A 57671-nucleotide genomic window follows, 5' to 3' on the forward strand; every position below is an offset into this window, starting at 1 on the left:
TTGCTCTCGCCGCCCAAAAGCAAACTTTGAGGGGAATTATTGACAACGCTCCCATCTGGGTGTGGATGGTAAATGCTAGCGGGCGGATGTTATTAGTCAACAAAACTTTCTGCGAAGATGTGGGTATTCCCGAATCACAATTTTTGGCTGCATCTCACTATTCCGAACTTTTGGGAGTAGAAGCATCTGCTAACTGCATGGCATCTGACGTGCAAGCCTGGAGCCAAGATATTCCCTGTTATGCTGAGGAAGTTCTGCTGCTTGTTGACGGTGAATATCACGAGTTGGAGACAATTAAAACTCAGGTGAAAGATGATTGCGGCAGGGCGATCGGCTTAATAGGTTTGGGTTTGGACGTTACGAAACAAAAAGAAGCTCAAAGACAGTTGCAAGAGTCGGAAGCGAGATTCCGCAAATTAGCGGAGCAGGAAGTGCTGCTGAATCAACTAGCTAGCAATATCCGCGAATCTCTGGATTTAGATACTATTTTGGCTACAACTGTGCAGCAGATTCGCGAGTTGCTGAGGCTCGATCGCTGTTTGTTTGCTTGGTATTTGCCGGACGCCTCGCCCTCAGTTTGGGCCGTGCAATACGAGGCAAAAAATACCGATTTGCCTTCGCTGTTGGGCTTATATCCTACTGATGTGACTGGCAATCACGCCGAGCGGATTGCCAATTTGGAAATCATTCGGATCGATGATTTTGAGACTGTTACCGATCCAGCAGAGCGGGATTTTTTCAGGTATGTAGGATTCAATTCTCTGCTGGACATTCCGATTCAAACATCTTCAGGTAAAATCGGGCTAATTTGCTGTAGCGCTTCTAGCGGCGTGCGGTGTTGGAGCGATGAAGAAGTGGAACTGTTAGTCGCAGTGGGCAATCAATTGGCGATCGCCATTAATCAAGCCGAACTTTACGACAAATCTCGCCTCGCCACCGCCGAAGCTTCATCAGCCGCCATGCAGCAAAAATTGCTCAACCAGCTAGGCAGTCAAATCCGCGCTTCTCTAGATTTAGATACTATCTTAGCAACAACTGTGCGGCAAATTCGCGACTTGCTGCAACTCGATCGCTGCTTGTTTATTTGGTATGTACCCGATGCCGAGATACCCGCTTGGGATGTCGTCCACGAAGCTAAAAACGATGACTTGTTCTCGCTTGTGGGTTATTATCCTGCTGACGTAACGGGGACGCTGGCGCAAAAAATAGCCGAATTGGAAATCTATCAAATAGATGATGTTGTAAGTTTGAGCGATCCAATAGAAAGAGAGTTCTTTTTGCAGGTGGGTTACAAGTCTATGTTGGATTTGCCGGTGAAGAGTGCAGGGGGTTTAATTGGAGTTGTGGGCTGCGCTGCTTGCGGCGAGGTGCGCAGGTGGACAAAAGACGAAGTGGAGTTGCTATCGGCAATTTGCGATCAATTGTCGATCGCCATCAGCCAATCAGAACTCTACACGCAAAGCGTCGATTCAGCCCGGATAGCGCAAGAACAAGCTGCCCAACTAGAAGCAACTCTGTGCGAACTCCAGCAAGCTCAAACCCAGCTCGTGCAAGCAGAAAAAATGTCGAGTCTCGGTCAGATGGTAGCAGGAATTGCCCACGAAATCAATAACCCAGTCAGCTTTATTTTCGGCAATCTTACCTACACAGAAGAATACACCGGAAACCTGATGAAACTGCTGCAAATGTATCGAGATGAATACCCGGAACCGACCGCAGCTATTCAGCAGGAAGTAGAGGCGTTAGAGCTAGATTTCTTGTTAGACGACTTGCCGAAAATGCTGTCTTCTATGCAGGTGGGAGCAACTCGCATCCGGGATATCGTCCGGAGTTTGCGGAATTTCTCTCGCCTCGATGAATCTGAGATGAAAAATGTTAACATTCACGAAGGCATCGACAGCACGTTAATGATTTTAGAACACCGTCTGAAAGTTCAGAGCGATCGCCCAGCAATTCAAGTCATCAAAGAATACGGACAATTGCCGCTGGTGGAGTGCTACGCCGGACAGTTAAATCAGGTGTTTATGAATATTATCGCTAACGCGATCGACGTTTTACAAGAACCGCTCCAAAATCCGGGAATTATCCGCATTCGTACAGAGGTTCAAGGTAATGTTGCTGCGATTAGAATTGCGGATAACGGTGCAGGTATCACCGATCGAGTCAAGCAGCGGATATTCGACCCGTTCTATACTACAAAACCGATCGGTTCTGGGACGGGGATGGGTTTAGCAATTTCCCATTCAATTATTGTCGAAAAACATAAAGGTAAAATCCAGTGTTTCTCGGAGGTGGGTAAAGGCACTGAATTTGCGATCGAGATTCCGATTCAAAGAACAGAACATTAAATAGGTTTGATCGTTCGGACTTTAATCCTTCTAAAAGTCACAGGACTTGCATTCCGAACGATCAAACCAATAAGGGTTATTTTACCAGAAAGAATTGGTTTAAAGCCGGAACCTTTTTCGGGAGAAATTAAAATCCGACTATTCATTACTCCAATCCTCGGACTTCCAGGTAGAGGTCGCTCTCAACTGTCAACTGTCAACTGTCAACTGTCAACTGTCAACTGTCAACTGTCAACTTAATGAACAAATTTGTCTGAATTTGATATGATATCTAAAATCTAAAATCTAAAATCTAAAATCTAAAATGGCATTACCTCCAGGCAATTTGGGTTTACCGCTAATTGGCGATACCCTCAACTTTTTGCAAGATTCCCAATTCGCCAAAAAACGCCACCAACAGTACGGGCCAATTTTCAAAACCAGCATCTTCGGACAGCCTACCGTGTTTGTGTGCGGCCAAGAGGCGAATTTGTTTGTTTTAAGCCATGAAAACCAGTATTTTGTTGTGAGTTGGCCTCCGAGCACGAAAGCGCTTTTAGGGCCGCTTTCCTTGGCGCTGCAAACGGGTTCCGACCACCAAAACCGGCGCAAGCTGCTGTACCAAGCGTTTCAACCGCGAGCTCTGGCCGGCTACATCGGCGGGATGGAAGATATCACTGAGCGCTATTTGCAAAGGTGGACGCAAATGAGCGAGTTCGCGTGGTATCCAGAACTGAGAAATTATACTTTTGATGTGGCTGCTAAACTGTTAGTTGGGGTTGATAATGGTTCGGAGACGGCGCTGGGACATTATTTTGAAAGCTTCTCGGATGGTTTATTTTCTATTCCTTTGGATTGGCCCTTTACTCGGTTTGGCAAAGCGAAAAATGACCGAAAGTTGCTGTTAGCCGAACTAGAAAATATTATTCGAGACAGACAGCAAGGAACTCCCGGCGGGAGTGATGCTTTGGGTTTGCTGATTTGTGCTCGCGATGATGAAGGCAATTCTCTGAGTTTGGAGGAGTTGAAAGATCAAGTGCTGCTGCTGTTGTTTGCGGGACACGAAACTCTGACTTCGGCGATCGCCTCTTTTTGTCTTCTCCTGGCTCAAAACCCCGATGTGATGGCAAAAGTTCGCGCCGAACAGCAGCAGTTTCCCGCATCTCAACCTAACACATTGGAACAGCTCAAACAAATGACTTATTTAGAGCAGGTGCTGCGAGAAGTGCTGCGGTTGGTTCCGCCGGTGGGAGGAGGTTTTCGGCGGGTAATTAAGGCTTGCGAGTTCGGCGGCTACGAAATTCCCGTGGGTTGGAGCCTGCTGTATGAAATTAATCAGACGCATCAGGATAGCTCAGTTTATCCCGAACCCGATCGCTTTGACCCCGATCGATTTAGCTCCGAGCGATCGACAAATGCGAAACCTTTCAGTTACGTGCCCTTCGGTGGCGGTTTGCGGGAATGTTTGGGGAAAGAATTCGCGCGGTTAGAGATGAAACTGTTTGCCGCGAAGATGGTTAGGGAGTGCGAATGGGATCTGTTACCGGATCAAGATTTGAATTTAATCCAAGTACCGACTCCACACCCGCGCGACGGTTTGCGAGTGAAGTTTCGGCGAAAAATTGGCGGTTTGTAGTAAGGACTTTAGTCCTCCTCCAATGAGAGAGGACTCGCATTCCTCACTACGAACTTTATGATGGTTGTGCGATCGCAAACAATATCACAACTCCATCGGGCCCAAATACTTAGTCAAATAAGGAGAAAACACCTCATAAATCAGCGTCAGCGGCTTACCGTGATGCCAAAACAAATAGTGTCGCCCCCAAAAAGGCCCCGACTGTTCAAAAGCAGCCTCCAAAGCCACCGACTCACCGCAATAAATACCTTGCACGTCGCGATACAATTCTGTCCGCAGCCGCGCCAAACTCGCCCAAATGGGCAAAGATTTATTTTGTAAATATTCATCTACGTGACTCGCTTCCCACCAAGAAGTCGCGTAGGCGAGGCGCTGTCCCGAAGCAGTCCGCAGCCACACTTGGCGGCGCAGGCGCGGCCCGGGCACGGCGACAATTTGCTCCGGCGCGCCGTCTGCGCCGTCACCCACTAAGGACATATCGATCACATCTACTTCTGTGGGCTCCCCTGTCAGCAGTTGCAGGTGACGGGTGGGGGAACCGTCGCCCAAGAGCAGTATTTGCCATGCCGGTGCTAGCTTGGTGTGTGGCAAACCCTTCTGTACTGCGTCTTCTGCTCCTTCCCACAGGGGGTTGAGAGCGTGCCAGGTTTGGCTGTTTTTGGGTGTAAATGTTGCAGTCAAGGGTCTTTACAAAACTTAATTTTTTGTTTATTATAACGCTTCTGCAATTATCAAGTCACAAGTCAAAAGTCAAAACTCTATTGGCGATCGCCCAAAAATAGCCTTTTTCAGCCAGATGAGGTACGGCTGCGATCGAGTTTCATAAGGTACTCGCCAATTACCTTTTTCCCAATTCCCAATTACCAATTCCCAATTACCAATTACCTTTTTCCCAATTCCCAATTACCTTTTTCCCAATTACCAATTACCTTTTTCCCAATCTGTACCTCACTCACTTGAGAATTTCTATATATGTTACGAATAACTGAAATCAAACTCCCCCTCGATCATCCCGAAGATGCGATCGCCAGCGCCATTGTCAAAAAGCTGCAAATTCCCCGCGAAGAATTGCTCAGCTATACCATCTTCAAGCGCAGCTACGATGCTCGTAAAAAAGCAGAAATCGTCCTTGTCTATATTGTGGATGTGGAGACAACACAGGAAAAGCAACTTCTGCAACGCCTCAAAAAAGACCCTCATGTAATGGTAACGCCAGACATGAGTTATCGCAATGTAGCCCGAGCCCCCAGCAATTTGACGGTTCGGCCCATTGTGATCGGTACGGGGCCTTGCGGTATGTTTGCAGGGCTGATGCTGGCACAAATGGGGTTTCGCCCCATCCTTTTGGAACGCGGCAAAGCAGTGCGCGATCGCACAGTTGACACCTTTGGATTTTGGAAGAAAAAAGCAGAATTCAACCCAGAATCTAACGCTCAGTTTGGCGAAGGCGGTGCGGGTACTTTTTCCGATGGCAAACTCTACAGCCAAGTAAAAGATCCTCAGCATTACGGGCGCAAGGTACTCACGGAACTTGTGAATGCGGGAGCTTCACCGGAAATTTTATATATTAATAAACCGCATATTGGCACGTTTAAACTGGTGGGAATTGTCCAAAGTATGCGGGCAAAAATTGAATCCTTAGGCGGAGAGATTCGTTTTCAAACTCGCGTGGAAGATATCCACATCGAAAATGGAAAAGTGCAGGGAATTACCACCGCCAGTGGAGAATATATTGCTAGTAATTATATAGTTCTGGCGGTGGGACACAGCGCCCGCGATACTTTTGAAATGTTATTCTCGCGCGGGGTTTACATCGAGGCTAAACCTTTTTCGATTGGTTTTCGGGTGGAACATCCGCAGATTGCGATCGATCGCTGTCGTTTTGGCGATCGGGCGGGCCACAAGCTTTTAGGTGCCGCCGATTACAAACTGGTTCACCATTGCCAAAATAATCGTTCTGTGTACAGTTTCTGTATGTGTCCCGGCGGTTTGGTAGTGGCGGCTGCGTCGGAACCGGGGCGGCTTGTGACTAATGGGATGAGTCAATATTCTCGCAACGAACGCAATGCTAACAGCGGGATTGTGGTGGGTATCACGCCGGAGGATTATCCCGGTCATCCGTTGGCGGGAATTGAGTTTCAGCGCCGCCTAGAAGAACGGGCATTTGAGTTAGGAGGAGGCACTTACAACGCGCCTGGGCAGCTTGTGGGCGATTTTTTGGCAAATCGCCCTTCGACGGCGCTAGGCGCTGTGCAGCCTTCTTATACGCCGGGAGTTGTGATGACAGATTTGAGCGAAAGTTTGCCGGATTTTGCGATCGCAGCCATCCGCGAAGCACTTCCGGCTTTTGACAAACAGATTAAAGGATTTGCGATGGATGATGCGGTTTTGACTGGGGTGGAAACGCGCACTTCTTCACCAATTCGGATCAAGCGCAAGGAGGATTATCAGAGTTTGAATACTGAAGGTCTTTATCCTGCTGGGGAAGGTGCAGGATATGCGGGTGGAATTCTATCGGCTGGGATTGATGGGATTAAGGTGGCGGAGGCGGTTGCTTTGAGTATCTTGCAATCTTTAAAGCACTAAATTTAGATGTAAGTTTAAACTTAAAAAACATCGATAAAATTGGTTCGTAGTGAGGACTTTAGTCCGCATCCATGAGAAGGACTCGCATTCCGAACGATCGAACATTAATAAAATTGGTTCGATCGTTCGGAATGCAAGTCCGCATCCATGAGAAGGACTTGCATTCCGAACGATCGAACCTTTTTACACCGCAGCTAAGCGGAAACGAATTTCCGTATCTGTGTATTCCGGCGTCCAGCCTTCGGTGGTGGTAAAATAGCGCACCGCTTTAATTTTCCGGGCTGCTGTCAAATAAAACCAGTGTTCTGTATTCGCCGGCACGTTGATAAATTCTTCCGGCTGCACAGTGAGTTCGACTTGGCTGCCGTCGGGCCGCACGAAGCCGAAAATGCCCTCGCCTGCTACTATGTAGCGCACTTCATCGTCGGCGTGGATGTGACAGTTGTTGAATTTGGACAGCATGGTGTCGAGGTTGGGTGTGTCTGGGTGCAGTACGATTAAGTCGCGCGACTCATAGCCGGCGGTTTCTTTGAGTTGTTGGAAGTAGCCGTCGAGGGCTTGCAGGACTTGCTCTTTTTCGCTATCGTCTAGAGCATCTTTGGCTAGCAATTTTTGAATTTCTGGATTTTCACCCACAGGCTGGCGGTTGAGTTGAATGTTTAAGGGAGCGAGTTCTCTGGTAATGTCGCTGTGTTGGGTGTAGGTTGTACCGTTTTCGTGTCGCAGGATAGCCATTTTTGCACGTTCCAATTGTTGAGTGAGGCGATACAGAGGCACTTTGCAAGATGTTTGTCGATCGCGCCTGCTGCTGAAAGACAATTTTAGCGTTAATTTGAACAGGCCGGAGAGCCTGTTCCACAATTTGAACAGGCTTTTGGGCCTGTTCCACAAGAGTTCAATTTTGTCGCGATAAGATTGATAAGTCGGCCGCCAGCTTTTCCCCCGCAGCGATCGGACATACTGATTCTCTTCATGTAACTTTTGCGACTTTAACTATGCCTACTTATACGGGAATTTCTAGCGAAGCTTTTCAGCATCCCCTCGATCGCCAAGCCGAGGCTGCATTGCGGAGCGTACCTGGATTTGACTTAATTGCCAGCAAATTTGTAGAGTTTGTCTACGAACGACCGCAATTCGTTTACCTAATGGGAAATAGCATTCAAGTCGGGCCGCGCCAATATGCCAGCATTTATCATATTTTTCGGGAGTGCGTGCAGGATTTAGATATTTTTCCAGAACCGGGTTTGTTTGTTTCTCAGAATCCTTCAGTTAACAGCTATGCCCTAGGAAAAAACCAGCCATACATAGTTTTAAACACAGGTCTTTTAGATTTGTTGGACGAGTCAGAAATCAAGACTGTGCTGGCTCACGAGTTGGGACACATTAAATGCGGCCATCCAACTTTAAATCAAATGGCGATGTGGGCGATGAGCATCGCATCGACAATTGGCGAGATGACTTTTGGACTGGGAAATATTGTCGGCAGCGGTTTAATTTTTGCTTTTTACGAGTGGCGGCGCAAGGCTGAATTGTCGGCTGATAGGGCGGCTTTGTTGGTGACGGATGATTTGAACAGTGTGATGAAAACGATGATGAAACTTGCGGGAGTTAGCAGTAAATATGCTGACCAATGCAGTTTGCAAGAATTTATCCGCCAGTCTGACAACTATCAAGAACTCGATCGGGACAATCTCAATCAAGTGTATAAATTTTTACTTTACAACGGCGGCCAAGGCGTGATGCTGAGTCACCCTTTCCCGGTGGAACGCCTGCGGTATTTGCGAGATTGGGCGAGTTCGGAGGAATACCGCCAAATTAAGCTGGGGAATTACAAGCGGGCTGTAGCTGAGGGTGCGGTTGATGTGAAGTCCCAAGCATCTAACAGCGAGACGGAGGCTTTGCGCCGTCAGATTGAAGAATTGCAGCGGGAGATCGATCGACAAAAATCCAAGCAAAAATAAGTTTAGGATGTGCCGCAAGCACCTTGCGGCTGTAATTAGCGCGTTAAACCACTGTTTGAGTAAGTCTTTGAAAATTTACCGGATTTGGGCGAGGGAGGAAAGTAGAAGGAAGTTAGCCTAGCGAGAGACTTACTCCCAGCAGGCTTCCAATCTAAAAACTGTCCTCTCCTTTCTGAAATCTGTTTCTCAGAAGGTGTAGTTTAAATCAAGATAAGTTTATAACTCAACCGGGCTAGGAAAAAAATGATTATTGATAAACCAATGAATACTAACAAACCAACTTCTAATTTTTTCGGCAATGTCGGAAAAGTTGCGATCGCCCTAAGCGTGCTCGCCGCCGGCATGGCATTTACAAATCCTCCGAGAGATAAATACCTAACTTATGCTTCCGGCGTACTCCAAACCGAGTTGGAAAGCACTGTGTGCAAGGATTCTAGCGTTCCCAAAGCTTTGAGCGGCGTTGCACAGACTCTGATCGGGAGTTGCAAAAATTTGCTGACTTCGCAGCGGGGATCGATCGAACACTTGCTCGACAATACAACGGAACGTCAGAACTTAGGCCTTGTCAGCGTTTACACAACTCAACTGGGTAAAAAAAGCTATCAAACGGTTGGAGCTTTTGGGAATTTCGTTACCCTGCCACCTAGTTCTGAAAATGCTCAAAATTAGGATTAAATTAAGTTCAAGTTTAGAAACCGGGTTTTGGAGAAAGCCCGGTTTTTACTTAGGTAATTTTATGTAAGTAAATCTAGAAAATTTCTGATACTGTCAGTAGATATTTTTAATCAATCGCGCTATTAAACGCAACTTATTAACTTTTATTAATTAAAAAAAATTCTGGTGCTAATTAATATTAAGATTAGCACTATAAAGTTTTATCTTTGACAAATAAGCAGATGGCAATGCAATTAAGTAAGGGTGAGAGATTTAATATCTCTCAAGAAGCGCCGGATTTAAAAAAAATGGCGATCGGCCTCGGTTGGCAGGTGACAGAGGCCGGACAAAGCTACGAGATTGATGTCTCTGCCTTTATGCTAGGTGCTGACGGCAAACTACCTAACGATAAATATTTTATTTTTTACAATAATCTGCAATCCTCTGATGGTTCCGTACTGCAATCGATTCCTGCAAACAACCCAGGTAAAGAAAATAAGACTATTTACGGCGTTATCTTAGAAAAAGTTAATCCTGAAATTCTGGAAATAACTTTTGTTGTGACTATTCATGAAGCTGAGAAAATTAATGCAAATTTTAGCAATATCAGAAATAGTTTTATCAAAATTGTCAATTTGGATACGGGAGTCGAACTTGTTCGGTATGAATTAACAGAGAATTTTACGCAAGAAACTGCTATAGAATTTGGTCGTTTGTATAGAAAGAATGGAGAGTGGAGATTTCAGGCGGTAGGAGCAGGATATCAAGCTGGATTAAAGAGTTTTGTTGACAAGTATTGTCGCTGAAATAGTAATAATTTAGAAACCGGGTTTTGTAGAAAGCCCGGTTTTTACTTACGTAATTTTATGTAAGTTAAGCTCTAAAAATTCCGATACTGTCAGTACATATTTTTAATCTAGCGCGCTATTAAACGCCAGTTGTTAAGTTTTATTAAGTATAAAATTTTGTGGTGCAACTTAATATTAAGATTAGCACTATAAAAATTTATGTTTAACAAATAAGCAGATGGCAATGCAGTTAAGTAAGGGTCAGAGCTTTAATATCTCTCAAGAAGCGCCGGTTATAAAAAAAATGGCGATCGCCCTCGGTTGGCAGGTGACAGAGGCAGGACAAAGCTACGAGATTGATGTTTCTGCGTTTATGCTAGGTGCTGACGGCAAAGTACCTAACGATAAATATTTTATTTTTTACAATAATCTGCAATCCTGTGACGGTTCGGTACTGCAATCGATTCCTGCAAAAAACAACCCAGGTCAAAAAAATAAGACTATTTACGGCGTTATCTTAGAAAAAGTTAATCCGGAAATTGTGGAAATAACTTTTGCTGTAACTATTCACGAAGCCGATCAAATTAATGCAAGTTTTAGCAATATCAGAAATGCTTTTATCAAAGTTTCCAATTTGGATACGGGAATCGAACTTGTTCGGTATCAATTAACAGAGAATTTTTCGCGAGAGACTGCTTTAGAATTGGGTCGTTTGTATAGAAAAAATGGAGAGTGGAAATTTCAGGCGGTAGGACAAGGATATCAAGCCGGATTGCAGAGTTTTGTGGACAAGTATTGTAGCGGAAATAGCAGTAATATTGCTCCAATTACTAACGAGTTGGTAACGGGAACAGCAGCAGATGATTTGCAGTTGCCGGCTTGGGATTTGGAGGTGGAGTCAGAAGCGGAAACTTCCGGGGAGACGGGGAGTCGGCTGCGATCGCCAATTAACAATCAAGTTAATTCCCGAAGCCGCAAGATACCCGCAGCTTTATTAGCAGGTTTAGGGGTTTTGGTGTTGGGGACAGGTGCAGGTGCGATCGCCTTTATGCGATCGGGAAATGAAACGCTCCAGCAAGCGAAAATACTAACAGTTGAAACGCAGAATGCAGCAAAAGCAACCGATGTCAATCTGCTCAGAAGTTTCGATAAACGACTGAAAGAAACGATCGCAAATTTAGAGAAAATTCCTAACTTCCCCGGCTTTGGGTATCAACAAGCTAGAGTTGATTTGCTGACACTGCGATCGAGTTTGGTTCCTGTAGAGCAAAATTTACAGGCGGCAGAAAGTCTAGAAAAAGCTCAAAAATTGGCGGTGGAAGCTGCTGTGCTCGTGCAAAAACCGCCTCATCCGATGGAAGTTTGGCATCAGTCGCAAAATAAATGGCAACAGGCGATCGCACTTTTAGAAGCGATCGACTCACGTACACCTGTTTATAATTTAGCTCAAAATAAGTTATCTAGTTACCGGGCCAATCGCGCTATTATCGGTCAAAGAGTGGCGATCGCTCAAAAAGCCACGAACTTCAGCAACCAAGGTTCTTTGAAAATTCAAAAGGGAGATGTTCCCGGGGCGATCGCAAATTTCAATCAGGCTTTAGGGCTGAATCCCAACATACCTCAAGCTTATCTCGGATTGGGAATTGCTAGTTCAAAACAGGGAAACAAGCAGCAGGCAATTTACCATTACGATCGAGCACTGCAATTCAATCCTAACTTGGCAGAAGCTTATTTCGGTCGAGGTCAAGCATACTATGAATTGGGAGATAAGCTTCATGCGATCGGGAATTACGAACAAGCTATTAGCGTTAATCCTGATTATGGTTTGGCTTATTTGGAACGAGGTGCTATTCGCTGTATGCTGGGAACTAAATCGCAAGCAGTAGCAGACTTTAACCAAGCTGGAGAACTTTTCTCAAAGCAGGGAGACGGAAATAATTACCAATTAGCAAAAAACTTTATTAATGAGTGTCAAGAACCAACTGCACAGGCTGTAATCTGCGATTATCGAAGGAAGATAGACTCGTTGGGGCGACGCTGCGGTAGTTCTGTGAATGTTCCGATTATAGTTAGAAGAAAATCCGCGATCGCTGGCTCCAACTCTGACTCTACTGATATTAAAAGCAATAGCAGCGATCGAAAAATATCGCCGGAAAATTCTGATAGCAGCAGCACCAGAACTCGCAGCAGGAGAAGAAGTAAAAGGTAAACGTCTGTTGCATTAGTTAATAGATGACAAAATCTGCTGGTAAGCATCGATGGTTTGTCGGGCGATCGCATCCCAATTATAGTGCTTTTCTGCATACTCTTTGCCGTTCAATCCCCGCCGTTTGCGCTCTTCTGGATTGAGAAGTGCTGATTTGATGAGGGAGGCGATCGCACCTACTTCCAGAGGCCCCACCCAGCCCGCTTCTGCTTGCTGTATGTCTTCGGAAATATGCACGCGATCGGAAATAGCGACAGGTACGCCGGCGGCCATCGCTTCTGCTACAGCAATACCAAAGTTTTCGTAATAGGAAGGCAGCACAAATAAGTCGGCATTTGTCAAGAGTTCATTTTTAAAATTGCCGCTCACAAACCCAGTTATTGTTGTATATTTTCCTAAAGGGGAATTTTGTATTTGTTCTTTAATTTGAGTTTCATAATCGGCATCTTGCGGATTGGAACCAGCTAAAACAAACTGAAACTCTATTCCCGATACCAAAACACTTTCTAAGGCAGGAATTAGCAAATCAAGCCCTTTTTTGGGTTCTATTCGCGACATAAATAAGATGATTGGTACTTGAGATTCTCGCAATCTCTTAGGAAACAAACCAGCCCTCACCCCCAATGGAATCACCAAATCTTGTGGCAAAAAATCAGGTGGCACAGGCATCTTGCCCCTGTCCCCCAAACCAAATCTTTCTGAGATTTTAGCTTCTTGCTTGCTAGTGAAATGAATCGCTGCAGCACCTGCTAAATTAGGACGCTCTAAAAGCCTACCATAAATCTGTTTTAACTGCTTTTTCTTCTGCAAATCAGCCGGATCGAGCATACCGCAGGGACGGATAATGTACGGCAAATTGTGATATCTGGCAAGGGTAGCAGCGAGGGTAGTTACTGGTGAGAAAAGAGCGTGAATGTGGGCTAGGTCAAATTGGCGCGCATTTTGATTTAACCACTGCAATAAACTCAGAGAAAATTTATATCTGCGGAAGGGAGAACAGCGGAAGTAAATAATCTGATAACCGTTTTGTTTTAGGGGTTGATTTAAGGGTACATCTAAGGGAGGTTGACCGATATCTCCGTTAGAATCTGTGGTGATAATTGTGACATCAATGCCTTGGGAAGCGAGGGCGGCAGAAAGTCCGAGTACCATTTGACTCGGCCCGCCGTAGACGAGGGAAATTGAAGGGATAATTTGGAGAATTCGCATGGGGGCTAGTTCTTTAAATCAACATACCAACATCTCCCATTACAAATTTAATTATCTGGAAAAGGCTGCCCGTCTAGCTGTTCAGCTTCCTCTCTCTTTGTTGCTGTAATTTGGGTATTGTGAGATATTTTCTTGGAAAATTCATACATCTCACTGGCTTTGGCTTCTGCGGCTTTGACAATTTCAAGGATTTCCAGGAGTAGGCTTTCATCTGGTAATTGTTTCATGGCAATGCTTCTAATCTCTCAATTACTTTTTCGATCATTATTTTAGATTCGGGAGCCATATGTAGCAAGGCTGCTAAATAATCTGCTGCTTTTTGAACATCTTCCTCGGGCACACCAGCCAGCAATATATTGCTCACAATGTGCTCTGCTTGTAAGCGAGTACCTGCTACGCAGAATTGAAAATTACTGATCGAAGAAAAGTATTGCATCAGTATTTCATTTTGTGGAAAAAGAGACATTGCTCTTCTCAGTGCAAAAAGTCCCTGTGTTGCTTGGCGATCGGTATCGTCTAGTACCTGGTAGAGTTCGTCAACCAAAGGTCGTATGTCGGAAGGAATAGACATTTACCACAGTTTTTATTTGACACTTGGATTATACTGCTAAAAGTTACAACAATTCTTTGTAAAATTCCAACAACTGCTCAGCTAAAGCTTGATTTGTATAATTGCTCATGGCTCTATGATAACCCCGATCGCCCAAATCGGCAGCCAAATCCCGCCGCTCCATCAATTCTCGCAAACACTCGCGCAAAACCCCTGCATTTCCCTCCGGGAAGACTAACCCCGCATCGCCGATGACGTGGGGAATTTCCCCGCAGTCGGAACCGATAACCGGAATTTTACACGCCATCGCTTCGATTAAAACATGGCCGAATTGTTCTTTCCAACCCACAGCAGTCAAAGTTTTGAATTTATAGCTGGTTTGCGATGGCAATACCAAACAGTTCATTAAGTTAATGTAGGGGGGGATTTCTTCGTGGGAAACGCTTTCTACCCAGATTATTCGATCGCTGATTCCCCATTCTCTACATTTTTGTTCGAGGATAGCCTGCAATTTTCCTTGTCCTACCAACAGCCACTTCCAAGAGCGTTCTTTCAACCCTGCCAATGATTCAGCTAAAGTTAGCAGTCCTTTTTCTTCGACAAACCGCCCTACAAATCCTACCACAAAATCCGTCGGTTCTATGCCGAACTTGCGACATAAATCAGCGTCTTTACCAGTGCGGCGAAACAAAGTTTCATCTACTCCGAGTTGCGGCATTACTTTCACTGCACCTTGATAGCCCCGCTCGCGCAAAATTTTAGATCCGTCTAGGTTGCCTGCGATAATTCCGTCGGTGTGATTGAGATTGTAATTTTCTAAAACAGAAACTGGCCAGTTCAATTGATAAGGCAGATTCCACCAGGTAAATAATATATTTTTTGCTTGCAGTTTGAGCAGTTTATTTAGTAGAATCAACTGCGCGCAAGCGAGGGATTTTGAACCTTGTTCGACTTGGATAATTTGTGGTTTAACTTCATGCAAAAGTTCAATTAAATCAGTTCCAAATGTTAGCAATCCTTGATTGTTTTGACTAAAATTTGAGATGGGAACTACTTTAAATGAGCCTTTTTGACTGAATTGCGTTTCTATAATTTGATTTTGTACGCCTCCGGGTTTCCAGCGTCGCGGCACTACAACTGTTACTTCAATATCGGGTTTTAGGTGTGCTAATATTTTTAATTTTTCCCGATTGATGTCAACTATATATGTGTGGCTGGCAACGAGAATTCTCATTTGTGGGAAGGAAGAAGGAAGAAGGAAGAAGGAAGAAGGAAGAGGGAAGAATATGACTTAAAAATTTATGTTCGTTATTACTGAAGGAAGAGGGAAGAAGGAAGAAGGAAGAAGGAAGAGGGAAGAATAGGTGTTAAAAATTTATGTTCGTTATTACTTGAGAAGGGTATTGCTACGCGCAGCCTCTGGGATTGCTTCTCTTCAATGGGTTGGATTCGCAATGACATGACTAAGCTTTTTTATCTTGATGGGTGTAAATTTGTCCGTCGTTCCACAGAGATTTGATGAGTGTATTGAGGGCACTGATAAAACCTAGGATATAAAAACTAAGTCGAACAATAATTTTAAGGGGCGATCGGCTTTTATGACAAGGTGGATGCCCCAAAACGTGGCAGTCAAAGAGTTTGGCAAAAAATCGCAGGCATTGAAAGACGGTTAAATTTTTCAATCCCATGAGGAAGTGGTTGTGATAAAATGTGATTTGATATTCGATCGATCGCGTGGTGACATCGTGACATCCGCCGCTCTCTTCTCCCAAGTGAACTAGACAGGCATTGGGATCGTACCAAATTTTCATGCCAGTCGATCGCAATCTCAAACAAAAATCCGACTCCTCCCGCACCGCACTCCCTGCAAACCGCTCGTCAAACCTCAGCCCGCATTCGGCAAAAACTGAGGAGCGAAACGACATATTGCAACCTCTAGCCGAAAGCACCTGCTGCGGTTTTACTGTATGCACCAAATCGATAAAATACCACGCAATGCCTGCATCCATCGCTTCTCTTGGCAAATATTCGATCGCCAAATCGCCTCCCGAATTATCCAGTTTCATTCTGTCAAAAACCCTGCCCGCCACACATCCCACATCCGGTTTTTCTAAATAATTGCCAGCATGAGCCGCCAAAAAACCATCTGGCAATTGTACATCATCGTCAATAAATAAAATAATCTCTCCAACTGCGCGCCGCACTGCATAATTTCGAGCTGCCGGCAAACTCGCCCAATCTACCCGAAACCACCGAATTTTTCCCGCAGTTGCCAATTCCTCTAAATAAACTTGAGTTTCCGATTCGTGGGTGCGAGTTTGATCGATTACCAGCACTTCAAAATTCGGGTAATTTTGCCGGATCGCGTCAGCTAATGTCTCTCGCAGTGGTTGCTCGCGGTTGTAGGTGGGTATCACAACAGAAATCATCATTCGCAGTTGCCGCTTTCATTATTTCTCTAAACGCCAAAGCCAGACATCGCCCGGTTTATAAATTGGTGTGATTTTATATTTTTGCACTTTTTCTAGTTCAAATTGCAATAGCTCGGTGCTTCGGTAGAGAAATACATCGCTAAAACCGTCAGGAATTTTGACTTTTTCGGGTTTCACTGCTAGCAAAAGCTCTACTTGCGGCTTCAGCAGATAGCTGACAGACAGTATTTTTCCTGTGATGTTGTTGCCTCCGTGACAGATTATTAAAGGTTTTTGGGCTTGATTGACAATCGCGGCTACTTGGGGATTGTATTTTGTGCTAGAAGGATACTTGTTCCACCAAAGTTGCGACTGCGAGCTGACGGCACAAGAAACTATTTCACTCGATATTAGCGCTATTAAACCGAGCTGCCACAGCTTTTGTTGTCGGGGATTGGTGGCGGCTGAAATTTTAGCGGTGAACAGGTAGGCAACAGCTAGCTGGATTCCTAAAATATAGGGAACCATATAGCGATCGGCAACGCCTCTCACTGCTATCAATACTATCGCTGTAATTGCGATCGCTGTCAATACAAACAGCCAAACTCGTTTGGGAGTTGAGCGGCAGAGCGAGTATATTGAATGTGCGATCGCTAGCAGCAATACTGTCGCTACCATCAATCTGATTAAATCTGCTGCCGTATTGCCCGAACCCAATTTGATAATTCCGCCCGCCCAATGCGTGTCGATAAAAATTCGGCAGGTGACGAGAATTAAAGGTTTAAGTGAAGAGAACCACGACAGGGAAAGGTGGGGCAAGCCTACTGTCGCCTCGAATTTTTGCGAGTTATCAACTAATACTAAAATCCACGGAGCAAAAAAAAAGGTTGCCGCCGCTGAAGCCTGTAAATAAGCAATTAATGTTTGGCGAAAACGCCCATTTTCAGTTATAATTACATAGATACCGTGGGCGAATATTACTATAAAAAATAATAAACTAGAATACAGTCCTAAGGTCAGGGCGATCGCATAAATGAACCAAACAGCTTTGCTCAATTTAGAGGTGGCGGGAGAATTTTGTAGGGCGATCGCCCGCAGCAGAATTGCATTTGACAGCAAGACGAGGACTGCAAACATCATGTACGGCCTTGCCTCTTGCGCGTACAACACGTGAAAGGGCGACACAGCGGTGATTGTCACGGCCACCCACCCCGCAGGCCGAGAGCGAAATAATTCCCAGCACAGCCAATAAATGCTGGGAAAAACTAACAAACTAATCCAAGCTGAAAGACTTCTGACAGTCGCCACTTGCGGGCCGAACAACTGAACCCAAAATCTGGCTAAAATAAAATAAAGCGGCGGTAGTTGAGGTTCTTCTGTAGCTAAACCTTTAACAGTATCCCACCAACTTTTTTCGGGATTTATCTGCTGGTATTTCCGCTGCAAATATTCGACGCTAATTGTTTGGCCTTGAAAATCTTGCTGCACCATTTCCGTCCAGGTGTAGCCAGAAATTCGCAGGGAGGTGATAGATTCGTCGAAAGAGTAGACTTTGCGATCGAGGTTTGTAAATCTAAAAAATATCCCCGTTATTAATATGACGATAATTAAAAATTTTAACGAAATTCGATGCACGCGCCCATTTTTAATTGATTTGGTTTTCATAAAATCAGAAATGGGGAACTCAAGAAAGAAGGATTCAGTTCTTTAGTCTAGAGGTAATAAGGATGAGGGAATAAGCATGAGAAAGTGGTTTCAATATTCCCTATGTTTCTCTATAGGGAATCGGTGTCAACAACCAGGCTAAAATCCTTCATAAATGTCGCTTTTAGCAGAGTCTCGATCCCCCCGGCGCCCCCCTTAAAAAGGGGAGTAGGGGGTGGGACAAGAGTCCGATCGACACTCCCCCGACTATCCGGGGGAGTAGGGGGTATGCGAGGGGGCTCTGGCAAGAGGCGATCGACTAGAGATACAAAGCATTTCAGACTTAAGTTGACACTTTCGGAAGGCTTCTTCCCTATCACTTCTTCCAACTGTCAACTGTCAACTGTCAACTGTCAACTGTCAACTCTTCCTTCTTCCTTCTTCCATCAAATAGCTATGTGTTGCTGAACGGCTAAGACTAAATTTTCAGTCCAGAAATTAGCCAATTCGGCGCTGGCAGCTTCCACCATAACTCGGATCAGCGGTTCAGTGCCAGAAGCGCGAACCAAAATCCGTCCCTGTTCTCCCATTGCAGTGTTAGCGCGATCGATCGCCTTTTGCATGGCCTCGCACTCCTGCCATTTTAGGCGTTTTTCCCGATCGTCCACCCGCACGTTTCGCAGCAACTGCGGGTAAGTTTGGAAACTGTCGCTGACCAATTGTGCTAAAGATTCCCCGGACTCGCGCACCAGCGAAGCCAGATGCAAAGCTGTCAGCAAACCATCGCCACTGATACCGTAATGCGGACAAAGAATGTGTCCCGACTGTTCGCCGCCCAACATCGCACCGGTACGCTCCATTTCCGCGTGAACGTGCTGATCTCCCACGTTCGTTCTAGTTAGTTTGCCCCCCAATTCTTCCCAAGCTCGCTCGAAGCCGAGGTTAGCCATTACAGTAGAAATAATTAAATTGGACGGTAACTGTTGGGAGTCGCGCAACTGCCGGCCCCACAGATAAAGAATGTAATCGCCGTCAATCGATCGACCTTTGTTGTCAACACCCAAAACTCGATCGGCATCGCCGTCAAAAGCAAATCCCAAATCGGCATTGTGTTCCAAAACCGCCGCTTGCAAAATGTCGAGATGAGTAGAACCGCAGTTAACATTAATGCGAGATCCATCAGGAGAGTTGTGCAAACAGATCACCTCCGCCCCCATTTGCTCGAATACCGCCGGCGCCAAACCAGCAGCCGCCCCCCAGGCCAAATCCAAAACCACCCGCATTCCGCGCAAATTCATCTGTTGCAGCGAATCTGAGAGAGAAGTAGCATAATCTTTAATCAACTCTGGGCGGTGGTAGTGATGCCCCAAAGCCAAGCTAGCAACCGGAACCTTAGCCCCTCGGATTCCCGCTTCGATTTGTTCCTGCAACTGCTGCGACAGCTTTGAGCCGTTGGGGCCGAAAAACTTAATGCCGTTATCTTCTGGGGGATTGTGACTCGCCGAAATCATCACTCCGCCGACAGACTGCGAAACGCTTGCCAGATAAGCAACGCAGGGAGTGGGACACAAGCCCAAATTCCACACTTCCAAACCGGCGGCTGTCAAACCTGCTGACAGTGCCATTGCCAGCATATCGCTGGAATTCCTGCTGTCTTGCCCCAAAATCACAGGGCCCTGGTTGGGGGCATTTTGGCGCAGAACTTGCCCAGCCCAGAAGCCAACTTGCAGGGCTAGGGGTGCATTTAGCAATTCTCCAACTTTCCCGCGAATGCCGTCTGTGCCGAAGAGTTTTGTATTTGGCAGCGGGGCGCTATCTCCCACCAGAATCGTATCGCGTTTGACTGGCACTGCCGAGTTAGCAGCCGGAAATTCGCTACCGCGATGGCGCGAAGGTGTCTGAACCATATTCACTCCTTTAGGAATATTCACACTCACACTTTGCAACTCATGTTACAACTGAAAGTCTTTGTTTTCAGCGTAAACTCCATTTATTTCATCAATTGTTCGGGCAAGTTGCTCTGACAACCGATGCAGCAAGCTTAACTTCCTCGGAAAAATTTGTATTGTATTCAATCGAAAAACTTTTATTTTTTCCGGGCGCGCGCGATGAAACCCGGTTTTTTGTCTGCATCCAGGAGTGACGCAGCAGCAGCCGTTTGAGCCTGTCAGCAACTGCGCGTGTAGAAGGTTAATGCTGTATTGCCGTATACTTTTTGGCGGCAAATTTCTAGGCCGGGAATCGGTTGTGCCGATCGATCCGGGCTGTGTTCGATCGCGATTTGGCCATCAGGTGCTAGCATTTCTTGGCTGGCGATCGTATTTAAAACAGGTTCGTACAAGTCGCTGGCGTAGGGCGGATCGAAGTAAATGCGATCGAACTGCTCTCCTGCTAGTGCCGCCAATTTCGCCGTCGCGTTTCCCCGCAGGATTTGGAATGTTTGGGACGAGTCTGCTACTTGCTCCCAGTTTTCGCGGATAATTGCACAAGCTTTCGCCGACTGTTCGATGCCGGTGACACTCGCAGCTTTGCGGCACAAAGCTTCTGCACCCATCGAACCGCTGCCGGTACAAATGTCAAGCCACCTGCAATCTGCGATCGTCCCTTGCCAAATATTAAATAAAGCTTCTCTAACTCGCGAAGGTGTCGGGCGAGTTGCGAGTCCCGGCAGAGTTTTAATTTGGCGGTTGCCGCAGATTCTCAGACTCATAGGATTTTAGATTTTAGATTTTAGATTTTAGATTGGGGATGACTTACTCGATAGGAGTTTTGAACTGACATACAGTTGTATTTTTTGGGAAAAATGGTATCATTTAAAACCCTGATTTTACAGTATTTTCTAATTTATTTCAGTCAGGCACTGATGTCTCGATCTATTTTAAATATAGCACTGACCGTGATTCCCGGTTTCGCTCCAGGACGGCGCTTTCAACCCATTTTCTCGGTAAAAACCCGGTTGACGCAACAAACCGGGTTTGGCAAAAATCCCCTAAGCCGCTACTTTTGTCCTCACCTGACTGACAAAATTTGACAGCATTTGCAATCCCGTACTCGAAGACTTTTCCGGGTGAAATTGCACGGCCATCAGATTGTCTTTAGCGATAGCCGCCGTCACGTTTTGACTGCCGTGAGTCACCATTGCCGATCGCACTTTCAAATCAACCGGATCGACATAATAAGAATGCACGAAATAAACCCAAGCATCGGAGGGTAAACCTTCCCACAGCGGCTGATTCGGCTGAGCAAATTCCAATTGATTCCATCCCATGTGGGGAATTGTCAATCCCGGTTCCGATTGAAACCTGCGCACTTTTCCCGCGATCGCGCCCAATCCCGGTTCTACGCCTTCTTCGGAACTTTCAAACAGAATTTGCAAACCCAAACAAATGCCTAAAAAAGGTTTCCCCGAGGCGATCGCATTTTTTATCGGTTCTATCAAATTGCGCGATCGTAAATTCTGCATTGCCGGGTCAAACGAACCCACACCCGGCAAAACCACCGCATCCGCCTGCTCGATTGTAGCAGGAGAATCCGTAATTTTTGGCACTGCACCCACATTTTCCAAGCCTTTACAGACCGAGTGCAGATTGCCCATGTCATAGTCCACTACTGCGATGACAGACATTGACTTACTTGCCTTATATTATCAATATCGCTATTATTGCATACAGTTAGTCATTAGTCATTAGTCATCAGTCGTCAGTCAGATTAATTTTCAATTCCCTATTCCAAAATTCGAGGCTCGTAGGGGCGGGTTCACCAGTATCTCTGCTGTAAAACCAGAGAATTTATAAACCCGCCCCAACCCAGCCACAAGATTTTATGCGCGTCAACTTACCGAATATAATATGACAACCAAAATCCTGCTGACCTCATTTGACACTTGGCGGCCGCATCAGAAATCAAACTCTTCCGACGACTTATTAGCCAAGATTTCCCAAATGCAATCTTTGCCTTATTCCCTAACTTTTTTGAGGAAACTGCCCGTAGATTTCCAGGAAGCGCCGAATTTGGCGATCGCCCAAATCAACAAACTCCAACCCGACACCATTATCTGCTGCGGTATGGCCGAAAGCCGGCAAAAATTAACCCTAGAATCCTGCGCTTGCTGCGAGACAGACATTTTGAAAACAGCAGTCAATCTCGAACCGCTCGTCGCCGATTTAGCCTCCACAGAAATCAGTCACGAAGCCGGGAAATATGTTTGCGAAGCCCTCTATTATGCAGTTTTAAAGCATATTTGCGATGCTCAGCTTGCAGCTAAATGTATTTTCGTCCACGTCCCAATTTTAACTTCCGAAAACACGGACAAGATTGTCGCCGATTTTTTATTAATTATGCGCCGCCTAACTACACGCAGAAACTAGAAACCCGGTTTCTTGAATTTCTCGTTACTCGTCGCAAAATCTCGTAGAAACCCGGTTTCTGAGGGCTGACGCGCAGGGACTAGAAACCGGGTTTCTGCGTATATTTCTCGTTACTTAGCGCAAAAACTCGTAGAAACCCGGTTTCTGAGATTGAGCGCCGGAACGAGAAACCGGGTTTCTACGAATATTTCTCGTTACTCATCGCCAAAACTCGTAGAAACCCGGTTTCTGAGGTTGAGCGCGAAACTGCCAACTGCCAAGTCTTTAGCCGCCGTAATTCCAGCCAGTGCTTTCTAGCAGCAACGGATTGCCTTCGCGGTGAACGCCAGCGCCGATAACTTCTCCCACATAAACCGTGTGATCCCCGTGTTCCACAGCACCGACAACATTGCACTCAATGTAACCCAGAGAGTCCGAGATAATCGGACAACCGGTTTCGGGGCCACCATAAAATTCTACATCCTCAAATTTATTGCCAACGCGGCGCTGCGGCTTAAAGAATTTCTGGGCTAACTCTTTTTGTCCTGCTTCTAGGAAACTCAGGGCAAACACACCGCTGGCTTCGATCATGGCGTGGGATTTGGAGTCTTGCTTGACGCAGTTGACGACTAAGGGAGGGGTAAAGGAAGATTGCATCACCCAGCTAGCGGTGAAACCGTTGACTTCCTCCCCGTCTTTGACACCGCAGATGTACAATCCGTGAGGAATTTTGCGCAGGATGGTCTTTTTAGCTTGTTCGTCTAGCACGGGCTTACCTGTCGATCGATAAATTCTACACCGCCCAGTTTACCTTTTGGAGCGCCCACAAACCCAACTGTCTAGGAGATAATACGGGCATAGGGCATAGGGCATAGGGTATAGGGCATAGGGCATAGGGCATAGTCGAACCAAAGTATGATAAGCTATTGTGCACTTAAATTGGATGTTGAAAAACAATCAAAGTCTTGTGGGCTGGGCGGGAGAGCCCGCTCTAAATATACAATTTAAATGCGCGACAGCTTAACTATTCAACTCAAAACTCAAAACTCAAAACTATTATGAAACCCCATACTTTTTAAACCAATCTTGCAGCTTTTTCCAAGCATCATTGGCTTCTTTTTCCCGATAAGTGGGGCGGTAGTCGGCGTTAAAACCGTGCGGCGCATCTGGATAAAGCACTATTTCGGAACCGCTGCTGCCAGTTTTGAGAACTTGCCGCATTTTCTCGACAGTATCCTGGGGAATTGAGTCGTCTTTGCCACCGTAAAGCCCCAATACTGGCACTTTCAAAGTTGCTGCAAGGTCGATCGGCTGTTTGGGAGTTAAAGCCGTAGAAGCGCCAACCAAACGCCCGTACCAAGCCGCGCCAGCTTTGACTTTCGGGTTGTGGGCCGCGTACAGCCACACAATTCTGCCTCCCCAGCAAAATCCTGTAATGCCCAACTTATTAATATTGCCTTTTCCTGACTTTTGCGCCCAATCTACGGCAGCATCTAGATCGGACATAACTTGAGCGTCGGGAACTTTCGAGACAACTTTACTAATAATTTCTTGAATGTCGGTGATTTTAGAAACATCGCCTTGACGGGAATACATTTCAGGGGCGATCGCCAAATAACCTAATTTAGCAAAACGGCGGCAAACATCTTGAATGTGTGCGTGAACTCCGAAGATTTCTTGAATTACTAAAATTACTGGAAAATTGCTACCGCTGGCTGGCATTGCCCTGTAGGCTGGAATTGAGCCGTCTTTCACGGGAATTTTTACCTCACCTGCAACTAAACCCGTTGTATTTGTGGTAATAGTTGCCGCAGAAATAGGATGAACTGCTAAGGCAAATCCGGCGGTTAATGCGGTGACAGTGATAAATTGTCTGCGAGTTAAATCTTTCATGGGGAAGAAGGAAGAAGGAAGAAGGAAGAGGGAATATCCGCTCATCGGGCGGGTTTTGTACGGAGATTGTGGGCGGTATATCTGATATTGCTTGCTCGCGCCCGTCCCTCGGAGATAAATTTTATCAGATTAAGATTGAATGATGAATTCTGAAGAATTAGCTATTTGCTATTTTTGATTTTTTCCTAAAAAGCCGATCGTGCTCTGGATGGTACAAGCGCGATCGCCCTTGGGCTTCTTTACCCAAAGCCGGACTAATTAAATACATCGTCGTTCTGATCAAATTATTTTCGCGGGTAGCAACCGCCATTTCCTCAAGAGGAACCAGCACAATTTTTTCATCCGGCCAGCCCAACCGATAACAAATCGCCACAGGCAAATCAGACGGGTAATGTTCCATCAACTTAGCTTGAGCCTGTTCGACGTGGCGGGCGCTCAAATACAGGCACAAACTCGCTTGATGGGCCGCTAAACTAGCCAATTCTTCGCGTTCGGGTACTTCGGTGCGGCCGCTAATTCGCGTCAAAATAATTGTCTGGACAACTCCGGGAACTGTCAACTCAATTTTAAGTTTAGCTGCGGCAATTTGGAAAGCGCTAATTCCCGGGATTACTTCAAAAGCAATTCCTGCTTCGGCCAAAGCTTGCATTTGTTCGCCGACGGCCCCGTAGAGACAGGGATCGCCCGAATGGAGACGGACGACGCTTGAACCGTCGCGCACTCGTTCCACCATCAAAGGTACAATCTCTTCGAGGGTTTTATCCGCAGTTTGGATAACTTCAGCATCCGCGCGCACCCCCTGCAAAATTTGCTCTGGGACTAGCGAATCAGCAAATAATATGACATCGGCTGCAGCAAGTAATTTTTGAGCCTTAACAGTCAACAAATCCGGGTCTCCCGGGCCTGCACCTACAATGTATACCCCTGGAATTAGGGCTTCAATCTCTGTCAAACTCATTGCCCATCGAAATATTTGCTAAATTTACCGGCGTTTCCGGATGCACCTATTTGGGTTGGAAGTAAGGGATGGTAGATGCACCCTGGTTTTGAACCCTAGAGACTAACCTCTCTGGGGTTTTTTATCGATCCTCTGGGGATTTGCCATCGACCTTTGCCCGATCGCCATTGGGGGAGACAACATCTGGCAAAGGTCGATCGAGCAAATAAAGCCAAGCCAACCCGCCCAACCCTAACACAATCCCAGTCAAGCTTACCATCTGTGCAGCCCGCAGCGGCCCGAACATCAAACTATCAGTTCGCAACCCTTCAATCCAGACTCTACCGGAACTGTAAGCTGCCACATAAACCAAAAACAAAGCACCAGTTTTCAAGCGAATTTTGCCCTGCAAATCGCGGAAAAACAAAGTCAGAAGCAACCCAAATACTGTCAAATTCCACAGGGATTCGTAGAGAAATGTGGGATGGAAGTATTCAAAATTAGCGTAGGCGGGCGGGCGGCTGTTTGGGGGAATATAGAGTTTCCAAGGCAAATCCGTAGGACTGCCAAAAGCTTCGGAGTTAAAGAAATTTCCCCAGCGTCCGATCGCCTGACCGAGAATTACCGAAGGCGCGATTAAATCTGCCAACTGCCAAAAAGAAACTCGCTGGATTTTCGCAAAAATTAAAGCTGCGATAGTTCCGCCCAAAATCGCGCCGTGAATGGCAATTCCGCCTTTCCAAATCGCAATAATATCTTCAGGTCTCTGGGCGTATTGCTGCCACTCGAAAGCCACGTAGTAAATTCTAGCGCAGGGAATAGCGCCCAGAACCAGCCAGATAGCCAAATCGCCCAGCAATTCCGGGTTAACGCGGCGTTTTTGGGCCAAGTATTGGGACAGACTCACGCCAATTAAGACGGCAGAAGCTATCAACAGCCCGTACCAGCGGATGGCTAGGGGGCCGAGTTGAAAGATAATCGGGCCGGGCGATGTAAATTGAAACGCTAAGGGCAGCGCAAGAATATTTAGCACCATAAAAGTTGCATTAATTGTGATGGAAAGCTGTCCAATTTGCATACCCTTTAACAAACTCCAGAGTTTATTTTAGGTGGCTGCGGTCATTTACACGCAATATTTGGGGAATTTTACCAAAAATTAACTGGCGTTGCGGATATTGGTGTCTGGAGTTTTCTTTGTGAGTCCACAATAAGATCCCCCCTAACCCCCCTTCGATCGGGGGGAGTAGGGGGCAACCGGATTATTCTCAAAGTCGACCCCTACTCCCCTTAAGAAGGGGGATGCGAGGGGGCTCGAGACTTCGCCTTTTTGAGGATTAACGGCAGCTTTGGTCGAGAAGTTTTAAGATAGAGGGTGGCTTTCAATTTTCGCTATGACCTATGTCTCCTACTTCCGTTTCTCAGGTGTACTCTTCTGGTAATTCCAGGGATGCGAATCAGTCTCGCAAGACTGCTGCTTTGGCTGTTGAGTCGGGTAAAATTCCGCCCTTGCTGGGGGCAAATTTAGCTGAGTTAACGGAGTGGGTGCAGCAGCAAGGACAACCGGCTTATCGCGGTAAACAGTTGTATCAGTGGATTTATGAGAAAGGGGCGCGATCGATCTCTGACATTTCTGTATTCTCGAAACAGTGGCGCGAGACTGTTGCTAAAATCCCGATCGGGCGATCGACCATTCATTATCGATCGGTAGCACCAGACGCCACCGTAAAGTATCTCCTAAAATTAGCAGACGGTCAAATCATTGAAACAGTCGGCATTCCCACCGAAAAACGGCTGACAGTGTGCGTCTCAGCGCAAGTTGGCTGCGCGATGGGCTGCGACTTTTGCGCCACCGGCAAAGGCGGTTTCAAGCGCAATTTAGAAGTAAACGAAATCGTCGATCAAGTCTTGACAGTACAGCAAGATTTCGGCCGCCGAGTCAGCCACATCGTATTTATGGGAATGGGCGAACCCCTGCTAAATTTCGATAATGTTGTAGCTGCTGTCAAGTGTTTGAATCAAGACGTAGGAATTGGACAGCGAAACATCACCATTTCCACAGTCGGAATTCGCAATCGCATCAGCCAACTAGCCGAACATCAACTGCAAGTTACCCTCGCCGTCAGCCTCCACGCTTCCAATCAAAGATTGCGCGAAGAGTTAATTCCTAGCGCCCGCCCTTATCCTTTGGGTGACTTAATCGCAGAATGCCGCGAGTACGTGCGATCGACCGGCCGCAGATTAAGCTTTGAATACGTGCTTTTAGCAAATGTAAATGATTTGCCGGAACACGCAGCCGAGTTAGCAACTCACTTGCGCGGTTTTCAGTGTCACGTCAATTTAATTCCCTACAATCCGATTCAAGAAGCTGAATATCAGCGACCGACTCCCAATCGAATCAACAATTTTGTTGCGGTTTTGAAGGAAAAGAAAATTGCAGTTAGCGTGCGGTATTCTCGCGGCTTAGAAGCAGATGCCGCCTGCGGACAATTGCGGGCATCCGAGGTTGAATAGTAGATTTTTCCTAGGTAAAATTGCCGTAGGGTGCGTCAGAATACGTGATTTTCTTAAAAATCGACAAGCTACAATCTGACGCACCCTACTACGAGCTGTATCGATCGGGAACAGTTGGTGTTGGAGTTTGTATAATTTGGGATGAACAATTAGGGTGGGAGAAATAATTGGCTATAATAAAATACGTCATTTTTGATCTAGATGATACACTTTGTGATTATCAGAAAGCAAAAAAAAACGCAATAAGTCTTGTTAATCGAGTTCTTGAATTATCTGGGATAGATGTTAACCAATTCTGGAATAGTTATAGCTTAATAGAACCTACATTGTTCCGACAATTTGTTAATGGAGTTATTTCAAGGGACGAGTATAGGTTGCGTCGCTATGCTGATGTTATACAAGGCGCTCACGAAAATCCTTTAGCGTTTTCTTCAGCACTAAATTATATTTACATGAAAGAGGCTAATCACGCAATAACATTATTTGATGATGTGATGCCCTTACTAAAAACTTTAGAAGAAAAAGAAATTAATACTGCTATTCTTACAAATGGACCTTCGGACGGGCAAAGGGATAAAATCAAGGCATTAAAGCTAGCTCAATATATTAAGAAAATCTATATTAGTGAAGAAATTGGCCTTGGCAAACCTAGCTGTAAAGTTTTTGAATTTGTTATGCATGATTTAAATATAGAACCATCACAAGTTTTAATGGTTGGTGACTCAATCGAAGATGATATTGAGGGAGCTGAGCAGTTGGGAATTAAAACAGTTTTAGTCGATAGAAAAGGCAAGTATTTTGACGATCAGGGTACAAAAATTTTTGATTTATCAAGTTTGAAAGAGATGCTTGAGTGCCAAAAGCATATTTAAAGAAAAACCAAAAATAAAACTAGGTAGATTAGGGAAAATTGCCGTAGGGTGCGGAGCGAGTGCGTGATTTTATCAAAAATCGACAACCTACAATCTGACGCACCTTACTAGCTAAAATTTGTCGTATGATGCGGAGCGAGTGCGTTATTTTCTCAATCATCAAAAAGCTACAATCTAACGCACCCTAATACTTTCTACAAGCGTTTAACAAGTATCCACCGCAACTCCAACGGCGGCGTTTCTTGCACCGGAAATAAATCGCGCCCGCTAGCCCAACTGACAAACCAAGGTGTCGGCGGCCATGCAGAATCAGGCAAATGTTTTTGTTCGTATTCAATCACCGATTCATCAGAAATAATTTCCAACGGCAAACCGTCGATTGCTGCTTGCAATTCTTGTCTGGTAATCAGATAAGACCAACACAATTCCGACATTTGTTTTGCCATCTCGTCCGGTTCGTACCCATCTACAGCTAAGAAAGCACTGAATAAGATAAACCCGCCGCTTAACACGGCATCGGACATTTTGCCGAGGAACAAACGGACTTGTTCGGGGTAGCGGAAATGAGAGAGAACTTCGGTAGCAATGGCTAATTTGTACCGATAAGTTTTCATCCTCAATAATGGGTCTAAAACGTCGCCTTGGGTGACATTTATCGGCAAGTTTTCAGCGGTGGCTGCTGCTGATAGTTTCTCGGCAAATATCGGTGTTAGCTCGATCGCATCCACGGAATGGCCTAACCGGGCTAAAGGCAGACTATTGCGCCCCGGGCCCGCACCGACATCTAAAATAGGTGCTTTACCCGGTTCCCCTAATTCGGCAGCAACGGCGATGACTTTGGCATCGGGAAAGCTGCCAAATAAAGGTTCGGGGCGAATATCCGGCCAGCTATGATATTTCTGGGCCATTGATTCGATTTGAATCTTGGTATTGAGAGTAATGCCGCCGGCTAAACCAGTTTGGGAATTGGCGGGAAAGTATGAGACTATGAGATTAGCGTGGGGAGAATTTTTGAATCCTTCTGTTAAGGCGTTGGCGATTAATGTTCGCAAGTTTTCTGTTTGCGCGGCGTCGAGATTTTGTCCCAGAAGTTGCAAGAAGTCTGAGAGTAATTTCAGATAGTCGTCTAGCATTGATGGCAAGCAAGGCAGGTAGAATTCTCCCTTGATGCCGATGTTCTTTTTGAGCCTTTCTTTGAGGATTAATTTCAGGCGATTGGAGTCTCTCAGCGGCGGGCCAGTTTCGGGCGAGTCGCTGACGGGTAATTCCGGGGAAGATGCGGCACGGGTGAGGTTTTTAGTCACAATGTTTTTGATGGGATTCGGCAATAAGGGCGATCGCGCCGAGCATAATTTTGTGCTCTTGCACCTGAATTCTAGCGTGCAGCGTTTCTGCGGTATCGTCAGGCAATACCGGCACCGCAGCCTGCATTAAAATCGGCCCGCTGTCTACTTCTAAACGCGCAATATGCACCGTACATCCGGTTATTTTAACCTTGGCGGCGAGTGCTTGTTCGACAGCGCGAATTCCCGGGAAACTCGGCAGCAAGCTGGGGTGAATGTTAATAACTTTGTCGGGAAAAGCATCGAGCAAAACTTTGGTGACGATGCGCATCCAACCTGCCATCACTACCCATTGTACATCATATTCTTGGAAAGTTTTAACAATTTTTGTATCTAATTCTTCGCGGCTTTTGCAATCGCGGTGATTGAGCAGAATCGAGGGTATGCCGTATTTTTCGGCTCGGGCTGCGGCTTTGGCTTCGGGATTGTTGTAAATTAATACTGGGATTTGAACATTAAGTTGTCCCTTGTGGGTGGCTTGGGCAATTACCTCGAAGTTGCTGCCGCTTCCCGATGCTAAAATTCCTAGTTTTAAGGGAGGATGAGCCGGAGCGATCGCCGGAAAGCCAATCTCAGGAGAAATTAGGCTGGCGCTGGAATTAGTAGATGCTTGATTAACTGTCATAAGTCATAAGTCATTGGTCATTGGTCATTGGTCATCAGTCCTGCCGTCATCAGTCATCAGTCCTGCCGTCACCAGTCATCAGGGAGAAGGTAGAAGACATACACAGAATGCTTTTTAGCGATCCGTACTTTACGTTTAATTAGGTGGAGCTACTTAAATGCCCTTAAAAATATTCAATCAGATTCTACAACAATATTACCAAAAAACTCTTCCCTGAGAATCGAATAAGTTTTCAGATCCCAATATCGGCCTTTGACAAATAGCTGCTGTCGCAAAATCCCTTCCAATTGCATCCCCACTTTTTCCATCACCCTCGCCGAAGCAATATTGTTAACTTCACATCGACCCACAATTCGATTTAGCAACATCTCCCGAAAGCCAAATTCAATAACTGCATTGACAGCCTCGCTCATGTATCCTTCGCGCCAATATCTCGCAGAAAGCGCGTAGCCAATCTCCGCGCGGCTGTGCGTCATGCTCCATTCCACAAATCCGCAAGTCCCGATAAATTTTTTCTCGGCTTTGTGGACGATTCCCCAATCTACAAGCTCTCGTTTTTTGTACATTCTTGTAAGTGACTTGAGAAAGTATTTAGTGTCTTCGATCGAGGTGTGAGTTGACCACATTGTGTATTCTGATACTTCGGGGTTGCAAGCATACTCAAACATATCCCTGGCATCGTTTAAAGTGATTTTTCGGAGCAGCAGCCTTTCAGTTTCTATAGTGGGTAAATTACCTAATATATCGAGAAGATTCATTTTGACATTGACCTATATTGTGATACCATTTAAAACTAAAAGCTAAAATTTACAAGCCAATGGTTCCGATGAAATCTGGGCGTTTTAACTGGTTGGACAATGAGTCGATCGCAGCTTGGACTTTTCTGGCCCCAGCTTTGCTATTTCTGGGTACTTTTTTGATTTGGCCGATCGCCTATTTATTTTACCTCAGCTTTACCAGCGGCAGCTTTACCCAGGCGGGAGTGCGTTTGATTGGCTTAAACAACTACTCGCGCCTCGTCACTAACCCGGATTTTTGGCAAGTTCTCCAAAACACGATCTATTTTACTACCGCTACAGTCATTCCCAGTTTAATAATTCCTTTGGGTTTGGCAGTTTTGCTAAATCGCTCGTTTGCTTGGCGCGGAGCTCTCCGCACCGCTTATTTTATCCCTTCGATTACCTCTTTAGTTGCTGTTGGCTTGGGTTGGCGGTGGTTGTTTCAAACCGAAGGCCCGGTGAATGATATGTTAATGGCGATCGGCTTAAATCCAATTCCTTGGCTCAGCAGCACAGTTTGGGCAATGCCAGTAATAATTTTGCTCAGTGTTTGGAAACAATTAGGCTTTAATATGGTAGTATTTTTAGCAGGATTGCAAGCAATTCCGGTAAATCGTTACGAAGCGGCAGAATTAGATGGAGCTAATGGTTGGCAGCAATTTTGGCACATCACTTTACCCGGTTTGCGACCGACTTTAGTATTTGCTACCGTCACTACTGCTATTTTTACTCTGCGCAGTTTCGAGCAAGTTTATGTCATCACCGGCGGCGGCCCTTTGAACTCTACTAATTTGCTAGTTTATTATATTTACGAGCAAGCTTTTTCGCAATTTGATTTTGGCTATGCAGCCGCTGCGGCAACTTTCCTGATGGCTGTAGCTTTGATATTAGTTTATGTTCAGCTTCGAGTTTGGGGCGAAGATTCTTAATTAGGTTATGCGTAGTTTGACGCACTAATTATAGCGGTAAGGTGCGCCGCGGCGCACCCTACAGATAGAGGTTTTGCGCGGGAATTATGGCTGCTAGATCCCCCCTAGCCCCCCTTAAGAAGGGGGGGACTGGAGCGCTCTTGTCCCCCCCTTTTTAAGGGGGGTTAGGGGGGATCTAGAGGCTCATGTTAAGCGACAAAATATTGGTAACTTGTGAGGTTAATGCAAATAAAATGTGCAATTAACTAGATTACCAATTCCCAATGTTATATTCCATGTGATCTGCTGTTTGTTCGGCTTGTGCTGCACCCAAAAGCTTCCCGACAACATACAAAGACATATCAATTCCCGCAGCAATTCCCCCAGAAGTAATGATTTTGCCGTTATCCACAAATCGCTGATTTTCAACAACAGTTGTATTGGGAGCTAATTCTCTCAATAACTCCAATGCCCCATGGTGTGTAGTTGCCGCCAAACCTTCCAACAAGCCAGCTTTTGCCAAAAGCAGCGAACCCGTACAGACAGACAGCACTAATTCTGCTGTTTGCGAACAATCTTCGATCCAGTTAATAACTGCTGAATTATCGATTAACTTTCTCGTGCCTAGTCCTCCCGGTACAATTAAAATATCCGGTGGCGGACAATCGGAAATCGTACAGTCGGGATTTATGCTTAAACCGTTGCGGGCGCTGACAGCACCGGGATGTTCGGCTACGGTAGAGACTGCAAAAGGTCGTGAAGCGAAGCTATCCCCAAGGGAATCGCTCTTATTTAATTCTGATGTCACTGAAAACACTTCAAAAGGCCCGGCAAAGTCCAGTACCTCGACATCATCGAACATTAAAATAGCTACGTTCCTAGTTGGCATAAGACATACTTCTGATAGAGGTCAAAAATCTAGGCGATTTGTTATCGTAGAAGTGGTATAATTTAAATTATTAAAGCTATGCCGAAAAATATTCGCCATCGCGCCATAACAATCGGTCTTTTGTGTCTTGTTTGCGCGCTAGCAATTGCTGTGGAGCCAATTTTTACTCCCGCTCAATCGACCAGTCAATTAGAGTTTCGCATTACTCAATTAGAAAGTCAAATTTCCGAACTCAGGGGACAAATCTACAGCTTGCAGTCTCAAGGTTCGAGAGTGACGCGGCCTGTGTCTCCGAACCGTCCGAGTTCAAGCCGGACAAATCCTAGAATGCTTTCGGGAGACCCGATGTTTGACAATTTAGCAACTTTGGCAATTGAAACTAAGCAGGATGTGATCAAAATTCAAGAGCGCTTGTCTAAGTTAGAAGCGTCGAGAAATCGTTAGGGAAGTTCGGCAACGAGCAGTGTACGGGATGTAACGGATGTAACGGGGTCAGTTTGACAACGAAGTAGTGTACGGGATTTAACCTATAGAAGCAAGGAAGAAGGAAGAAGGAAGAAGGAAAGATTTTCTCACTCTCCTACTCCCACTCTCCCCCTCTCCCCCTCTCCCCCTCTCTGACTTTGAGGTGCCCAAAAGCAGGGTCTGCTAAAAGTCAAGTTGCAGAACTATTCAATGATATGGAAATAAAAGGCTGCAACCACAAAATTGATAGCTAACAGCAACAGAAACCAGCCTGCGCGAAAGGTGTAAGGGAATTTGCCCGTTTTCATCACGGAGTCGGATTTTAATTGGTTCTTTGCTATCTCTGCCATAATTCTTGCTCCTAATTCATAAGTCACTGTATTCACAAATAGCAGAGAGCGTCGCACATGACACAATCCTTTAGTGTTATTTTTTGTAACTAGGAGTTTATACCGAGTGGAAATTAATCTAAATTCAATGGCTCTCTCCGGCGTGGTAGGAACTGCGGACGAGAGGCCCCGATCGCACGCGCTCAAACCCCATCTCCCGGGCGATCGACCCGAAACGGTCAAATTCGGCTGGCGTCCAGTATTTGCGCACTGGGAGGTGTTCTAGAGATGGTCTCATGTATTGACCCAGGGTGAGCCGATCGCACTTGGCATCCCGCAAATCGGCCATCGCTTCAATTATCTCGGCTTCCGTTTCGCCGTGCCCCAACATCAAACCGGATTTGGTGGGAATAGTTGGATCGTATTGCTTGACAATGCGCAGAACCTCGATCGAGCGATCGTACTTGGCCCCCCTCCGCACCGGCCCTTGCAAGCGACGCACCGTCTCAATATTGTGGTTGTAACAAGCCGGTTTAGCCTCCACCACCGTGCGAATCCGCTCTCGCTGCAACTCATCAAGGCTGGAATTATACCCCTCAGAAGCCCTACCCATTCCCCCCCAAAAATCAGGCGTCAGTACCTCAACTTCAGTATCGGGGTTTAAGTGGCGCATTTGGGCGATCGTCAGCGCAAACCAACCCGCACCCCCATCCGGCAAATCGTCCCTCGCTACCGAAGTCAGCACCGCATAGCGCAAACCCAACAACTGCACAGCCTGGGCCACCTTCTGCGGTTCCAGGGGGTCGAGGGGCATCGGAGAATGACCTTTATCTACTTGACAAAAAGCACAAGCGCGGGTGCAAGTCGGCCCCATCAACAAAAAAGTCGCCGTTTTTTGGGCGTAGCACTCGCCCCGGTTGGGACATCTGCCCTCCTCGCAAATCGTGTGAATTTGCCGCTGTTTAATAATTTTTTGGACTTGGGAAAGTTCGCCAGCAGTGCCGAGCGGCCGTCGCAGCCAATCCGGCATTGCCTCGATTTCACCCCGCATTTGGGCGGCAGTTGCTTTGACAGTAGGAGTTTTAGGAGTTTGGGGCGACATAAAATTAAGTGGCGATCGAGTTAATATATTCGATCGTATCCGAAATCAAAGTCCCTGAACTTGTAGCAGTCTCACCCGAAATCAGAATCGCGCCGAGGTGCAGCAAAACTAAACTCGCCCAGAATTATGGGTAGAATTCTGTTAGGGATATACTGAAGGTTGCAAATCATCACTCATTCATTACTGAAGGAGTCAGTCGTGGCTGGTCAAAAAATCTTGGTAATCGATGACAGTAAAGTCATCCGCGTCCGAGTCCGAGAGATGTTGCCTCAGGGTAACTTTGAAGTTCTAGAAGCAAAAGACGGCGAAGAGGGACTCAAACTGATCCGTCAAGCCCGACCGAATCTAATTATGTTAGATTTCCTACTGCCCAAAGTCAGCGGTTGGGAAGTGTATCAAAAAGTGCAAGCCCATCCCGAGCTTTCTAAGATACCTTTGGTGATCATGTCGGGCCGCGAAGAAGAGGTGATGGAAAAAATTCCCAAACCCTTCGAGAAGCATTTTTTTGCATTCATCGCCAAGCCGTTTGAGAAGAAGCAGCTAACCGAGGCGATCAAATCGGCGATGGTACTGGCCAAAAAGAAGCCTGTGCCAGAAGCCCCAGCCGCCGCCGCTGCTGCACCCAGCTCCGGAGCGGGCGCTGCCGAAATTCAGGCGATGACTCAGAAAATGGCGAAAATGCAAGCGGAAATTGATGCACTCAAAAAACAAATGACTCAGGTGATTACGATCATCAAGCAGAAATTGAAATAATTCTGCTGTCTTTTGAAGGCACTTATGTAGCAGGCAAATTCCACACCGTGAAACTTTCTATTAAGTCTCAATGGATTGGCTTGTATCCGCATTTTTGGGCCAAGTTGGTTGAGCGCGTGCGATCGCCAACAGCCTGCAACTGGTTTCTCAAAATCCCCGTGAGAAAATTAATTAAAAGTTAAAAATCAAACAAGGGAGGAAATTAATTATTAATTTATATTAGGATTTTTAATTCCCGCTCGTTCCACGCTCAACTATCAACTCCTCAGTCTCATTTTTTTGGTTAATGACTAACGACTATTCCGATTTTTTGCCTCAACTGCGTGCCTCAACAGAGCAATTATTGAAAAGATTAGACTGCTTCGATCGAGCGCAGGTATTAGCGATCGGAGATTTGACCTTGGACGAGTTTCTTACCGGACAAGTAGAGCGAATTTCCCGCGAAGCACCTGTGCTGATTTTGCGCTACGAAAATACTCGGCAACTACCCGGAGGTGGCGCAAATGCTGTCTACAATTTAGCCAAACTGGGAGGCAAAGTAAAAGTTGCTGGTTTGGTGGGAAAAGACGACCAGGGAAAGGCTTTGTGCGGTATTTTTGAGGCGGCGGGAATTGATACGGCGGGCATTTTAATCGATTCGCAGCGTCCAACTGTCACCAAAACTCGAATTTCCGGGCACGCGCGGCAGTCGGTGACTCAGCAAATTGTCCGAGTCGATCGCAAATCGGACGAGTTGCCGGATTTAGACTTGCAGTTGCAATTAGCAGACTACATCCGGCAGCAAATTCCGACAGTAGATGCCGTGGTTTGTTCAGACTACGGCGATGGAGTTTTGACTCGTTTGGCGATCGAGTCGGCAGTAGTTCCCGGCAAAACAATTGTAGACGCTCAAACAAATTTGCAGCGATATTCTGGAGCGATGCTGTTTACTCCGAACTTACCGGAAGCCGAGCAAGCAGTGGGATATGCTATCAAAAACCCTGAAACTTTAATGCAAGCAGGACGCGATTTGTTGAACTTAACTCAAGCTCAAAAAATCCTGATTACTCGCGGCGAAGAAGGGATGAGTTTGTTTGAAAAAGTCAACGGCGAAGCTATTAAAAATTCACCACCTCCAACCTCGACTTGCGAACAGGGAGAATTTGCCATTCAAAGCTGGGACATTCCCCCTTTTAACAAGACTGATGTATTCGACGTAACCGGCGCTGGAGATACAGTCGTAGCAGCGATGACTTTAGCTTTGTGCGTCGGTGCATCGGGTTGGGAAGCGGCAGTTTTGGGCAATTTGGCGGCTAGTATTGTCGTGCGTCAATTCGGTACGGCGACGACGACTGCGGAGGAAATGAAAGAAGCTTTGAAAACGATGGTTTATGAATAGTCAGTCGATTTTAGATTTTAGATTTTAGATTTTAGATTTACTCCAGAGGCCGTTTTACAACTGTAATCTGGTAGATCATTTATCGCAGCCTTCTTCAGTTTTTGTCCCATCTGGCATTGTCACGCGACATAATTTATTTTTACGCATTTCGGCACCACTAATATCAGCACCCATTAAGTTAGCTCCACTCATATTAATATCTACCAACCGAGCTGATTTCAAGATAGCATTTGTTAAATTAGCATCAACCAGTTTTGACTTCACCAGATCCGCATTACTGAGGTTAGCGTTGCTTAAATTAGCTCTTTGCAAGTTTGCCTCCCTCAGAGAAGCATTCATCAAATTTGCTCCCATTAATTGAGCCATCACTAAATTAGCATCATTCATATTAGCGTCAGTTAACTTGGCATTATTCAAATTAGCTCTATAGAAAATAGCATGATACAAATTAGTATCGCTGAGATTAGCATCGCTCAAATTAGCGCTGCTGACGTTAGAAAAGAAAGTGTAAATTGTCCTCCCACTCTCAGCAGTATCAGGGCTTAAATCAGCATGGTTGAGGTCGGCACCTGCGAGATTCGCACCTTGAAGCCATACTCCCTTAAGATTAGCATTACTCAAGTTAGCTTTTTTGAGGTTAGCATAACCAAGTTTAGTTCGATTTGTTTTATTGCACTCCAAAATAGCTCCAGATAAATTGGCATTCTCGAAGTTAGCGCCAGTCATATCGTTGCCTTTGAGATTAGTATTAGTCAAGTCAGAACCGCTAAAGTTAATCCCGTGCATATTCGAGTCTCCTAAGTCGGCTGATTTGACGTTAGCGCTGCTAAGGTTAGCGTCTACGAGATAAGCTTTGTACAAATATACACCTTCCAAATTTGCTCCTTCCAAATTTGCTCCCTTCAGACTCGCGCCCTTTAATTGAGCATTACTTAAATCACAACCTTTGCATTGTTTGGTTTGTAACAATTGCTTGACGTGTTCGGGGTTAGCAGCGCGAGCCTGAGTAGCAAAAGCTATGGAAACCAGAAGCAGAGCGGTAGATGCTGACAGCCATTTCATAAATTTATAGCCCGAATGGAGTTGTTATACATTATAGAGTAACTTCCAGTTAAATATAGTAGAGTTAAGATTAGTATATCTATCCGAGCGATAAAATATGTAAGAAAACTTATTTAAGAGAAAAAACAGTCAAATATTGTGTGGTGCGTCGCCATGAGATTGTCTATCTTCTGTACATATTTTTGAGGGCGACGCACCCTACTCAGTATTACTTACTCTTTTTCAAAATTTGTCCCTTGTCATCAATCGTCAAACCAGTATTGGGAAAATCGCTATGAGTCAAACTGCGAATCAACCCCACAGTCCTAAAATCGTCATCAACAGACGGAATACCTTGGCTGCTAAGTTCGATCGGGATAATTTTACCAGAAACAAAATCACCTTTTGGAGTCATTTTTACATCCAAAATCAGAGATTGACCCAGTGCTCCTGCGGTGGACAAAGTGCGATAACCCATAAAATTGCCCAGCGAATACGCAATCAATTTCCCCTTATAAAGTTCCACAGCTCTGGTAACGTGCGGGCCGTGTCCCAAAATCAAATCCGCTCCCGCATCAATCATCGTGCGCGAAAACAAAACCATATTTCCCCGGTTTTCTCCGTAAAAGAACTCGTTTTTATTTCGCACATTCTGAGCTCCAGTTCCTTCAGCACCAGCATGAACTGAGATCACTACAATATCAGCCTTTTGTTTCGCTTTTTTGACAACTTCTGCCCCCGCTTGCAGTTCCAGCAAGGAATTGTGAACTTCGCCGTAGTTGCTGAAGCCGATAAAGGCAAAATTTACGCCCTTGACATTTTGATAGACAATTTGATCTCTTTTGCCAACAGACTTCATGCCGTTGCTGTCGATGTTTTTAATCGTGTCCTTAAATCCCTGCTCGTTAAAATCGTAAGAGTGATTGTTGGCAACATTCAAAATATCAAAACCAGCATCTTTGAAAATTTTGGCATAACTCGGAGGCGTCCGAAAGGCAAACAGCATTCCTCCGCCGCCTCCTTTGGAGCTGTAAGGATAATCGGTCATCGTGCTTTCAAAATTGCCAAATAAAATATCGGCTCCTTGGAGGTACGGTTTTACCGATTCAAATAAACGCTCTTTTTTTTCCGGCAGTTTGTTGTAGGGGAAATTGGTGCCGGGGATCATGTCGCCAACTGCTTTGATGCTGACCGTTGCGGGCAGATTGGCAGGTTTTATTACAGCTTGGGAGGGCGATTTTGGAGCGGGATTGGCTGCGGGTGCTGGAGAGGGGGTCGATCGTACTTTTTGTACCGCAGGCTTCTCTGTTCGAGGGTTAATCGTAGCGGTGGTTGAGGGTTTGTAAAGTTGAGAACCCAAAACAAAGCCGGATATCGGCACGAGAATCAGACTCAGGGTACCGATTGACAGCCAAGATTTTTTAGTTTTAGTGGCTGCTAAATCTGGCTGCGGTGATGGCTTTTTCTGGCGTTGGTTTGTGGGTTTTTGAGTTGGGATTTTACGGGGTTGGGGCGGGGATTGTTCTGGTGTTTCAATGGGCTCGGCTGTGACATTTGGAGTTTTTTCTATTTTTGGCAAAGCCACAGGCATTGGGGAAGCGGGTACGGCGGCAGCCGCAGGAATTGGGGCTGCGGGTACGCTCACGGGTGCGGGTACACTAACAGGTGCGGGTACGCTCGCGGGTGCGGGTACAGTCACGGGTGCGGCAGTCAAGCGTTGTTTTAATTCTACTGTCTGAGTCCAAGCGGGCAATTGCTGGCCGCCCCGGCGCCCGTAAACTGTTACGGAGTAAACGTTATTTGGTTGCAGCCGCTGCAATCCTTTGACTGCGACTCGGAGACAGGCTTCTTCTGCGGGCAATTGTTCTGCTTCCAGCAGCAGGTGCAGGGTGTCATTTTCCAGGCTGGCTTTAGCGGTGACGCCGAAGCTTTGGAGTGCTTGGCCGATCAGAAATGCGATCGCCCGGGCATCGCCTTCTTTTGCTAAATTTAAGATATCTTGTTGGCTCACAAATGCTTCTACTCTCACACGAAAAATTTAGCTCGATCTTATATCAGATTTGGGGAAATACGATGAAATGCCGATCGATTTAACTTAAGCAAGTAGGTACAAATAAACATACTGAAAATATTCGGTTTAGCAGCCAGAAATACACTCAAAAACCCGGTTTCTCGTTGCCGCGGCAAATCCGCCGCCTCCGACTACCCGTTAAGATTAAGACAAAAGCGATCGCTCTTGGCCGGAGCGTCCGCTTGTTAAACTCTTGGTCATGCCACCCTCAAGGTGAGAAATCGAGGGCGAGCAACAATCGCCCGCTACGCGAGCGCCGGCGCTGCAGCACGTAGAGGAGGCTCCGCTGGCTGAGGCTCTGCTGGCAATCAACTTTCAAAGATGCCCCTGCTTTACCCGCAGCCGCCGTTATTGACGCAATTGTGTGATTGAGATATTGAGATCCGGCTCTGTGGCACCTCTAACCAGGATTTTTCGCGAGAAGGCGTGATATTTGTGGGTTAGTTGGGCGTATAGCAGCTAGGATCGAGCTAACTCAAGGTTACACTAAAGCTCGTCATGCGGCGTTGCCTCTCCCCCGATTGAGTCTTATGGCGCACTACCGCTCCACTCTATGTTTATTCACCTGCATTGCCTGTCTGGGCGCTGCCTTCAGTCCCAGTGCCCAAGTTCGGCAACAGACTATCAATGCTTCCTACCGGGTTGTTGCTGCAGAAATTGCTCAGGCGAACTCTCCCCCGGACTTACGCCAGGACTCGAATCCTCAAAAACCCTCTCCGGCGCCGGATAATAACAAATCTAAGCCGTCCAAAACGCAAAAATCTAATTCCAAAATCCCGAAACCAATCTCCAATATAATCGTCATTTTGTCTCGCCAGCGGGGGTTGTTAATGTTGGGTTTGGCAGCAGTTGTCATCACGGCAGCGGCAGTATTTATCATGTTGAAATTGGTTAGCAGCGGCGAGTCAAATCATTCTAAGCGAAGACGGGCAAGAGGCGATCGCCACAACCGCTTAAACTCTCGATTCACCAATCCCGATGCTCGTACCAACTTGCGCGCAATTGGACAGCAAGAGGTTTCTTCTGGGGCACCAAAACCGCTACCACCAGTGCCATACCCTGTTGATTTCCCAAAGGGCTACAGTCTCGACAGCAGCGATCGACCTTTACCGTTTATCCGAGAATCGGGGGAACCAGAATCCGAGGATGCAGAAGTCGAGGGCGATCGAATTAATACCGACAGCGCGCCATTGGAAACTAACAGCAACGGCTACAGCAACACAGGTTTCAAGATTCCCGAAACAGCTAATCGAGCCAATTCGCTAGCGAGTTGGAACAAAGATATTTCCCTTCCCGAAACGGATGGCCGACCTAAATTTGATATTATTGAAGCACTGATTGAAGATTTGCAGCACTTAAATCCCGCCAAGAGGCGCAAAGCTATTTGGGAACTCGGCCAGCAGGGAGATTCGAGAGCAGTTGAGCCGTTGCTGGATTTGCTAGGAAATTCCGACTCGAAGCAGTACAGTTTAATTTTGGCAAGTCTCTCAGAAATTGGCATTCGCACGCTCAAACCGATGAATAATGCCTGGTCAATTTCGCTGCAAAATGAAAACCCCGAAGTGCGGAAAAATGCAATTCGCGACTTGACGCGGATTTACGAATTGGTGAATCAAATCAGTCATTTGTTGCACCGCGCGACGGACGATCCTGATGCAGAAGTTCAGGAAACTGCTCGCTGGGCAATCAATCAGTTAAATCGCATCCGTCCGCGTTCTGGGAGGGATGATTGAAAATTGGGAATTGGGAATTGGGCGAAGCGAAGCGGAGGGATGGGGAATTGGTCCTGGGGAATTGGAGACAGTTAACAGTTAACAGTTAACTGTTGACTGTTAACTGTTAACGAATAACACATAACACATAACCAATAACACATCACAAATAACACATAACAAATGACTGAATCTTTAAAACTATTATTTCTCTCAACTTCTGTCGGTCAACTCGGTTCCGGGTTGGGCGGCGGAGTCGAACTTACAGTGCTCAACATTGCAAAAGAATTGCACCGCCGAGGTAATAAAATAGCTGTTGTAGCTCCGGTAGGTTCGGTTTTAGAATCAATTCCAGTAATCGAAATAAGGGGGGATTTGCAAGTAACCGCCCAAACACAAGATTACCGCGATCCGATTGTGATGCCCGCCGATGGGGTGCTGGCAAATATGTGGGAATACGCCCGCCAAGTTCAGGATGAATGGGATGTGATTGTTAACTTTGCCTACGATTGGCTGCCGTTTTATTTGACGCCATTTTTTAGGACTCCGATCGCACATTTTATCAGTATGGGTTCACTTTCGCGATCGCTCGATCGCATCGCCGAACAAACCGCAGCCCAATTTCCCGGTACGATCGGAGTTTACACCGTTTCCCAAGCCGAAACCTTTGCCTTTGCAGCCGAGTGTCAGTTGTTGGGAAGCGGCATCGATTTATCGCTGTACGAATTTTGCAGCCAACCGGAACCAAAATTAGCTTGGCTAGGCCGCATCGCCCCGGAAAAAGCCTTAGAAGATGCTGTGGCGGCCGCAAAAATTACAGGCATTCCCCTGAAAATTATGGGCAAAATGCAGGATGAGGATTATTGGCAAAAAATTTGTGCAGATTACCCGGATGCTCCGGTAGAATATTTAGGGTTTCTGACAACAACCCAAATGCAAGAGCAAGTTCGCCAGTGCCGAGCATTGTTGATGACGCCGCGCTGGGTGGAAGCTTTCGGAAATGTCGCGATCGAGGCTTTAGCGTGCGGTGTGCCCGTGATTGCTTACGAGCGCGGGGGGCCTGCCGAAATTGTTAGAGACGGACTGACGGGCTTTTTAGTGGAACCTGACAGCGTAAATGGCTTGGTGGGTGCGATCGCCCGTTTAGACGAAATTGACCGCAGCGCTTGCCGGCGACAAGCAGAGGTAGAATACTCTTTGGGAGCTTTGGGCGATCGATTTGAGAACTGGTTCAAATCTATTCTAAAATTGAGTTAAATAAACTCTTAATCAACCACAACAAAAGACCAGAAAAAAAACTATGGCAACTGAACGTTTAGTGCTGTTATCGAGCAGAGAATTGGAAAAAATGCGTCAAGCCGGCCGCTTAGCAGCTCAGCTTCTGTTGCATCTCGAACCAATGATTAAACCGGGTGTCAGCACTCTAGCAATTAACGACGAAGCCGAACGCTGGACTTTAGCCCGGGGAGCAAAAAGCGCTCCGCTAGGTTACAAAGGATTTCCGAAATCTCTGTGTGCTAGCGTCAATGAAGTTGTCTGTCACGGCATCCCGAATGCCAAACAAATTCTCAGAGATGGCGACATTATTAATATAGATGTAACGCCTTTAGTAGACGGCTATCACGGCGATACTTCTAAGACTTTTTTTGTTGGGAAACCTTCACCGGTAGCGAAAAAGTTAGTTGAAGTAACCGAGGAATGCTTGAGAAGAGGAATTGCGGAAGTTAAACCGGGTGCTCGTACTGGAGATATCGGTGCAGCGATTCAAGAATATGCTGAAGCACAGGGTTTCTCTGTAGTGCGAAATTTTGCGGGACACGGCGTGCACCGCGTTTTTCACACCGAACCGGAAATTTTGCATTACGGGAAGCGGGGCACGGGAAAGAAGCTCAGACAAGGCATGGTTTTTACGATCGAGCCGATGATTAATGAGGGTACTTGGGATGTGGAAATTTTGGCCGACGGTTGGACTGCTATTACTAAGGATAAAAAGCTTTCGGCTCAATTTGAACATACTCTGGCTGTGACTGATTCTGGGGTGGAAATTCTGACTTTGCCGTAGGTATGATTAACAAACAATCTGAAAAACTCACTCCTAAATCAATAATCAACCATATCCCGTAGGGGCGGGTTTCACCGACAATATCTAACGATTATCAACAATCTAGATAAACCCGCCCCGCCACAACCGATAACCCAAATCAACCTGAAATTTGCATCGAATCAGAAAATGTAGGTTTGTATTTATGGGTGGGTGGGGGCGGGTTTTCGAGATGGTCTGTTTCAGTCAGAAATTGTCGGTAAAACCCGCCCCTACAGAATTACGCTCGATTCACGAAACACGATATAACTAATAACTAATGACTGACCTAAAATTTCTGCAACCAGGAGATTTGCTCAAAGTAATTGCCCCTAGTGGCACTTTGCGAGAATTAACTAACTTTGAAAAGGGTGTAGAAATTTGGAAATCCCGCGGCTATCGAATTGAATTAACACCCGGTTTTGACGATCGCACTGGCTACTTGGCCGGTTCTGACGAAAACCGCGTCCGACAGCTCGCAGATGCCCTCAGTGACCCGGATTGTCGCGGTATTCTGTGTGTTCGAGGCGGTTTCGGCAGCACTCGACTTTTGGAAAAAGGCAAGGTGGGAGATGGGGCAAATTCCGGGTTTCCCACTCCCGATTCCCATGGGCCGAAATGGTTGATCGGCTTTTCCGACATTACGGCTTTGCTGTGGAATGACGAAAAATTGGGGATTTGGGGCGTTCACGGGCCGCTGCTGACGACTTTGGGCGCGGAACCGCATTGGTCTGTCGATCGACTTTTTGACTGCGTAGAAGGTCGTCCGTTACAATCTTTGCAAGGTAAAGGTTGGGGTGGCGGACAAGCTTCGGGGCGGCTGTTTCCGGCGAATCTGACGGTGGCTACTCATTTGCTCTCCACCCCTTATCAACCGGATTTGACAGGTGCTATTCTCGCATTTGAGGATGTTTCCGAGGCTCCTTACAGGGTCGATCGTATGCTAACTCTGTGGCGGATGGCGGGGGCTTTTGCGGGGGTGCGGGGCATTGCTTTGGGGCGCTTCAGCCGCTGCGAGGTTGGCCCGGATATTCCTAGTTTTAGCATTGAAGAGGTTTTGCGCGATCGGCTCTTTGACTTGAATATTCCGATTGTCTCAGATTTGCCCTTCGGCCACGAGGGGGTTAACGCTGCTTTACCGATGGGAATTGAGGCGAGTCTCGACGCTGAATCGGGATTGCTGATTTGTGGGGATACATCGCAACTTTAGATGTGGCATCAACGTCTGTAAGTTTAACTTGAGATTTGGCAGTAGCTAAATAGCTGATCCCCCCTAACCCCCCTTAAAGAAGGGGGGAGTAGGGGGCAACCGGAAGCGCTCTTTCCTCAACCCCTACTCCCCTTCTTAAGGGGGATAAGAGGGGGGCTCGAAACTATGCTAAAAGCGAGATTGATTAAGGGTTTTCGGCTTAACTTGAGCTAATGGTTAACACGGTTGGCAGAAATTAGATTTAAAATAGAGAGTGTATGCAAATGTCGGCGCCAACAAGGCAAAAAGATTTTAAAACTTTTGAGAGGTTGATATGAAAGCACACAACTTGTTAAATAGTATTGCTGCCACTGTGCTAGTTGCCGGATTGGCACTTACCGCCATTCCGTCAAGTGCTGTTGCTGAATTCATACAAAATAACGATCGCATAGACGGAGTAATCCGCCGCACTTCCCCGATTTACCGTTTCCGAAATATGTGGACGCCCGGTGCTCCGACGGAAGAATTGCGCGGTCAAGAATATACTTTCAGTGCGCGGGAAGGCGATAACATTCAAGTGTTTTTAGATACGGATAGAAGTCGCGGTTTTACTCCCGTTATGGTACTATTTTACGGGAACAACAAACAAGTCGCTTTTACCCAAGACCGTTCTTTTAATTATCAAATTCCCCGCAGCGGCGATTACAAGCTTTTGGTGTTAGCGAAAGATGCTGCCAGGGGCGGTAGCTACACGGTGGAAGTTTCGGGAATTGATGGCGACAGACGGGCTAGCAATAGGTGGGATGACAGAAGCGACAGGGGCCGAGACAGCCGCAGCTACGATGGAGAACGGATTTTGCGAGATGATTTTGGCTTGAACCCGATCGACTGTCGCCTCAGACGTACTATGGTAAGAGTAAGGTTTGACGATGCCGGCAGGGACGGGACATATTGCGCTGTACCGACTAGGGCTGTTCCGGCGGGCGATTATTACTACAATTCGCGGACTAGAGATTTAGATTCGGCGAGGCTGGATGATGGTAGATTCGATCGCTCTAATGATAATAGCAGGTTCGATCGTCCCGATCAATGTCGCGTATCCGTGGGCGGAGTGTGTGTGACTAGGTAAGCCCGAAAAAATCATCTTTTCCCAAGAATTGTAGGGGCGGGTTCACCCTGATTTGTAACTGGAATCAACAATATTTATAAACCCGCCCCAACCCAACCAACCAACTCTGATTAGGAAATTGTTTTTGGAGTTTTGCGATGGGTGGGGGCGGGTTTTTGAGTTCGCCGATTTCATTGTAGATTTGGGTGAACCCGCCCCTACAATTATTGGTATTTTAGATGTAATTTTGTAGGCGTGAATCAGTTGCTGCTTACCAGCTAAAATTTATGAGGCAATTAATTTAGTTTCAAAAATAATGGATATTATTGATATTTAAGGGTTCCGTTTTCATTGTATTCAAGCTCATGATACTTGCCATCTAAACCTAAATCATATAAGCACCTCTGGTAGTTTTTGGGGCCCATATCAAAAGCATTAGTCTGATTCAATCTTGCCCATTCAGCTACTCTTAGCTGGCTAGTTACCCCTGAAGCATCAGCTACGGTTTTGACAATCCAATCAAGCATTTTTATTTACTCTTTAAATTGGTATTATTTAATTATATTCCTATTGATTTTTTGTGTCAAGTTTCCATTCAATTAGTTTCCAAGCGCGAGTGGGGAGATTTGCGAGGGTTCCCAAAATTACCCCTCAAAACTCCTTCAAGCCCGCAGAGTCAAGGGCTGAAACCCTTGCCCCGCAATGCTGGGAGGGTTATAACGAAACAGCGTCATTTCAACGATTTTCCCTAAGCCTCGCAAATAATCTGAGTTCGATCGCAATTCCAACCAGCAGAAACCGGGTTTTTCAGCTAATCTACGAGTAACAACGCATCATCTTCGCAAAAAACCCGGTTTCTGACCACCCGTCCATCCAGCACTAGATTCGAGTTCTAGCCACGATCTCAGTTTCTTTGGCGATCGCAAAATACACATTTGTACACATAAGTATTTAGTCAAAAAGGACGATCGCACAGTGGTAAGCTACCAAAGGCATTGAAATATCTAAGGTAGAGACAAGTTAAAATGTCGGCATTAAATGAAGTTCCCTTACTGTTGCGGGCAGCCCGCGGCGAAACCCTAGAACGCCCGCCCGTGTGGATGATGCGCCAAGCCGGTCGCTACATGAAAGCCTATCGAGATTTGCGAGAAAAGTATCCATCCTTTCGCGAACGTTCCGAAATACCCGAAGTTGCGATCGAAGTTTCCCTTCAGCCGTGGCGCGCGTTTCAACCCGACGGCGTAATTTTGTTTTCCGATATCGTCACCCCAATGCCCGGTTTGGGCATCGACATGGACATCGCCGAAGGTAAAGGCCCGATTATCCACGCACCCATCCGCACTCAGCAGCAAATCGACAACCTGCAACCGCTGAACCCGGAAGAAAGTTTGCCCTTTATCAAAACAATTCTCAAATCCCTGCGCGCCGAAGTCGGCAACAAATCCACCGTACTCGGTTTTGTCGGCGCGCCCTGGACTCTAGCAGCCTACGCCGTTGAGGGCAAAGGTTCTAAGGATTATGCCGTCATCAAAAACATGGCATTTTCCGATCCAACTTTACTGCATCAATTGCTCTCAAAATTCGCCGATGCGATCGCAGTTTACGTGCGCTATCAAATCGACTGCGGCGCGCAAGTAGTGCAAATGTTCGACTCCTGGGCCGGCCAACTGTCCCCGCAGGACTACGACACCTTCGCTCTACCTTACCAAAAACAAGTATTCGAGCAAGTCAAAAAAACCCATCCCGACACCCCGCTAATCCTATTAGTCACCGGTAGCGCGGGCCTCCTCGAACGCATGACAACATCCGGCGCCGATATCATCAGCGTCGATTGGACGGTTGATATGGCCGACGCGCGCAAGCGTTTGGGCCCCAACATGAACGTTCAGGGAAATCTCGATCCCGGCGTGTTGTTTGGTTCTCAACCGTTTATTCGCGATCGAATTCTTGATACAATTCGCAAAGCGGGCGATCGCGGACACATCCTCAATTTAGGACACGGCGTGTTACCGGGAACTCCCGAAGACAACGTGCGTTTCTTCTTTGAAACCGCAAAACAAGCCGACAAATTGCTCGCAGTTACCGCTTAAATTCGATTTGATTGCGATTAACTGGTTCCTTTCGCTCTGCCTGCGGAACCCATAGCTAGAGGCTCTGCCTCGCTCTTGAAAATGGAGGCTCTTCCTCCTGATATGCGTTACCAGGCTCCTGCCTGGTAACGAGTAAAACGAGTAAAACGAGTAAACAAGTAAACTCTCGTTTATAGCCAAAGCCAGATCCCCCTAAATCCCCCTTAAGAAGGGGGACTTTGAGAAAACTCTTGTCCCCCGCTTAAGAAAGGGAACTTTGATCGGACTCTTGTCCCCCCCTTATTAAGGGGGGCTAGGGGGGATCAGACCTCAGCATCAACTCAAAAAACCCTCATCTCTCCCATCTTCCCCTGCGGCAAAATGAACCCCAAAAAAATTTTTGTAACGGGTGCAAGTGGCTGTATCGGTCACTACATGACCGAAACTTTAATTCAAGAGACAAACCACGAACTCTACCTATTAGTTCGCAACCCCGATAAGCTAAAATTTGACTGGAAAGCGCGATCGGGCATCAATATCATACAAGGCGACATGAGAGATATCGAGCAATTTGCCGAACTGCTGCAAACAATAGACGTAGCAATTTTAGCAGCCACAGCTTGGGGAGGAACCCAAGAAGTTTTTGATGTCAACGTCACCAAAACCCTCCGCCTCATTCAACTACTTTCGCCCCAGACTTGCCAACAAATAATTTACTTTTCAACAGCCAGCATTCTCGGTAGAGACAACAATTTGCTCGCCGAAGCCGGGGAACTGGGGACAGATTATATCCGCTCGAAATACGATTGCATGACGCAATTATCGACCTTGACAAATGTGCCTCCAATTACCGCACTTTACCCGACCTTAGTATTGGGAGGAGACGCCGAAAAACCCGTTTCTCACCTCTCATCCGGCCTGCCGCTTGTCGCCAAATGGATAGGTTTGATTCGCTGGCTGAAGGCAGACGGAAGTTTTCACTTCATCCACGGCGCAGATATTGCTACAGTAGTTAATTATTTAGTTGAACATCCGCCGATTTCTGAGGAACCGCGACATTTTGTACTAGGAACTCCGGCGATTACCGCGAACGAAGTTGTCGAACAAGCTTGCAAGTATTTGCAGAAAAAGATATTTTTTCGGATTACTTTATCACCTTGGCTGGCCGATTTCTTTATTTGGCTGTTCCGAATTCAGGTGGCTGCTTGGGATAGATTTTGCATCAGCTACCGCCATTTTACCTATCAAAATCTGGTCAATCCCGAAAGCATCGGAATGCCGAGTTACTGCGGCACAGTTGCTGATATGTTAAGGACTAGCGGGATTCCCGGCAAAGATTCCCAGTAGCGCGGGCACTGCGCACCAAACGAGTAATTTACTGTTTCAAATTCTTTTTTGCCTGATTCCTACACTTTTCAAATCGGACGATCGCCAATCAAGGGTCAAATACGATAAGATATCAGCATTTGCCAACTTTAACAGGGAACTGCAAGCTAAAAATGGCGCTCATTGTGTTTATATTAGGGGGTGTCGCCCCTCGCCAGATATGCGATCGCGCGCAAGATCGTAATTTTAGCCTTAACATTAAGTCTTGAGAGTCGATCGAACTCTCACGCCCCTAAGCCCGATCGCAAGTTGTTTACTGATGTGAGGTTTAACATAATATGCGAGTTCTTCTAGTTTACCCCCTGTTCCCGAAAACATTTTGGTCTTACGAGAAAATCCTAGAATTAGTCGATCGCAAAGTGCTGCTTCCACCGCTGGGTTTGGTCACAGTAGCAGCTATTCTACCCCAAGAATGGGAATTTAAGTTAGTCGATCGCAACATCAGACAAATCACAGAAGCAGAATGGGAATGGGCAGAGCTCGTTATTCTCTCCGCCATGATTGTCCAAAAAGAAGATTTGCTAGACATCATCCGCGAAGCAAAACGGCGCGGTAAATCCGTAGCTTGCGGCGGCCCTTACCCGACTTCCGTACCCGAAGAACCCCAAGCAGCGGGCATAGATTACCTGATTCTCGACGAAGGCGAAATCACCCTACCGATGTTTGTCGAAGCAATAGGGCGCGGCGAAAAAAGCGGAATTTATCGATCGGACGGCGTAAAACCCGATGTTACCACAACCCCAGTTCCCCGCTTCGACTTGCTCGAATTAGACGCCTACGACTCAATGTCGATTCAATTTTCGCGAGGCTGTCCCTTCCAGTGCGAATTCTGCGACATCATCGTCCTCTACGGCCGCAAACCGCGCACCAAAGAACCCAAACAATTAATAGCAGAACTAGACTGTCTCTACAACCTAGGTTGGCGGCGCGGCGTGTTCATGGTAGACGACAACTTCATCGGCAACAAACGCAGCGTCAAACTGTTGCTAAAAGAGTTAGAAGTTTGGCAAATAGAACACAAATTCCCCTTCAACTTCAACACAGAAGCATCCATCGACTTAGCCCAAGACCAAGAATTGATGGATATGATGGTGAAATGTCATTTCAATGCAGTATTCCTAGGAATTGAAACCCCCGACGAAGAAAGCCTGCAAATGACCAAAAAATTCCAAAACACGCGCAATTCCCTCATCGAATCAGTAGAATTAATTGCCAAATCCGGTTTGCGAGTCATGGCCGGATTCATCATCGGATTCGACGGCGAAAAACCCGGTGCAGGCCAGCGCATCGTCAACTTCGCCGAAGCAGCAGCAATTCCCAGTACAACCTTTGGAATGCTGCAAGCTTTGCCGCACACTGCATTATCGCACCGACTAGCAAAAGAAGGCAGATTGCGCGACAAATCCGGCAATTTGAATCAGACTACATTAATGAACTTCATTCCCACGCGGCCGCTAGAAGACATCGCCAGGGAATATGTCCAAGCATTTTCTGATGTGTACGATGCTGAGAAATACTTAGACCGCACCTACCGCCACTTCTTGATGTTAGGTGCACCTACAGCAAATATACCATCAAGAGTCCCCAGTTGGATCGACTTGCGAGCGCTGCTAACTGTAGTGTGGCGCCAAGGAGTCAAGCGTTCAACTCGGTGGAAGTTCTGGCATCATTTGTTCAGCATTCTCAAGCGCAATCCCGCAGTTTGGGATCACTATTTAACAGTGTGCGCCCACAACGAGCATTTCCTCGAATACCGCCAAATTGTGCGGGATGAAATCGAAGCTCAATTAGCCGAGTTTTTGGCTGACGAAGCTCAACAGGCCCAGCAAAAAGCGCTTATAGCTTCCCTTGCAGAAAAACAAGTACAAGTAGTTTAAGATTTACACTCATCTGGAGGCGTAATCAGAAACCGGGTTTTTTACGAATATCTTTCGTCGGAGTCGAGAGATTAGCTAAAAACCCGGTTTCTTTGCATGCAATGTGAGTCCGAAACCGGGTTTTTTACGAATATGTTTCGTCGCAGTCGATAGATTAGGTAAAAACCCGGTTTCTTTGCGTGCTATCAGTGCATTAATCTCGTTTCCAGGCTCTGCCTGGAAATGTGATATCTTGCGACTCTACCGCCTCTTGAGCCACAGTATTTGTAGGGTGTGTCGCCATGAAAAGTCCCTAAATGCGATCGACAATTTCTTTCTCGACGCACCTTACAGAATAGTTCAGAAAACAAGTGTGGGGTTTCTTTCCTCAGCTCTTGAAAAGAACAGGTGCGGATCTATTAGATTGTTGCTCTTTCTTGAAGATTGTTGATGTATCCCCACCCTACGGCTGTAATGTATGATATCATAGAATCCCAAACTTATTGACTCAAATTATATGACCACAATAACTACAGTAACAACAGCCTCCCAACTAGCAGATTACTACATTTGGTTTGCCAATGACGTAGGCTCCTACCTCAGCAACCACAAGCTCCAAAAACTTTTGTACTACGCCCAAGCATGGTATCTAGCCTTTGAAGATACACCGCTTTTTGAGGAGGATTTTGAAGCCTGGGTGCACGGGCCGACTATCCCGGCTTTATTTTATGAATACAAAGAACAATTTGGGTTTAAGCCAATTCTCAAAGAAGTCGAAAAACCCGAGTTTCCGGAAGAAGTACAAGAATTTTTGGACGAATTATCCGATGAGTATTTTTTTTGCGATGCTTACGAGCTGGAATTGATGGTACGACGCGAAGACCCTTGGATTAAGGCTAGAGGTAACTTGCCAAAAGATGAACCTTCTCATGCTATTATTACGAAAGAATTAATGAAAGAATTTTACAAAACCCGTGTCATCGAAGAAACCTAAAAAGGCAGATATACGCCGCCAGCCATCCTTATCTAGTATCAAGCGTCAAGATGTAAAAATACCCGAAGGAGTGAGTTTTTCTTTCAGGTACTATCAGGATGACAAAGATAAATTTTCACTAGCAGGCCGAGATTCGAGATATCTAGCGTCTCTCTTGAGAAGGCTGCGGGATTTATCACAATTGAATTCTCAAGAAATCATCAATAATCAGAGTAAAAGCCTGCGCTGTCATGGCATAGCATGGCAAGATACAACTGAACCTAATGGTTTCGGAATTCCCAATGAAGATGAGCTAGTCAATATTCCCTACCAGTTTCAAATATCTGCTAATGAATACGGTAGGGTGCATGGATTTTTTAGTGAAAATATTTTTTATATTGTTTGGCTAGACCCCGACCACAATCTTTATAGTTGAAACCTCGTAATTTTTTGCAGTCGATCGATGTTATATCATATAATAAAAAACTTATTTAGCTAACTCACTGTAGTGTGCGTCAGGGAATTTTTTTTAGTCCCGCTAGGGTGCGGATCCATCAAAAATCCCAAAAGCAGATCGTACATCTGATATATCCGCACCACACAATAGTCAGGTGCGCCGCCTCACAAATCCCCCATTCTCATCAAAAATCTGACATATCCGCACCCTACTTCATAGCTTTTTCAACAGCAGATGTAGGCGCTTCGCCTTCGGGAAGGGTACGCAGAGCAACGCAGGTGAATGCGAGATGATGGGCGGTAAATACTACTATTGGCCGCCCGAGTTACTTCGACAGATAGATACGATCGCGCCCGCAAATATGAAAATCTAATTACAAGCTCAAAAATATCAAAATATCGATCGCCCTCAACCCCCCATGCTAGGAACAAATCAACTCAGAACAGCCGCTCTGTTAGGACTGCTAAGCGGCCTGCTCGTTTTAGGAAGTTATTACTTAATCGGCAACGAGCAAGGACTTTACATCGGTTTAGCGCTAGCCGCCTTCTCAAGTTTTAGCTCTTGGTACTATTCGGACACGGCCGCTTTAATGGCTTACCGCGCTCAGCCGATCGCCCGCAGCGAAGCTCCCGAACTCTACGACATTGTAGCATCGCTGAGCGAAAAAGCCGAAATTCCGGTACCGAAAATATTTGTAGTTCCCACCCAATCTCCCAACGCTTTCGCCACAGGAAGAGACCCGGAACACGCGACAATAGCAGTTACTCAAGGAATCATCACTCTACTTTCTCGCGAAGAATTAGAAGGCGTTTTAGCCCACGAACTAACCCACATCCGCAACCGCGACACCCTCACCCAAGCCGTTGCAGGAACAATCGCCGGTGCAATTACATTTGTCGGGCGAATACTGACTTTTGGAGCGCTTTACGGGCCGGTGACGCGGGACAGCAGACAAGGCCCAAATCCCTTTGGTTTGCTGTTTTTAATCATTTTAGCACCGCTATCAGCAACCGTAATTCAATTGGCGATTTCTCGGACGAGGGAATTTGCAGCCGATAGCGGTGCGGTGGAAATTACCAATAACCCGATCGGTTTAGCAAACGCGCTGCAAAAGTTGGAAAAAATCGGCAGGGAAATTCCGATGCACGGCAATCCGGCGATGTCGCCGCTGTTGATTGTGAATCCTTTTTCGACTCAAGGTTTGCAGTCACTTTTCCGCACTCACCCGCCTACCGAAGAGCGAATTCAGCGGCTTTTGACGCTCGCGCAGCAGCAGCAAGGTACTCCAGTTATGGCCTACGTGCCCGGAATTTAAGCGATCGAAAATGCAGAAACAATATTGAGAAACCCGGTGGTTTGAAGCAACCGGGTTTCTGTTTGTTTATAATGATAGCTGTGGTACGATGGAAAGACGAATAAAAGGAATTATCGCGATAGATGTAATGAGGTAGGAACCATGATTAAAGATGAATTACAGTATGAAGTCAGTCAAGAATGGGTATAAAAGTTTAAAAAATCTATTGCAGCGATGGAGCGGGATGAGGAAGCGAAAAGAAAAGACTTTCTCAAATGGGATGCAGGTAGAGGTGCGATACAATGCCATAAATAAAAATAAAAACCTCAGCAACAAAAACTGAGGTTTCTCAATTGTTATAGGTATCTTGGAGAACAGTAGGCAAGCTTGACGTTGTATTCAAAATCGCCAAATATCGACTGGTATTTCTCCATTGTGGTAAGCCCTGTGGCACTCTGGGCAAAGTGTCATCATATTCTTCAAATCCGCCGGACCACCATCACTGTAAGCAATAACATGGTGTCCATTTGCGATCTGCGGGACTTTACCGCAAATTTCACATTCGTTACCATCCCTCTGTTTGACAGCCTTCTGTGCCTTCAAGTGTTCCTTGGATCGTTTGTGACTTGCCACGTTACTTACCCTCGATTTCCTTGTTGGATGAACCCTTAAATGTTTCTGGGCTTGCCCCCAGAATTGAGATATCGCTATTTGGAGCAACTGACTTGACTGTCTTAACTATCCCATTAGCAACATCGGCGTAGTTCTCATCAGATAAACCGTTAACTGTTATTTTAAGAGACTTCTTACCCATTACTCACCTCATTAAGCAGTTATAGACAATAATTCTTGACCACTAGCATCGGTTGCCCATGCTTCAACTTCATCATCTCCATGAGTGATGGTAATCTCTGGTGCTTTAGACAGTTTAGGCTGTCCATTTTGATCGCGGAATACGGAGTAAACAAAAACTTCCTCGTTTTGTTTCCGCACAACTATGTGAATCTCTTCGCCAATGTGTGAGACATTCAAAACTTGGTCGCCTTCCTTGAGAATTTTGACGATTAGCCTGTTCTTCATCCTACTGACCTTTTAGTAAATTTTTAAGTTAATCCATGTGCCTAAAGTTCCCAAGGGAGTAAAGTGGCTCTCGCTCTATACTAGCACTTAACTTTTCTTTTTCCGCTTGCAAAAAGTTTGGTAATTATCGGGACTTTTGCAGTTGATGACCCTAGCGAAAATCGGGAAATGTGGGTAAATGTTGGGAAATGTGAGTAAATGTTGGGTACAATACAACCAACCTTGACATCTATCCGAATGTATGAACCTTAAAGAAGTGCTAAAACTCGCAGAAGATTTGGTATTTGCTAGAACAGGTAAGCACCTCAATGACTTGCAAGAGACGATTCTGCGCGGAACATGGGAAGATGAAGGCTACAAAGAAATTGCCAAGGCGGTTAATAGATCAGAGGATCGTGTTAGAGAGGTAGGAATGGAATTATGGCAGATACTTTCAGAAGAGTTGGGAGAAGATGTTAATAAAAAGAATTTTCGCTCGGCCATTAAGAGGTTCCAAGTCTCTAATTCTTCAAACTTTGCACAAGGTGACGTTGTAGCCATCGGTAATTTTAACATTTGTGGAGAAGCTAGACACCCGCCCGATCTAACAAACTCACACCCACCAAATCAGGAAACAGCTAACCCACAACAAACCAAAACTCTACATCAAGATTTAAGCGAGATGCCGGAATTGGGTGATTTCTACTCGCGCACTTCCGAACTCCACACCCTCACCACCTGGATTCTACAACAAAACAGCCGCCTCATAGCCCTCACAGGCATCAGCGGCATCGGCAAAACATCCTTAGCAGTGCAACTCGTACAGCAAATAAAAGATGAATTTGAATGCGTCATTTGGTGCAGCATCGACGCATCCTACACCCCTGATGAATTTGAACATAAACTAATACAACTTTTCTCGCAATCAGAAAAGCTAGATTCACCCGCAACAAACCAGAAACGCTTACCACTAATTAAGTATTTACAAAACCATCGCTGTTTAGTAGTCTTGGATGACGTTCACAACCTTTTCTGTAGTGGGGAATTGGCAGGAAAATATAAACCAGAGTACGAAGAATCTCGCTCTTTATTCAAACAAATAGAAAAAATCTCCCATCAAAGCTGCTTTATGTTAATCGGTTGGGAACAACCGAGAGAAGTGACTCAAGTTAAAAGCCAAAATAAACCCATCCGTACCTTACAACTCGCGGGTTTAGATATCGCACCCGGACGGGAAATTCTCAGAGAGTACGGGTTAGAAGAAAGCGACAACACTGAAACACTCATTCACCGCTACCAAGGTAATCCCCTATGGTTAAAAAGCGTGGCGAATCTGATTGAAGAGTTGGGAATCGGCGTGACTGAGTTATTACTAGATGATACCATATTGTTACCGGAAGATTTGAAAGATGTTTTACAGCAGCAGTTCGATCGCACTTCCGAACAAGAAAAACAAGTTATGTCATTGTTGGCTAGGGAAAACCAGCCAGTCAACCTAGCAAAATTGCTAGAAAAAGGACAAATATCATCATCTGATTTACTCAACGCGCTCCAATCTTTATCGCGGCGCTGCTTGATAGAAAAAGAAGGAAGTTTTTATAGTTTGTCACCTGTACTGAAGCAGTATATCAAAGGGTTGTAACTGAGATGTTGCACCAATATCAATAAAAACGCGGTTTCTATGCCCAATGCGTAAGTCGTATAAAATAGATATAAAATATAAATTGATGCTGCTAGCAATGGAGTCATCCCATGACCGCAACAATTCCTACTCAAACCTTGCCAGAAATCATCTACCCAGACAGCGACGGAAAACCCATGTCTGACAATACCAAACAGTTCCAATTGATCGTAAAAATTCAAGGCGGAATAGATGCTTTATTCAAAGACAACGAAAATGTCTTTGTAGCAGGTGATTTGCTGTGGTATCCCGTCGAAGGAGATAACAAAACTCGCCAAGCACCTGATACTATGGTAGTCTTTGGCAGACCCAAAGGCGACAGAGGTTCCTACCAGCAGTGGCTGGAAGATAACATTGCGCCGCAAGTTGTCTTTGAAATCATCTCCCCCGGCAACCGCATGACAGCAATGTTTAAGCTGTTTAAGTTTTACGAGAATTATGGAGTCGAAGAATATTATGTCTACGATCCAGAGGATAATGAGTTAATGGGTTGGCTGCGAAGTGACGGAGAACTCAACTATATTGAATCAATGGAAGGTTGGGTAAGTCCGCGCATGGAAATCCGTTTTGAAACTACATCTGGAGACTTGGAA

The 57671-nt window shown here is 46.0% G+C and carries 57 protein-coding genes (2 of these 57 cut by a window edge); 28 read left to right on the forward strand and 29 right to left on the reverse strand.

The genetic code is table 11. From position 1 onward, the window contains the following. Both QUB63_RS13330 and QUB63_RS13335 read left to right on the forward strand, forming a co-directional pair. Positions 1–2348, forward strand: the end of a protein-coding gene (locus QUB63_RS13330; RefSeq protein WP_332945699.1) for a PAS domain S-box protein. The gene continues 3511 nt to the left of window position 1, outside the view; 2348 of the gene's 5859 nt are visible here — the last part of the coding sequence; its start codon lies off the left edge, out of view; it ends in the stop codon at positions 2346–2348. A 304-nt stretch (positions 2349–2652) separates the two neighbouring features. Further along, positions 2653–3963 (forward strand): cytochrome P450, encoded by a 1311-nt coding sequence (locus tag QUB63_RS13335; protein WP_332945700.1) that lies wholly within the window; start codon positions 2653–2655, stop codon positions 3961–3963. Between the two features lie 84 nt (positions 3964–4047). On the opposite strand, the gene QUB63_RS13340 is transcribed toward QUB63_RS13335, so the two are convergent. After that, positions 4048–4644, reverse strand: coding sequence for a chorismate lyase (locus tag QUB63_RS13340; protein ID WP_332945701.1), 597 nt, complete (start codon positions 4642–4644; stop codon positions 4048–4050). 69 nt (positions 4645–4713) lie between these two features. Next, complete coding sequence (locus QUB63_RS13345) at positions 4714–4866, reverse strand: hypothetical protein (protein WP_332945702.1); 153 nt, start codon at positions 4864–4866, stop codon at positions 4714–4716. A gap of 69 nt (positions 4867–4935) precedes the next feature. On the opposite strand from QUB63_RS13345, the gene QUB63_RS13350 reads away from it, so the two are divergent. Further along, positions 4936–6549, forward strand: coding sequence for an NAD(P)/FAD-dependent oxidoreductase (locus tag QUB63_RS13350; RefSeq protein ID WP_332945703.1), 1614 nt, complete (start codon positions 4936–4938; stop codon positions 6547–6549). A 183-nt stretch (positions 6550–6732) separates the two neighbouring features. Here QUB63_RS13350 and QUB63_RS13355 read toward each other — a convergent pair whose 3' ends face one another. After that, positions 6733–7284 (reverse strand): 1,2-dihydroxy-3-keto-5-methylthiopentene dioxygenase, encoded by a 552-nt coding sequence (locus QUB63_RS13355; protein ID WP_332945704.1) that lies wholly within the window; start codon positions 7282–7284, stop codon positions 6733–6735. A 260-nt stretch (positions 7285–7544) separates the two neighbouring features. On the opposite strand from QUB63_RS13355, the gene QUB63_RS13360 reads away from it, so the two are divergent. From QUB63_RS13360 to QUB63_RS13375, 4 genes are all read left to right on the forward strand, one after another. Continuing rightward, complete coding sequence (locus tag QUB63_RS13360; protein ID WP_332945705.1) at positions 7545–8510, forward strand: M48 family metallopeptidase; 966 nt, start codon at positions 7545–7547, stop codon at positions 8508–8510. A 243-nt stretch (positions 8511–8753) separates the two neighbouring features. Then, positions 8754–9179, forward strand: coding sequence for a DUF4359 domain-containing protein (locus QUB63_RS13365; protein ID WP_332945707.1), 426 nt, complete (start codon positions 8754–8756; stop codon positions 9177–9179). Between the two features lie 227 nt (positions 9180–9406). Further along, entirely contained in the window at positions 9407–9970 is a 564-nt protein-coding gene (locus QUB63_RS13370; RefSeq protein ID WP_332945708.1) for a TerD family protein, read from the forward strand. A 226-nt stretch (positions 9971–10196) separates the two neighbouring features. Continuing rightward, complete coding sequence (locus tag QUB63_RS13375) at positions 10197–12161, forward strand: TerD family protein (RefSeq protein WP_332945709.1); 1965 nt, start codon at positions 10197–10199, stop codon at positions 12159–12161. A gap of 12 nt (positions 12162–12173) precedes the next feature. Here the strand turns inward: QUB63_RS13375 and hpsP are convergent, their stop codons facing one another. The 9 genes from hpsP to hisH all read right to left on the reverse strand — a co-directional run bounded on the left by hpsP (position 12174) and on the right by hisH (position 21597). Further along, positions 12174–13367, reverse strand: a complete 1194-nt coding sequence (gene hpsP / locus QUB63_RS13380) for a hormogonium polysaccharide biosynthesis glycosyltransferase HpsP (protein ID WP_332945710.1) — start codon at positions 13365–13367, stop codon at positions 12174–12176. 47 nt (positions 13368–13414) lie between these two features. Next, entirely contained in the window at positions 13415–13594 is a 180-nt protein-coding gene (locus tag QUB63_RS13385) for a hypothetical protein (protein WP_332945711.1), read from the reverse strand. Then, complete coding sequence (locus QUB63_RS13390) at positions 13591–13938, reverse strand: hypothetical protein (RefSeq protein WP_332945712.1); 348 nt, start codon at positions 13936–13938, stop codon at positions 13591–13593. Before QUB63_RS13390 ends, QUB63_RS13385 begins: the two co-directional genes overlap by 4 nt. A gap of 43 nt (positions 13939–13981) precedes the next feature. Next, entirely contained in the window at positions 13982–15151 is a 1170-nt protein-coding gene (gene hpsO, locus QUB63_RS13395; RefSeq protein WP_332945713.1) for a hormogonium polysaccharide biosynthesis glycosyltransferase HpsO, read from the reverse strand. A gap of 229 nt (positions 15152–15380) precedes the next feature. After that, positions 15381–16349 carry a hormogonium polysaccharide biosynthesis glycosyltransferase HpsN gene (gene hpsN / locus QUB63_RS13400; protein WP_332945715.1) on the reverse strand — a complete coding sequence of 323 codons (969 nt, stop codon included), beginning with the start codon at positions 16347–16349 and terminating at the stop codon, positions 15381–15383. An 18-nt stretch (positions 16350–16367) separates the two neighbouring features. Further along, positions 16368–17993, reverse strand: coding sequence for a glycosyltransferase family 39 protein (locus tag QUB63_RS13405; RefSeq protein WP_332945717.1), 1626 nt, complete (start codon positions 17991–17993; stop codon positions 16368–16370). 425 nt (positions 17994–18418) lie between these two features. Continuing rightward, complete coding sequence (glmM, locus tag QUB63_RS13410) at positions 18419–19879, reverse strand: phosphoglucosamine mutase (protein WP_332945940.1); 1461 nt, start codon at positions 19877–19879, stop codon at positions 18419–18421. A 260-nt stretch (positions 19880–20139) separates the two neighbouring features. Continuing rightward, positions 20140–20682: a 16S rRNA (guanine(966)-N(2))-methyltransferase RsmD gene (gene rsmD / locus QUB63_RS13415; RefSeq protein ID WP_332945719.1), complete on the reverse strand. Its 543-nt coding sequence runs from the start codon at positions 20680–20682 to the stop codon at positions 20140–20142. A 279-nt stretch (positions 20683–20961) separates the two neighbouring features. Further along, positions 20962–21597: an imidazole glycerol phosphate synthase subunit HisH gene (gene hisH, locus QUB63_RS13420; protein ID WP_332945720.1), complete on the reverse strand. Its 636-nt coding sequence runs from the start codon at positions 21595–21597 to the stop codon at positions 20962–20964. Positions 21598–21820: 223 nt separating this feature from the next. On the opposite strand from hisH, the gene QUB63_RS13425 reads away from it, so the two are divergent. Further along, complete coding sequence (locus QUB63_RS13425; protein WP_332945721.1) at positions 21821–22339, forward strand: pyroglutamyl-peptidase I family protein; 519 nt, start codon at positions 21821–21823, stop codon at positions 22337–22339. Positions 22340–22603: 264 nt separating this feature from the next. Here QUB63_RS13425 and QUB63_RS13430 read toward each other — a convergent pair whose 3' ends face one another. From QUB63_RS13430 to lgt, 4 genes are all read right to left on the reverse strand, one after another. Beyond that, complete coding sequence (locus QUB63_RS13430; protein ID WP_332945723.1) at positions 22604–23086, reverse strand: flavin reductase family protein; 483 nt, start codon at positions 23084–23086, stop codon at positions 22604–22606. 288 nt (positions 23087–23374) lie between these two features. Continuing rightward, entirely contained in the window at positions 23375–24256 is an 882-nt protein-coding gene (locus tag QUB63_RS13435) for a dienelactone hydrolase family protein (protein ID WP_332945724.1), read from the reverse strand. Positions 24257–24368: 112 nt separating this feature from the next. Continuing rightward, positions 24369–25169: a precorrin-4 C(11)-methyltransferase gene (cobM, locus tag QUB63_RS13440; protein WP_332945725.1), complete on the reverse strand. Its 801-nt coding sequence runs from the start codon at positions 25167–25169 to the stop codon at positions 24369–24371. A gap of 121 nt (positions 25170–25290) precedes the next feature. Further along, a complete protein-coding gene (gene lgt / locus QUB63_RS13445) occupies positions 25291–26184 on the reverse strand; it encodes a prolipoprotein diacylglyceryl transferase (RefSeq protein ID WP_332945941.1) in 894 nt (297 codons plus the stop codon). Positions 26185–26546: 362 nt separating this feature from the next. Here lgt and rlmN point away from each other — a divergent pair, with 362 nt between their 5' ends. Then, positions 26547–27659: a 23S rRNA (adenine(2503)-C(2))-methyltransferase RlmN gene (gene rlmN, locus QUB63_RS13450; protein ID WP_332945726.1), complete on the forward strand. Its 1113-nt coding sequence runs from the start codon at positions 26547–26549 to the stop codon at positions 27657–27659. Between the two features lie 167 nt (positions 27660–27826). Continuing rightward, entirely contained in the window at positions 27827–28531 is a 705-nt protein-coding gene (locus QUB63_RS13455; RefSeq protein WP_332945728.1) for an HAD family hydrolase, read from the forward strand. A gap of 194 nt (positions 28532–28725) precedes the next feature. Here QUB63_RS13455 and QUB63_RS13460 read toward each other — a convergent pair whose 3' ends face one another. From QUB63_RS13460 to QUB63_RS13470, 3 genes are all read right to left on the reverse strand, one after another. Continuing rightward, positions 28726–29835, reverse strand: coding sequence for a class I SAM-dependent methyltransferase (locus QUB63_RS13460; protein WP_332945729.1), 1110 nt, complete (start codon positions 29833–29835; stop codon positions 28726–28728). Beyond that, the gene (purN, locus tag QUB63_RS13465; RefSeq protein WP_332945730.1) at positions 29828–30499 is read right to left on the reverse strand and encodes a phosphoribosylglycinamide formyltransferase; all 672 of its coding nucleotides are present in this window, start codon (positions 30497–30499) and stop codon (positions 29828–29830) included. The genes QUB63_RS13460 and purN overlap by 8 nt, the downstream gene beginning before the upstream one ends. A gap of 173 nt (positions 30500–30672) precedes the next feature. After that, the gene (locus QUB63_RS13470) at positions 30673–31257 is read right to left on the reverse strand and encodes a GNAT family N-acetyltransferase (RefSeq protein ID WP_332945731.1); all 585 of its coding nucleotides are present in this window, start codon (positions 31255–31257) and stop codon (positions 30673–30675) included. Positions 31258–31316: 59 nt separating this feature from the next. Between QUB63_RS13470 and QUB63_RS13475 the strand changes: the two genes are divergently transcribed. After that, the gene (locus QUB63_RS13475) at positions 31317–32207 is read left to right on the forward strand and encodes a carbohydrate ABC transporter permease (protein ID WP_332945732.1); all 891 of its coding nucleotides are present in this window, start codon (positions 31317–31319) and stop codon (positions 32205–32207) included. A gap of 250 nt (positions 32208–32457) precedes the next feature. On the opposite strand, the gene QUB63_RS13480 is transcribed toward QUB63_RS13475, so the two are convergent. Beyond that, the gene (locus tag QUB63_RS13480) at positions 32458–33075 is read right to left on the reverse strand and encodes a DJ-1/PfpI family protein (protein WP_332945733.1); all 618 of its coding nucleotides are present in this window, start codon (positions 33073–33075) and stop codon (positions 32458–32460) included. 78 nt (positions 33076–33153) lie between these two features. Between QUB63_RS13480 and QUB63_RS13485 the strand changes: the two genes are divergently transcribed. Beyond that, on the forward strand, positions 33154–33519 hold the full coding sequence (locus QUB63_RS13485; protein WP_332945735.1) for a hypothetical protein: 366 nt from the start codon (positions 33154–33156) through the stop codon (positions 33517–33519). 224 nt (positions 33520–33743) lie between these two features. Here QUB63_RS13485 and QUB63_RS13490 read toward each other — a convergent pair whose 3' ends face one another. Together QUB63_RS13490 and lipA are read right to left on the reverse strand one after the other, a co-directional pair. Next, on the reverse strand, positions 33744–33890 hold the full coding sequence (locus QUB63_RS13490) for a photosystem I protein PsaX (protein WP_332945736.1): 147 nt from the start codon (positions 33888–33890) through the stop codon (positions 33744–33746). 124 nt (positions 33891–34014) lie between these two features. After that, positions 34015–34971 (reverse strand): lipoyl synthase, encoded by a 957-nt coding sequence (gene lipA, locus QUB63_RS13495; protein ID WP_332945737.1) that lies wholly within the window; start codon positions 34969–34971, stop codon positions 34015–34017. 198 nt (positions 34972–35169) lie between these two features. Between lipA and QUB63_RS13500 the strand changes: the two genes are divergently transcribed. The 3 genes from QUB63_RS13500 (at position 35170) to QUB63_RS13510 (ending at position 37102) form a co-directional block, all read left to right on the forward strand. Further along, the gene (locus tag QUB63_RS13500) at positions 35170–35724 is read left to right on the forward strand and encodes a response regulator (protein WP_293261901.1); all 555 of its coding nucleotides are present in this window, start codon (positions 35170–35172) and stop codon (positions 35722–35724) included. A gap of 47 nt (positions 35725–35771) precedes the next feature. Next, a complete protein-coding gene (locus QUB63_RS13505) occupies positions 35772–35906 on the forward strand; it encodes a hypothetical protein (protein ID WP_332945740.1) in 135 nt (44 codons plus the stop codon). A 104-nt stretch (positions 35907–36010) separates the two neighbouring features. After that, positions 36011–37102, forward strand: coding sequence for a bifunctional heptose 7-phosphate kinase/heptose 1-phosphate adenyltransferase (locus QUB63_RS13510; RefSeq protein WP_332945741.1), 1092 nt, complete (start codon positions 36011–36013; stop codon positions 37100–37102). Positions 37103–37177: 75 nt separating this feature from the next. Here the strand turns inward: QUB63_RS13510 and QUB63_RS13515 are convergent, their stop codons facing one another. From QUB63_RS13515 to QUB63_RS13525, 3 genes are all read right to left on the reverse strand, one after another. Beyond that, the gene (locus QUB63_RS13515) at positions 37178–38164 is read right to left on the reverse strand and encodes a pentapeptide repeat-containing protein (RefSeq protein WP_332945742.1); all 987 of its coding nucleotides are present in this window, start codon (positions 38162–38164) and stop codon (positions 37178–37180) included. A 208-nt stretch (positions 38165–38372) separates the two neighbouring features. Then, positions 38373–40154, reverse strand: coding sequence for a CapA family protein (locus tag QUB63_RS13520; RefSeq protein ID WP_332945743.1), 1782 nt, complete (start codon positions 40152–40154; stop codon positions 38373–38375). 763 nt (positions 40155–40917) lie between these two features. Continuing rightward, complete coding sequence (locus tag QUB63_RS13525; protein ID WP_332945744.1) at positions 40918–41094, reverse strand: hypothetical protein; 177 nt, start codon at positions 41092–41094, stop codon at positions 40918–40920. Between QUB63_RS13525 and QUB63_RS13530 the strand changes: the two genes are divergently transcribed. From QUB63_RS13530 to QUB63_RS13550, 5 genes are all read left to right on the forward strand, one after another. After that, positions 41093–41947, forward strand: coding sequence for a HEAT repeat domain-containing protein (locus QUB63_RS13530; protein ID WP_332945746.1), 855 nt, complete (start codon positions 41093–41095; stop codon positions 41945–41947). The two genes, QUB63_RS13525 and QUB63_RS13530, sit on opposite strands and share 2 nt — an antisense overlap. Positions 41948–42109: 162 nt before the next feature. Further along, complete coding sequence (locus QUB63_RS13535; RefSeq protein ID WP_332945747.1) at positions 42110–43183, forward strand: glycosyltransferase family 4 protein; 1074 nt, start codon at positions 42110–42112, stop codon at positions 43181–43183. A 43-nt stretch (positions 43184–43226) separates the two neighbouring features. Beyond that, on the forward strand, positions 43227–43988 hold the full coding sequence (map, locus tag QUB63_RS13540; protein ID WP_332945748.1) for a type I methionyl aminopeptidase: 762 nt from the start codon (positions 43227–43229) through the stop codon (positions 43986–43988). Between the two features lie 298 nt (positions 43989–44286). Continuing rightward, positions 44287–45216, forward strand: coding sequence for a S66 peptidase family protein (locus QUB63_RS13545; protein WP_332945749.1), 930 nt, complete (start codon positions 44287–44289; stop codon positions 45214–45216). Between the two features lie 313 nt (positions 45217–45529). Further along, entirely contained in the window at positions 45530–46324 is a 795-nt protein-coding gene (locus QUB63_RS13550) for a hypothetical protein (RefSeq protein WP_332945750.1), read from the forward strand. 302 nt (positions 46325–46626) lie between these two features. Here the strand turns inward: QUB63_RS13550 and QUB63_RS13555 are convergent, their stop codons facing one another. Next, entirely contained in the window at positions 46627–46830 is a 204-nt protein-coding gene (locus QUB63_RS13555) for a hypothetical protein (protein WP_332945751.1), read from the reverse strand. Between the two features lie 498 nt (positions 46831–47328). Here QUB63_RS13555 and hemE point away from each other — a divergent pair, with 498 nt between their 5' ends. The 6 genes from hemE (at position 47329) to QUB63_RS13585 (ending at position 54359) form a co-directional block, all read left to right on the forward strand. Next, positions 47329–48393 carry a uroporphyrinogen decarboxylase gene (hemE, locus tag QUB63_RS13560; RefSeq protein WP_332945752.1) on the forward strand — a complete coding sequence of 355 codons (1065 nt, stop codon included), beginning with the start codon at positions 47329–47331 and terminating at the stop codon, positions 48391–48393. Between the two features lie 360 nt (positions 48394–48753). Continuing rightward, positions 48754–49719 (forward strand): NAD-dependent epimerase/dehydratase family protein, encoded by a 966-nt coding sequence (locus QUB63_RS13565; RefSeq protein WP_332945753.1) that lies wholly within the window; start codon positions 48754–48756, stop codon positions 49717–49719. 317 nt (positions 49720–50036) lie between these two features. Next, positions 50037–51635: a B12-binding domain-containing radical SAM protein gene (locus QUB63_RS13570; RefSeq protein WP_332945754.1), complete on the forward strand. Its 1599-nt coding sequence runs from the start codon at positions 50037–50039 to the stop codon at positions 51633–51635. Positions 51636–52131: 496 nt separating this feature from the next. Beyond that, positions 52132–52608: a Panacea domain-containing protein gene (locus QUB63_RS13575; RefSeq protein WP_332945755.1), complete on the forward strand. Its 477-nt coding sequence runs from the start codon at positions 52132–52134 to the stop codon at positions 52606–52608. Next, positions 52589–53023: a hypothetical protein gene (locus tag QUB63_RS13580; protein WP_293257002.1), complete on the forward strand. Its 435-nt coding sequence runs from the start codon at positions 52589–52591 to the stop codon at positions 53021–53023. The genes QUB63_RS13575 and QUB63_RS13580 overlap by 20 nt, the downstream gene beginning before the upstream one ends. Positions 53024–53462: 439 nt before the next feature. After that, complete coding sequence (locus QUB63_RS13585; RefSeq protein WP_332945756.1) at positions 53463–54359, forward strand: M48 family metalloprotease; 897 nt, start codon at positions 53463–53465, stop codon at positions 54357–54359. A 378-nt stretch (positions 54360–54737) separates the two neighbouring features. Here QUB63_RS13585 and QUB63_RS13590 read toward each other — a convergent pair whose 3' ends face one another. Genes QUB63_RS13590 through QUB63_RS13600 form a run of 3 tightly spaced genes read right to left on the reverse strand, consistent with a single transcriptional unit; the run spans position 54738 to position 55418 of the window. Then, complete coding sequence (locus tag QUB63_RS13590; protein WP_332945758.1) at positions 54738–54971, reverse strand: HNH endonuclease; 234 nt, start codon at positions 54969–54971, stop codon at positions 54738–54740. A 1-nt stretch (position 54972) separates the two neighbouring features. Beyond that, positions 54973–55152 carry a hypothetical protein gene (locus QUB63_RS13595; RefSeq protein ID WP_332945759.1) on the reverse strand — a complete coding sequence of 60 codons (180 nt, stop codon included), beginning with the start codon at positions 55150–55152 and terminating at the stop codon, positions 54973–54975. Positions 55153–55163: 11 nt separating this feature from the next. Further along, positions 55164–55418, reverse strand: coding sequence for a hypothetical protein (locus QUB63_RS13600; protein ID WP_332945760.1), 255 nt, complete (start codon positions 55416–55418; stop codon positions 55164–55166). 241 nt (positions 55419–55659) lie between these two features. Between QUB63_RS13600 and QUB63_RS13605 the strand changes: the two genes are divergently transcribed. Further along, the gene (locus QUB63_RS13605) at positions 55660–57039 is read left to right on the forward strand and encodes an NB-ARC domain-containing protein (protein WP_332945761.1); all 1380 of its coding nucleotides are present in this window, start codon (positions 55660–55662) and stop codon (positions 57037–57039) included. A 110-nt stretch (positions 57040–57149) separates the two neighbouring features. Then, positions 57150–57671, forward strand: partial view of a Uma2 family endonuclease gene (locus QUB63_RS13610; protein WP_332945763.1) — the 5' portion only. Its footprint extends 153 nt past the window's final position; the window shows 522 of its 675 coding nt (coding positions 1–522); its start codon is at positions 57150–57152; the stop codon falls past the right edge of the window.

It is taken from the genome of Microcoleus sp. ARI1-B5 (genome assembly GCF_036705795.1).
GTDB lineage: Bacteria > Cyanobacteriota > Cyanobacteriia > Cyanobacteriales > Microcoleaceae > Microcoleus.

What these genes read in the sequence shown, in the direction of transcription:
- QUB63_RS13335 (WP_332945700.1), top strand. Translation starts at nt 2,653, where the DNA reads ATGGCATTACCTCCAGGCAATTTGGGTTTACCGCTAATTGGCGATACC.
- QUB63_RS13350 (WP_332945703.1), top strand. Translation starts at nt 4,936, where the DNA reads ATGTTACGAATAACTGAAATCAAACTCCCCCTCGATCATCCCGAAGAT.
- QUB63_RS13355 (WP_332945704.1), bottom strand. Translation starts at nt 7,284, where the DNA reads ATGGCTATCCTGCGACACGAAAACGGTACAACCTACACCCAACACAGC.
- QUB63_RS13360 (WP_332945705.1), top strand. Translation starts at nt 7,545, where the DNA reads ATGCCTACTTATACGGGAATTTCTAGCGAAGCTTTTCAGCATCCCCTC.
- QUB63_RS13365 (WP_332945707.1), top strand. Translation starts at nt 8,754, where the DNA reads ATGATTATTGATAAACCAATGAATACTAACAAACCAACTTCTAATTTT.
- QUB63_RS13370 (WP_332945708.1), top strand. Translation starts at nt 9,407, where the DNA reads ATGGCAATGCAATTAAGTAAGGGTGAGAGATTTAATATCTCTCAAGAA.
- QUB63_RS13375 (WP_332945709.1), top strand. Translation starts at nt 10,197, where the DNA reads ATGCAGTTAAGTAAGGGTCAGAGCTTTAATATCTCTCAAGAAGCGCCG.
- hpsP (WP_332945710.1), bottom strand. Translation starts at nt 13,367, where the DNA reads ATGCGAATTCTCCAAATTATCCCTTCAATTTCCCTCGTCTACGGCGGG.
- QUB63_RS13385 (WP_332945711.1), bottom strand. Translation starts at nt 13,594, where the DNA reads ATGAAACAATTACCAGATGAAAGCCTACTCCTGGAAATCCTTGAAATT.
- QUB63_RS13390 (WP_332945712.1), bottom strand. Translation starts at nt 13,938, where the DNA reads ATGTCTATTCCTTCCGACATACGACCTTTGGTTGACGAACTCTACCAG.
- hpsO (WP_332945713.1), bottom strand. Translation starts at nt 15,151, where the DNA reads ATGAGAATTCTCGTTGCCAGCCACACATATATAGTTGACATCAATCGG.
- hpsN (WP_332945715.1), bottom strand. Translation starts at nt 16,349, where the DNA reads ATGATGATTTCTGTTGTGATACCCACCTACAACCGCGAGCAACCACTG.
- QUB63_RS13405 (WP_332945717.1), bottom strand. Translation starts at nt 17,993, where the DNA reads ATGAAAACCAAATCAATTAAAAATGGGCGCGTGCATCGAATTTCGTTA.
- glmM (WP_332945940.1), bottom strand. Translation starts at nt 19,879, where the DNA reads ATGGTTCAGACACCTTCGCGCCATCGCGGTAGCGAATTTCCGGCTGCT.
- rsmD (WP_332945719.1), bottom strand. Translation starts at nt 20,682, where the DNA reads ATGAGTCTGAGAATCTGCGGCAACCGCCAAATTAAAACTCTGCCGGGA.
- hisH (WP_332945720.1), bottom strand. Translation starts at nt 21,597, where the DNA reads ATGTCTGTCATCGCAGTAGTGGACTATGACATGGGCAATCTGCACTCG.
- QUB63_RS13425 (WP_332945721.1), top strand. Translation starts at nt 21,821, where the DNA reads ATGACAACCAAAATCCTGCTGACCTCATTTGACACTTGGCGGCCGCAT.
- QUB63_RS13435 (WP_332945724.1), bottom strand. Translation starts at nt 24,256, where the DNA reads ATGAGCGGATATTCCCTCTTCCTTCTTCCTTCTTCCTTCTTCCCCATG.
- cobM (WP_332945725.1), bottom strand. Translation starts at nt 25,169, where the DNA reads ATGAGTTTGACAGAGATTGAAGCCCTAATTCCAGGGGTATACATTGTA.
- lgt (WP_332945941.1), bottom strand. Translation starts at nt 26,184, where the DNA reads ATGGTGCTAAATATTCTTGCGCTGCCCTTAGCGTTTCAATTTACATCG.
- rlmN (WP_332945726.1), top strand. Translation starts at nt 26,547, where the DNA reads ATGTCTCCTACTTCCGTTTCTCAGGTGTACTCTTCTGGTAATTCCAGG.
- purN (WP_332945730.1), bottom strand. Translation starts at nt 30,499, where the DNA reads ATGACAGTTAATCAAGCATCTACTAATTCCAGCGCCAGCCTAATTTCT.
- QUB63_RS13470 (WP_332945731.1), bottom strand. Translation starts at nt 31,257, where the DNA reads ATGAATCTTCTCGATATATTAGGTAATTTACCCACTATAGAAACTGAA.
- QUB63_RS13475 (WP_332945732.1), top strand. Translation starts at nt 31,317, where the DNA reads ATGGTTCCGATGAAATCTGGGCGTTTTAACTGGTTGGACAATGAGTCG.
- QUB63_RS13480 (WP_332945733.1), bottom strand. Translation starts at nt 33,075, where the DNA reads ATGCCAACTAGGAACGTAGCTATTTTAATGTTCGATGATGTCGAGGTA.
- QUB63_RS13485 (WP_332945735.1), top strand. Translation starts at nt 33,154, where the DNA reads ATGCCGAAAAATATTCGCCATCGCGCCATAACAATCGGTCTTTTGTGT.
- QUB63_RS13490 (WP_332945736.1), bottom strand. Translation starts at nt 33,890, where the DNA reads ATGGCAGAGATAGCAAAGAACCAATTAAAATCCGACTCCGTGATGAAA.
- lipA (WP_332945737.1), bottom strand. Translation starts at nt 34,971, where the DNA reads ATGTCGCCCCAAACTCCTAAAACTCCTACTGTCAAAGCAACTGCCGCC.
- QUB63_RS13510 (WP_332945741.1), top strand. Translation starts at nt 36,011, where the DNA reads ATGACTAACGACTATTCCGATTTTTTGCCTCAACTGCGTGCCTCAACA.
- QUB63_RS13515 (WP_332945742.1), bottom strand. Translation starts at nt 38,164, where the DNA reads ATGAAATGGCTGTCAGCATCTACCGCTCTGCTTCTGGTTTCCATAGCT.
- QUB63_RS13530 (WP_332945746.1), top strand. Translation starts at nt 41,093, where the DNA reads ATGTTGAAATTGGTTAGCAGCGGCGAGTCAAATCATTCTAAGCGAAGA.
- QUB63_RS13525 (WP_332945744.1), bottom strand. Translation starts at nt 41,094, where the DNA reads ATGATAAATACTGCCGCTGCCGTGATGACAACTGCTGCCAAACCCAAC.
- QUB63_RS13535 (WP_332945747.1), top strand. Translation starts at nt 42,110, where the DNA reads ATGACTGAATCTTTAAAACTATTATTTCTCTCAACTTCTGTCGGTCAA.
- map (WP_332945748.1), top strand. Translation starts at nt 43,227, where the DNA reads ATGGCAACTGAACGTTTAGTGCTGTTATCGAGCAGAGAATTGGAAAAA.
- QUB63_RS13545 (WP_332945749.1), top strand. Translation starts at nt 44,287, where the DNA reads ATGACTGACCTAAAATTTCTGCAACCAGGAGATTTGCTCAAAGTAATT.
- QUB63_RS13550 (WP_332945750.1), top strand. Translation starts at nt 45,530, where the DNA reads ATGAAAGCACACAACTTGTTAAATAGTATTGCTGCCACTGTGCTAGTT.
- QUB63_RS13555 (WP_332945751.1), bottom strand. Translation starts at nt 46,830, where the DNA reads ATGCTTGATTGGATTGTCAAAACCGTAGCTGATGCTTCAGGGGTAACT.
- hemE (WP_332945752.1), top strand. Translation starts at nt 47,329, where the DNA reads ATGTCGGCATTAAATGAAGTTCCCTTACTGTTGCGGGCAGCCCGCGGC.
- QUB63_RS13565 (WP_332945753.1), top strand. Translation starts at nt 48,754, where the DNA reads ATGAACCCCAAAAAAATTTTTGTAACGGGTGCAAGTGGCTGTATCGGT.
- QUB63_RS13570 (WP_332945754.1), top strand. Translation starts at nt 50,037, where the DNA reads ATGCGAGTTCTTCTAGTTTACCCCCTGTTCCCGAAAACATTTTGGTCT.
- QUB63_RS13575 (WP_332945755.1), top strand. Translation starts at nt 52,132, where the DNA reads ATGACCACAATAACTACAGTAACAACAGCCTCCCAACTAGCAGATTAC.
- QUB63_RS13585 (WP_332945756.1), top strand. Translation starts at nt 53,463, where the DNA reads ATGCTAGGAACAAATCAACTCAGAACAGCCGCTCTGTTAGGACTGCTA.
- QUB63_RS13595 (WP_332945759.1), bottom strand. Translation starts at nt 55,152, where the DNA reads ATGGGTAAGAAGTCTCTTAAAATAACAGTTAACGGTTTATCTGATGAG.
- QUB63_RS13600 (WP_332945760.1), bottom strand. Translation starts at nt 55,418, where the DNA reads ATGAAGAACAGGCTAATCGTCAAAATTCTCAAGGAAGGCGACCAAGTT.
- QUB63_RS13605 (WP_332945761.1), top strand. Translation starts at nt 55,660, where the DNA reads ATGAACCTTAAAGAAGTGCTAAAACTCGCAGAAGATTTGGTATTTGCT.